The following is a 56,741-nucleotide window of genomic DNA, read 5'->3' as shown; positions in this document are numbered from 1 at the left end:
CAGCACGCCGAAGCCCAGCATGATCGACAGCATTTCGGCCCCGCGCGCCGGGCCATAACCGAGATCGGCGCAATAGGCGACGATGTGGACCTGCGGCATCGACATGGCGACACAGCAGGAAAGCCCCGCCAGAACGAGGGCGGGGAACAGGAAGCGGTGGCGGGGCAGAAGGCCCTTCTGGCCGGCGCCGCGGCTCGCGGGGCTTGCCGAATCATGGAAATGCGGGCGCTTCCTCAGAAGCTGCGCGCCCGGCACCATGACCACAACACAGAGCACGCCGATCGCCATGTAGGTCCAGCGCCAGCCATAGCTCTGAATCGCGGCCTGCATGAAGGGTGGCCAGATGGCGCCCGCGATGTAGTTGCCGCTCGCCACGATGGCAATCGCAATGCCGCGGCGCTTGAGGAACCACTGCGAGGCATCCGCCACCAGCGGCCCGAAGGTGGCAGCCGAACCGAGGAAGCCGATGAACACCGCCTGCACGGCGACGAACTGCCAGTAGCTCGTCGATATGGCCGCGAGGAAGAAGCCGGCACCCAGCGCAACGCCCGCGATGGTGATGGGCACGGTGATGCCGAACCTGTCCGCCAGCTTGCCCATCACGAAGCCGCCGGCCGCGAAGCCGAGGAAGGTGGCGGTGTAAGGGAAGGACGCGCCTGCCCGGTCCACCCCGAACTCGGCCTGGATCGTCGGCAGCACCACCACAGCGAGCCACAGCCCGATGCCGCCCACCACGGCGAGCACCAGCGAGATGAACAGCCTGATCCAGGCATGGCGGCTGTCCGGCGTGTAGGCGGAGGGGGCGGTCATAGACACTGCATAACAAAGCGGCGGCCTAGGTCCAAACGGCACCTTTGCCAAATCACTGGGACCAGCATTGCTTGGAGGGCGTGGCTCTGTCTAATGAATGCTGTCCGGCTGGAGACGGCCCATCGTCCTCTCCCGCCCTGCGGGAGAGGAAGGGGACCCAACGAAGTTGGGGGAGGTGAGGGAATGCCGTCTCCGGACCAAATACAGCGCCCGTTTTCCCTCATCTCCCCGTTGCGTTCCGCAACGGGTCCCTTCTTCTCCCGCTGAAGAAGCGGGAGAAGACAGAATGAGCATCCAGAAGACAATCCCCAGCGGGGGAAGTCGGGTGTGGTCTTCACCCCTCGATCTTCGAGAAATCCGCCACTTCCGCCGTGGCGGCGCGGATGTGGTTCAGGAGGCGCAGGCGGTTTTCGCGGAAGGTGGCGTCCTTGTCGTTGACCGTCACATGCTCGAAGAAGGCATCGACGGGCACGCGCAGCTTGGCGAGCGCCGTCATGGCCGCGGCGAAATCCTCCTCGCGCAGCGCCCGGCGCAGCTGGCCCATGGCCTGGGTGATCGCCGTGTGCAGCGCCTTCTCCTCGCCCTTGATGAGCTGGGCGATGTTCACGTCGCCATCAAACGACTTGCCGTCCTTCTTCTCCTCGATGCGGAGAATGTTGGATGCGCGCTTGACGCCGGCCAGCAGGTTCTTGCCATCCTCTGTCTCGAGGAAGCTCGACAGCGCCTCGACGCGCTTCGTGACCATCAGCAGGTCATTCTGGTTGCCGAGCGCGAAGACCGCATCGATCAGGTCATGCCGCTTGCCCTGTTCCTTCAAGTGCACCTTCAGGCGATCGGCGAAGAAGGCGATGAGGTCGTCGCCGCAGAAGGCGAGCGGCAGACGCAGGTTCTTGTCGAGGATGATGCGGATGACGCCGAGCGCGGAACGGCGCAGCGCGTAAGGATCCTTGGAGCCCGTGGGCTTTTCATCGATGGACCAGAAGCCGTTGAGCGTGTCGAGCTTGTCAGCCAAGGCAACAGCCTGACCCACAGCGGACACCGGAATGGAATCAGTCGGCCCCACCGGCTTATAGTGATCGCGGATTGCATCGGCGACGTCCGGGTCCACGTGCTGATCCAGCGCGTAGTAGCGGCCCATCAGGCCCTGCAGTTCGGGGAATTCGCCGACCATGCCAGTGACGAGGTCGGCCTTGGCGAGGCGCGCGGCGAGCCTGGCCTTTTCAGGGTCAGCGCCGATCTTCTTCGCAATCTCTGCAGCAAGCGTTTCGATGCGCTGCACGCGTTCGCCCTGGTTGCCGAGCTTGGCGTGGAAGGTGATGGCGTCAAGCTTCTTCGCCCACTCCTCCAGCTTCACCTTGCGGTCCTGGTCCCAGAAGAACTTGGCGTCCGAGAGCCTGGCGGCGATGACCTTGTTGTTGCCGGCGACGATGGTCTTGCCGCCGTCCCTGGCCACGAGGTTCGACACCAGCAGGTAGCGGTTGGCAAGCTTGCCCGTCGCGGCATGGCGAAGGGCAAAGCACTTCTGGTGGGTCTTGAGCGAGGTGGCGATCACCTCCGGCGGAACCGAGAGGAAGCTTTCATCGAAGCTGCCCATCAGCACCACGGGCCATTCGACGAGGCCTGCGGTTTCCTTCAGGAGGCCCTCGTCCTCGATCAGTTCGAGGCCCTGTGCGAAGGCGAGATTGCGCGCTTCCGTGCGGATCGTCTCGACGCGCGCACCGGCATCGACGACCACGAAGTTCTTCGCCAGCTTCAGCGCATAGTCCTCGAAGCGGCGCACCTCGATGTGCTGCGCGCCCATGAAGCGGTGGCCGCGGGTGATGTTGCCGCTGCGGATACCGTCGATCTCGAAGGGCACGACCTCGCCATCGAAGGTGCAGACGATGGAATGCAGCGGGCGCACCCAGCGAAGCGGGCCGGACCCCCAGCGCATCGACTTGGGCCAGGGGAACTTGCGCACGATGTCCGGCACGATGTCAGCAACGACGTCCGTGGCCGTGCGGCCGGGCTTGCGTATGACGGCCAGATAGAACTGGCCCTTCTTGTCATCCTGCACCCTGAGCTGGCCGAGGCTGAGGCCCGTCGATTTGAGGAAGCCTTCGATGGCGGATTGGGACGCATCGACGCGGGGACCTTTGCGCTCCTCGTTCACATCCGCCGCCTTTGCGTCCAGCCCCTCGACCGAGAGCACCAGGCGGCGCGCCCCGCCATGGGCCTGGGCGCCCTCATAGGTGAGGCCCGCCCCGACCAGGGCATTGGTGACCATCTGGCGAAGGTTTTCCGCCGCTCTGGCCTGCATGCCGGCGGGGATTTCCTCGGAAAACAGTTCGATCAGAAGTTCAGGCATCAGGCACTCCGGGAGGGTCCGCCGATTAGCAGCCTCCTCCCGGCTTGTCACCCCTCGGGGTCACAGCGCCTTGTGGCTGCCGTCGCAGAACACCGGCTGCTTGGTGTGCTTGCAGGCGCAGAAGAACTTGCGGCCGGACTCCTCCGCCGTCCACCTCACCGGCGTGAAGGACGAGCCCTTGTGCGAGCCGTCGCAGAAGGGCTGGTTCCTGGACTGGCCGCAGGAGCACCACCAGTAATCCTTGCCGGCCTCGACCTCGACGGGGATGGGCGACTTCTGGGCAATGGTGGGTTCGGACATGGAAGGCTCCCCTGATTTGGTCATTGATCGAGTTACGGTATCGGCAGTCACCCGCACCTAGTCAACCCCGGGGTATCATGCAACGCCGCCGCCGCCCGCCGTCTTGCTCCAGGCCTCGCAGCAGCCCTTGGCGAGTTCGCGCACACGCAGAATATAGGCCTGGCGCTCGGTGACCGAGATGACGCCGCGCGCATCAAGCAGGTTGAAGGTGTGGGACGCCTTGATGCACTGGTCATAGGCCGGCAGTGCCATTTCATGGCGCGTGTCGCGGTCGCCCGCGGCAAGCAGCGCCTTGCACTCGGCCTCCGCATCCTCGAAGTGCTTCAGCAGCGCCCCGGTGTTGGCGTGCTCGAAATTATAGCGCGAGAATTCCTGCTCGGCCTGAAGGAAGACGTCGCCATAGGAGATCCGCTTTGCGCCTTCCTGGCCATTGAAGTTCAGGTCATACACATTGTCGACGCCCTGCACATACATGGCGAGGCGCTCGAGGCCGTAAGTCAGTTCGCCCGAGACCGGCGCGCAATCCAGCCCGCCGACCTGCTGGAAGTAGGTGAATTGCGAGACCTCCATGCCGTCGCACCAGACTTCCCAGCCCAGCCCCCAGGCGCCCAGCGTGGGGCTTTCCCAGTCGTCCTCGACGAAGCGGATGTCATGCAGCGCACGGTCAATGCCGATGGCTTCGAGCGAACCCAGATAGAGGTCCTGCAGGTCGGGCGGCGATGGCTTGATGATCACCTGGTACTGGTAATAGTGCTGCAGGCGATTGGGGTTCTCGCCATAGCGGCCGTCCTTGGGGCGGCGCGAGGGCTGAACATAGGCCGCAGCCCAGGGCCTGCGCCCCACCGAGCGCAAGGTTGTGGCGGGGTGGAAGGTGCCTGCACCCACCTCCATGTCATAGGGCTGCAAAATGACGCAGCCTTTGCTTCCCCAATACTCGTGGAGGGTCAAAATCAAGTCCTGGAAGGATTGGGTAGGATTTAATGCCATGCGGTCCGCCTCGGGAAAGCGCGCCGGACTTTAGCGCACTGTCCGCAAAAGCGGAACCCGCTTTTACGATAAGATCATGCTCCGGAACATGCGCTGAGGACGCTGGTTCCGCGGGTTAAGCCTCGGGGTAATAGATGCCGGTGCGTGGGTCCTGGCGGAGACGGCGAATCTGGTTGGGCTGCCGGTTGGGACGGCTGGTCCGGACGCGGACCGGTTGCATATGACGCCTCATCATCAGCCTGATGACGAAGAATGACAGCACGGCTGCGGCGAACAGCGTGAAGAGCTTCAGCACAACCATCGGGACCTCCTATCAGCCTCCAAAAATACGATCATAAGCCGAAACGGGACCACAATGCACGCGTTTCGAGAGCATCCATGGTGTTTTCAGCAATATCAGTTACTTCGATGCCAAAACCGAGCCTTTTGAGGCCCCAGCCCTGGGCCGGCGACACGTTTTTGACAACAAGTTTATCGCCGAAGCGGCGCTTGAGCACCGGGTGCATGTGGCCGATGCCGTCGACCAGCCCGCGGGCCTGCGCCTGGCGGCCTACCCAGAAGGCGCCGGAGAAGATGTCCGGATCATCGGTCTTCAGCTTGCCGCCGCGCCGGGCCTTCACCAATGTCTTGAAGGCGTCATGGATATCGGCCTGAAGCGACTTCAAATGTTCAACATCTTCAATGCGTTCAGGCTTGAAGGGGTCAAGGATCGATTTGTTTTCGCCCGCCGTGTGAACGCGGCGCTCGATGCCAAGCTTGGCGATCGCCTCGACATAGCCGAAACCGGCGTAGATGACGCCGATCGAGCCCACCACCGAACTTTCATCGGCGTAGATCTCGTCTCCCGCACAGGCAAGCCAATAGCCGCCCGAGGCCGCGACATCCTCGCAGAAGACCAGGACGGGCAAATTCTTTTCCGCCGCAAGCTCCCGGATTCGCGCATGAATCAGCGCCGATTGCACGGCCGAGCCGCCGGGCGAATTGACCGAGATGGCAACCGCAGAGACGCCCTTTCTGCCAAAGGCGCGCTCCAGCGTATCGTTCACCGACTTCAGCGTGAGCGCGGGCCTGAGCGGCGTGCCGATGCCGATGGCGCCTTCAAGCCTGACGTGGGTGACCACCGGCACCGATTTGCGGAAGCGGAGCGGAATGATGGCGTCGAAAAAGCCGGAATTGCCCATGCGCTTCACATAGGTGTGCGGCTGCCGTCAGGCAAGGCGCGGATCAGCGCAGGACGAAGGCCCCCCCACTCCGCAGCATGGCATCGGCCTCCTTGGTGAATTCGTTGCCGTCGCCATGCAGGACGAGGCCCGGCAATATCTGCAGCGGCGCCTTCGAGCCCTTGATGCCGTGGACAAGAATGCGCGAGGCGGGCGCGCCGCGGCGGGGAAACAGGGGGGCGATATGGATGTCGCCGAATCGGTTTTCCATGGCGCCGAGGATCTGGCACAGCGATTCCGGGCGATGCATCAGGGTGACGCTGCCACGGGGGCCGAGCATGGTGTAAAGAAGCTTGACCCAGAGTTCGAGATCGTCCGGCCCGAAGGCGTGGGCCTGGGACTTGAGCAGGTGCGGCGAGGACGTCGACTTCGCCTCGTCGAAGAAGGGCGGGTTGCACATGGCGTGGGCGAAGCTGCCGGGGGCGGGCATGACGTTCTGGTCCCGCCGCAGGGCATCGCGCAGGTCGGCATGGATGACGTGAAGCCGGTCCTGCATGCCATTGCGCCTGGCATTTTCCTCGCAGATCATCACATAGCGCGTGGCGACCTCGATGCCCGTCACCTGCACCTCCGGGTTGCGGGCAAGCAGACACAGGGCGGCGACGCCGGGACCCATCCCCGCCTCGAACACGCTCTCGCCGGGTTCGCAGGGCACGGCGGCGGCGAGAAGCACCGAATCGATGCCGGCGCGGAAGCCCTTCTCCGGCTGGAGGATATGGAGGCGTCCGCCGAGGAAGCCATCGTCGGTCAGAGAGGGCGGAACGTGATGGGAATCAGCGGTGATCATCTGGGGCATGTTGCGACGTCAGGGTTAGCGTTACGTTACCGAGACTGAGCCGGGGGGGCAAGGGCGGGCGTGGCGTTGCGTCATATTGGCCTCCCGGCCCCGCTGTGCTTTAACGGCGCAAAGAATGTTGGAAGGCAGGCAGTCCCGATGGGAGTCGTCATTGCGCTCGACGGAGCGGGCAACAAGAAGCGCGCCGGCATCGAACCGCTGGTGAAGCTCACCCAGCCCGATATGGAGCGGGTGAATGAAGCAATCCTCAGCCATGCGCGAAGCCATGTCGAGCTGATCCCCGAGATCGCCAACCATCTGATCAATTCCGGCGGCAAGCGGATCCGCCCGATGCTCACGCTGGCCGCGGCCCGCATGGCGGGCTATGAGGGCGAGCATCACCTGAAACTTGCAACCGCGGTGGAATTCATGCACACCGCGACATTGCTGCATGACGACGTGGTCGACGAGAGCGACCTCCGGCGCGGCAAGCAGGCCGCCCGCGTCATCTGGGGCAACCAGGCCAGCGTGCTGGTGGGCGACTATCTCCTCGGCCAGGCCTTCAAGATGATGGTGGAGACGGGCTCGCTCGAATCGCTGCGGATTCTCTCGAATGCCGCCTGCGTCATCGCCGAGGGCGAGGTGCTTCAGCTCTCCGTTTCGCAGGATATGTCCACCACCGAAGACGCCTATATGCAGGTGATCGCGGCCAAGACCGCGGCCCTGTTTTCGGCCGCGGCGGAGGTGGGCGCGGTGGTGGCGAAGCGCCCCTCCAGCGAACAGGCCGCGCTCGAATCCTATGGCCGCAACCTCGGCGTCGCCTTCCAGCTGATCGACGACGCGCTGGACTATTCCGGCTCGACCGAGAAGCTGGGCAAGGGCGTTGGCGATGATTTCCGCGAGCGCAAGATCACGCTGCCCGTGGTTCTGTCCTACCGCCGCGGCACGGTGGAAGAACGGAACTTCTGGAAGCGCACGCTGGAGGTCGGCGATCAGTCGGCGGATGATTTCATCTACGCCAGGAAGCTGATGGAACGCCACGGCGCGCTGAAGGACACCATCGACCGCGCCAACCACTATGGCGACATTGCCCGCGATGCCCTGGCGATTTTTCCGGGTTCGAGCCTGAAGGACGCCATGCTCGAGGCGGTGGAGTTCTGCGTGGCGCGGGCCTATTAGCAGCGGACCCGCGGAGAGAGGCCCTCATCCGGCCTTTGGCCACCTTCTCCCATCCCTGCGGGACGGGAGAAGGCGACGGGGCCGCGAGTCCTTCTCCCGTCGCAAAGCGATGGGAGAAGGTGGCCGACAGGCCGGATGAGGGCTTTCACCGCACAACGGCCGTCACAATCCCTTCGAGAACATCATCTATGTTCCGCAGCACGTCGTCATTCCGAACGCGCAGCACGCGCCAGCCATTCGCTTCGAGATAAACCGTTCGCCGTGCGTCGTAGGAGTGTTCCTCAGCCGTCGAATGCGTTGCGCCGTCGACTTCGACGATCAGCATGACTTCGCGGCACGCGAAGTCGGCCACAAATGGGCCAACAGGCAATTGCCGGACGAATTTGAAGCCGTTCAGCCGGCGGTCACGCAGCTTGGCCCACAGGCGGCGCTCGCACTCGGTGTCAATCCGGCGAAGACGGCGCGCGCGCTCAAGCTGCTGCGGGGAGAGCATGGCCATTTCATCAAAATGATTGATGTTCCTGCGGGTGGCAAGAGCCCTCATCCGGCCTTTGGCCACCTTCTCCCATCCCTGCGGGACGGGAGAAGGACCGGCGGATCCATCGCCATCTCCCGTTGGCGCAGCCAATGGGCGGAGGACCCGCGGAGACGATTTTCTTATGACAGCACCGTTCGGGCCACCCACCAGGCCGGGTCGAGGCCGGGTGTGACGCGCTCATCCCTGCACAGGGCCACGCAGGTGGCGCCGGAGCCGGACATGAAGGCTCTGGTGACGCCGGGCGTGGCCGTAAGGCGTTGCAGGACCTCGCCGATCGCCGGCGCGAGGGCGATGGCCGGAGCGGCCAGATCGTTGCGCCACAGGGCAGGGTCGCGCGTGTCGGCGATGGGGGTGCGGTAGGACTGGCCCTTCTCCAGCGCAAGACCCTTGAAAACCGCAGGCGTGGAGACTTCGACCAGCGGATTGACGAGGATCGCCGGGAGCGGCGCGAAACCGGAAATAGGCGCGATGCGTTCGCCCACACCCTGCATGCGGCAGGCGATGCCGGACAGGCAGACCGGAACGTCAGCGCCGATGGAGAGGCCCACGGCGGTGACCTCCGCATCGATCTCGCCGATGCCGGCGAGGCGGAGGAAGCCCTTCAGCGCCGCAGCCGCATTGGCCGAGCCGCCGCCAATGCCCGAGGCGACGGGAAGGTTCTTTTCGAGATGCACGCTGACGGGCGGCACCGCCCTGCCCCGCCTGCGCGCAATCGTCTGCGCCGCGCTCCATGACCGGGCAACGATGTTGTCCGCGACCTGCGGCAGGGCGGCGGCAAAGGGGCCGCTGACAGTGATGGCGAAGTCCGTCGCCGGCGTGAAGGTGAGACGGTCGCCCACATCGGCGAAGGCGACGATCGAATCGAGGTCGTGATAGCCGTCCGCGCGGCGTCCCAGCACATGCAGCGCCAGGTTCACCTTGGCGGGCGCGAACAGCGTGAGAGGCCGCAGCATGACGCGCTCCGGCGCGTCAGCCGTTGGTTTTGGGCGCGCCGTTCTGCGCGGGCGTCACGGGCTCGACCGGCGGCAGGCCGTTCTTGAGCTTGTCCTCGATCGTCTTCAGCTCCCCGGGCTCGGGCTTGTTGTCCTTGGCGTGCTGCCACTGGAACTTGGCTTCGAGCGTGCGGCCGACGCGCCAATAGGCGTCGCCCAGATGATCGGCGATGGTCGGGTCCGCCGGGAGCAGCTCCACCGCTTTCTCGCAATAGATGACGGCCTGTTCATAATCGCCAAGCTGGTAATAGGCCCAGCCGAGGCTGTCGGTGATGTAGCCGTCATTGGGCTTCAGCTCGACGGCCTTTTTCACCATTTCGAGGGCTTCGTGCAGATTGATCTTCTTCTCGATCATCGAGTAGCCGAGATAGTTGAGCACGTTCGGCTCGTTGGGCGAAAGCTCGAGCGCCTTGCGGAACTGTTTTTCGGCCACGTCCCATTGCTTCAGGCGCTCATGCGAGATGCCGTCGAAATAAAAGAGGCGCCAGTTGGACGGGCCGGGCTTTTCGACAAGCGCGATGGCCTGGTCATAAGTGGCGGCGGCATTGGCAAAGTCCTCGTTGGCGCGGTGAAGATTGCCAAGCGTGACGATGGCGTCATAGTTCTTCGGGTTCGCCGCGACGATGGCCCTGAGCCCGGCGAGCGCCTCGTCCTTGCGGCCCAGCTGCTGGAGCGAGACGGCCTCCTCCATGTCGGCATTGACGCGGAGCGGCGAGGCGGCCGGCACCCTCTTATAGGCGGCGAGCGCCTTGTCATAGCGCTTCATGCTTTCATAGGTGTCGCCCAGCAGGGTGTACATGATGTCGGAATCCGCGCCGAGCGAAATGCCAAGCTGGATATAGAGCAGCGCCACGTCAACTGACTGCTCGTCGTTCATCGAGGTGGCGAGCGAGAACAGCGCTTCCGCCGCGCCGTCGGTGGGAGAGGAAATGAAGGGCCGCGGCGCCTGACCCTTCAGCGAGGATTGGAGCGCGGCCTGGATCAGCGGATTGTCGTCGCCTTCGAGAAAGCCGCGGTAAAGCGCCTGGGCTTCGGCGGCGCGGCCGTGGCGCTCCAGGAAATTGCCGTAGGCCTGGACGATGCGCAGCGAGCTTCCCGCGGCCTCATAGGCCCTCTTGTAGGCGCCCTCGGCACGCATCGCGTTGCCGAGATAGTCGGCGATCAGCGCCTCGTGGAAGGTCTTGAAGTTGGCGAAGCTCTCGTTCGAGTCCAGCCGGTCCAGCGTCTTGAGCGCGGGGTTGAGATCGCCCTCGCCGGCATGGGACCAGGCGGCGAGGAGCCATGAGGTGAGCTCGCCCACCGGCGTATAGGCCGACTGCCCGAAGTTCCCGCGGGCCGCCGCGTATTGCCGGGCCTTGAAGTCCTTCACGCCGAGCACGATGCGCGCCATGCGTTGCTGGCTGTTGAACTTCAGCACTTCCGCGGCGAATTCCTCCGCCTTCGGGATGTTGCCTTCGGAGAGTTCGAGCAGAAAGATCTTTTCGGTGAGGACCGGGTTTCCGATGTCGGAATTGAGCGCGTTGCTGAGATAGCCGGACGCCAGATCGTTGTCGCGCAGCTTGGCGGCCGAGCGGCCCGCCAGATAATTGCCCGAGACCGAGGGATCATAGGCAAACGCGGCGGCAGCGGGAACGGAGGCGAGCAGAAGCGAAGCAAGTGCAGTGCGCAGAAGTGCCGTCATCATCGTCCATTTCAGCAGCCGGGCGAAAGAGGTTCGCCCGCGTTTCGGGGTGATTTGGTTCTTGCCGCAAAATGCGGTGTTTTTGGGATGAGGGCAAGGGTGGCGGCGGACGGCGGGAACCGCGGGAATATGCCCTCCTCCGGCCTGCTCCGGCCTGCCCGCCACGGGCCCGGTTACAGCACTCCCAGCGCCGCCAGTTGCCGGCGCAGCGCCTCGGGCGTGGTGAAGTGCACGCCCTTCATCCCCACCGCCACCGCACCCTCGACATTTCTCAAGCTGTCGTCGATGAACACACAGTCCCCCGCCGCAAGCCCGTTCCGCTCCAGCAGCAGGTGGTAGATTGCGGCGTCCGGTTTCAGCACCCGCTCGTCGCCGGAGACGACGGTGTCGCGGAACAGGCCAAGGAAGGGAAAGCGCTGAAGCGCCTCCCTGAACTTGTGCTGATTGAAGTTGGTGATCGCATAGAGCGGCGTGCCTGACGCGCGCAGCTCATCGAGGATCGCCACGCTCCCGTCGATCGGACCCGTCACCGTCTCATGCCAGCGCAGATCATAGGCGGCAATCGCCCCGGCATGCCCGGGAAAGAGCGCGGTGAGCGCGGCGACACCCTCGGCGAAGCTGCGCCCCCTGTCCTGCTCGAGGTTCCAGTCCTGCGTGCAGACATTGGCGATGAACCATTCCACCTCGTCCCCGGTTGCAAAAATCTTGCGGTAGAGGGCGCGCGGATCCCAGTGGATCAGCACATTTCCGATGTCAAAGACGACGTTCATCGAGGCTGCTCACGCCGCCGACTTTTCGTCCACCAGCGTTTCCGCCTCCGCCAGGTTCACCGACACAAGCTGCGACACGCCGCGCTCCAGCATGGTGACGCCGAACAGGCGGTGCATGCGGGCCATGGTGAGCGCGTGGTGGGTGATGATCAGGAAGCGCGTTTCGGTGCGTTCCAGCATCGCATCCAGCAGGTTGCAGAAGCGCTCCACATTATGGTCGTCGAGCGGCGCGTCGACTTCGTCGAGCACGCAGATGGGCGAGGGGTTGGTGAGGAACACCGCGAAGATCAGCGCCATGGCGGTGAGCGTCTGCTCGCCGCCTGACAGCAGCGACAGCGTCACCGGCTTCTTGCCGGGCGGATTGGCGATCAGCTCGAGGCCGGCCTCCAGCGGATCGTCCGATTCGATCAGCTGCAGCTCCGCCCTGCCGCCGCCGAACAGCGTGGTGAAGAGTTCGCCGAACTTCTGGTTCACGGTCTGGAAGGCGTCGAGCAGGCGCTGGCGGCCCTCGCGGTTGAGGCTCGAAATGCCGCCGCGCAGCTTGTTGATGGCCTGGATCAGGTCGTCGCGTTCCTTGATCAGGCCGTCGAGCTGCCTCGCCACGTCCTCCGCTTCCTCGTCGGCGCGCAGGTTCACGCCGCCGAGGCGCTCGCGATCCTCGCGCAGGCCCTGCAGCTTGCGCTCGATATCATGCCACTCCATCAACTGCCCGGGGTCGAGGCCGGTGGCGGAGATGACCTCGTCCGGGCCGCAGTTCAGCGCTTCGGCGATGCGCTGCTCGCATTCCGCAAGACGCCCGGCGCTGGCTTCGAGCCTTGCCCCGAGACGGGCATGGTCCTCGCGCGCGCCGGACAGGAGTTCCTGCACGGCCCGCAGGTCCTGATCGGCCTGGCGCACCTCGTTCTCGGCTGTCTGCAGCGCGTCGGAGGCGGCCTTCTTATCAGCTTCCGCCTCGGCAAGCATGTTCATCAGCTTCAGCCGGCGGGAGGCCAGCAGCTGCGGCAGCTGGGAGAGTTCGGCGATGGCGGCGCGCGTTTCCTCCGCACGCGCGGTGAGCTGCCCGATCTGCTCACTGGCGCGCGACGCGCGAGCGGTCCACTGCGCGGTCTCCGCCTCGATATCGCGGATGCGGCCGGTGCGGGCGCGGGCCTCGCGCTCCAGGCCGTCATGCGTGGCGCGGGCCTCCGCATAGGCGGCGCGCCCGGCATTCACCGTGTTGCGCAGTGCGTTCAGTTCAAGCTGAAGATCGTCGAGCACCGGCAGCCCGGCGGCCTCGGCTGACGATCCCTCCAGCCGCACGCGCGCCTCATCGAGGGCTTCCCGGATGCGGCGCTGGGCTTCGTCCAGCGCACTGGTCTGGGCAAGCCGTTCCGACACCTGGCGCTCATGCTGCGTCAGTGCGCGGCGGGCGAAATCGACGGCGGAAACGGCGGCGCGGTGGCCTTCGCGCGTCTCGCGCTCCACCCGCGTGGCGGTCTCGGTGGCGGCGCGGGCCGCTTCGAAATGGCCCCGCGCCTCCCCGGCTGCGGCGATGGCCTGCTCCATTTCGACCTCGAGCAAGGCGAGACGGTTTTTCTCGGCGAGCCGCTTGGCGGCAGCGCTCGGGGCATCTGCGGCTGCGGTGAAGCCATCCCAGCGCCATATGTCGCCCTCGCGGCTCACCAGCCGCTGACCGGGCCTCAGCTGCGGCTGCAGCGCCTGGCCCAGCGCCCTGGAAACAACCCCGATGTGCGAGAGGCGGCGCTGCAGCGCGGGTGGCGCCCGCACGAAGCCGATGAGCGGCTCTGCCCCATCTGGAAGGGCGGCGGTCTCAGCCAGCGGCGGCAGCCCGCGCCAGTGCACGGGGGCGCCTTCATCCCCCGAGGCATCGAGATCGTCACCCAGCGCGGCACCGAGCGCCGTTTCATAACCGGTCCCGACGCTCAGCTGGTCGAGCAGCGGCGGCCACAGGCCGCCGCCGCCGGCCCTCAGGAGGTTCGTCAGCGTACGGACTTCCGTCTGCAGCCGGTCCGCCCTGCGGCGGGCGTCGTCGTGGGCCGCGCGGGCCTCGCCTTCCGCGGCACGCGCGGCGCGCACGGCAGCTTCGGCCTCGCTGACGCTAGATTCGAATCCGGCCGCCTGCCCGACCGCGTGTTCCACCGCGGAGGTCAGCTTGCCGCCGTCGCCCTCGACATTGTAGCGGGCCAGCAGGGCGTTGCGCCTGGCCACCGTTTCGGCCAGCTCGCGGTCCAGCCGCGCCACGCGATTCTTATACTCCTCAATGGCCCGCAGGATCGCATTGCGGCGGGCGGAAAGCTCGGAGAGGCGCGCCGCGGCGTCATCCGCGGCCTCCTGGGCGCATGCCAGCGCTTCAGCGGCGGACTGCAGCGCCACGGCGGCCCCGGCGCGGATGTCGTCATCGGAGCCTTGGCTGGCCTCCAGCGTCTCGCGTTCCCCGGCAAGGCGGGTGAGCGCGCGGCCGGTGTCGTTCAGCAGTTCCTGCTCGCGCTGCAGGTCGGAATTGATCTGCGCGATGCGCTGCTCCAGCTCCTTGCGGCGTTCGCCGGCCCGGCGCTCCTCCTCATCGAGCACGTTGCGCTCATGGCTCACGCGCTGCAGCACGGCGGCGCGCACCGCCTCCTGCTCGCGCAAGCCGGGCAGCTTCCCGCCGAGGTCGTCACGCAGGCGCAGCTTTTCGGAGGCCGCACGGGTGTGCCCGGCCAGGACGCGCGTCGCCTCGTCGAGGGCGGCGGCATCGCGCTGGGAGGTTTCCGCCGTCTCGCGCCAGTTGACATAGAGGCCCATCGCCTCCAGCCGGCGGATCTCGGCGGACAGGCTCTTATACTTCATGGCCTGCCGCGCCTGGCGCTTCAGGCTGTTAAGCTGCGTCTCAAGCTGCGCGGTGACGTCGTCGAGACGGGTGAGGTTGGTCTCCGCCGCCCTGAGCTTCAATTCCGCCTCGTGGCGGCGCGTGTGAAGCCCGGTGATGCCCGCGGCCTCTTCGAGGATGAGCCGCCTGGCCTGCGGCTTCGCGCTGATAATCTCGCCGATCTGGCCCTGCCGCACCAGGGCTGGCGAGCGCGATCCGGTGGAGGCATCGGCGAACAGCAGCTGCACGTCGCGCGCGCGCGCATCCTTGCCGTTGATGCGATAGGCGGAGCCCTCGTCCCGCTCGATGCGGCGCGAGATTTCCAGCGATTCCAGGTCCTGGTAGTGCGGCGGCGCGGCGCCGTCGTCGTTCAGCATGGTGACGGTGACTTCGGCCATGTTGCGGGCCGGGCGTTCCGTGGTGCCGGAGAAGATCACATCGTCCATGCCCGACGCGCGCATGGACTTATACGAGCTTTCGCCCATCACCCAGCGCAGCGCTTCCAGCAGGTTCGACTTGCCGCAGCCATTGGGGCCGACAACACCGGTGAGGCCGGGCTCGATCAACAGTTCGGTCGGCTCCACGAAGGATTTGAATCCCGAAAGCCTCAGCCGTGTGAACTTCATCGCGAGTCCGTGCCCCTTCTTCCATGCGCGCAGCTGCTCAGAGCTGCTTGTCGATCTCGGCCTTCATGGCGTCAAAGGTGGTTTCGCCTTCCAGCGGCTTGCCGTTGATGAAGAAGGTCGGCGTGCCCTTGACGCCGAACTTCACGCCGCCGTCACGGATGTCCATGATGCCCCTGGCGAGTTTCTCGTCCTTCAGCGTGGCGTCGAACTTCTCCTGGGTGAAGCCGGCCTGCCTGGCGATATTGAGAAGGCCATTGGCCGGGTCCTGCGCCCATCTCTGCAGCGTGTCGAAAAACACGCCGATGAGCGGAAAATAGGATTCCTTCGGCGCGGCGCGGGCGATCATGAAGGCGGCAAGTGCCGGGTCATTCAGCGGAAATTCGCGGAAGATGAAGCGGATCCTATTGTTATCGATGTATTCGGCCTTGAGCTTCGGCCACACGTCCTTGTGGAAGGCGGCGCAATGCGGGCAGGTGGCCGAGGCATATTCGACGATGGTCACCTTGGTGGCGCCCTCCTCCGCGCCCAGCGCCATGTCGCCCAGCGCGGGGGGCTTCAGCAGTTCTGCGAGGTCCACGGGCTTGGCCGCCTCCTCGGCAAGGGCGGGGGCCACGGCCAGCCCCGCAAGAGCGGCTCCGGCGCGCAGAATCGAACGGCGTGACAGCGTATTCATGATGCGTTTACCTACTAGATGTTGGGGGTTGAAACAAAACGGAATTATTTGCCTTGTGGAGAACTTGCGCGCCCCGCCACCCCCCGCCCGAGGCGCTCCAGCGCCTGCCGGAGGGCGGGGTCTTCGACAGTGCCAAGCTTTTGTTCGTGAACAGGTTTTTCGGGCAGTTCAGAAGGCTTCGCGCGCCGCTTCCCGAGCTCCGCCGCCTGCAACACCTTGAGGCTGGCGACCGCGCCGTAACCAAAAAAGCTGTTGATGCGCGACATGATGCGGGACGCTTCATATTGCAGTTCCAGCGCCCGTCCGGGGGCCGCCCGGATGACCAGGGTGCCGCCCTGCTTCCGCGCTTGCTCGCCCGCGCCGCGCGGCCATTTGATGCGTTCGGGGGCAGAAACAGCCGCCAGCTCCTCGCCCACGATTGCATCCCAATTCGCCACCACATCCGCCTGGGCGAACCCATGGCGCGCAAAGGCGGCCTTGGTGATCTCGCGGAAATGCTTGGAGAGGGTTTCCATGGACGGGCCAGTGGGTTGATCGCTAAGGGTCTCACAGGAAACGCTTGTTTGCGAGAGCAGCATGGCCAGAAAAGGGCCGGAACCGCCCGCTTCTTCACAACTTCTTGCCTGGTATGACGTCCATGCCCGGGTGCTGCCCTGGCGCGCGCGGGGGGCCGGGGTGGCCGACCCCTATCGCGTCTGGCTCTCCGAGATCATGCTGCAGCAGACCACCGTGCAGGCGGTGAAGGCTTATTTCGAGAAATTCGTGGCGCTCTGGCCAACCGTCCAGGCGCTGGCCGCGGCTCCCCTCGATGATGTTCTGAAGGCCTGGGCAGGCCTCGGCTATTATGCCCGCGCGCGCAACCTCCATGCCTGCGCAAAAGAGGTGACCGGCCGGTTCGGCGGCAAATTCCCCGCGACGGAGGCGGAACTCCGCGGCCTCCCCGGCATCGGCCCCTACACGGCGGGCGCCATCGCCGCCATTGCCTTCGGGGGCCGGCACGCGGCGGTTGACGGCAATGTCGAGCGCGTCATCTCCCGGATCTACGCCATCGGCACGCCGCTGCCTGATTCGAAGCCCGAGATCCGCGCGCGCGCGCAGGCGCTGGTGCCCGAGCAGCGTGCGGGCGATTTCGCCCAGGCCATGATGGACCTTGGCGCCACGGTCTGCACGCCCCGCGATCCCAAGTGCCTGATCTGTCCGTGGGCGGAGCATTGCCGGGGCCGCAGCGCCGGCCTCGCATCCTCGCTGCCGCGCAGGACGCCGAAGAAGGCCGTGCCCACCCGCCGCGGCGTGGCCTTCTGGATCGCGCGGGCCGATGGCGCGGTGCTGCTGCGCCGCCGCCCGGAGAAAGGCCTGCTGGGCGCCATGATGGAAGTGCCGTCGACGGAATGGGCGGCGAAGGTGACGAAGCCGGAGGCGCAGGCCCCGCTGTCCGCGGCATGGCGCAGGCTCCCCGGCATGGTGGAGCACACCTTCACGCATTTCCATCTGGAACTTGTGGTCTGGGTCGCGGAAAAGATCGCCGACGGCGCGCTGCGCGACGACGGCGACTATCGCTGGACGAAGCGCGAGGCGCTGGCGGGCGAGGCGCTGCCCACGGTGATGCGCAAGGTGGTGGCGCATGTGCTTGACCGCTGACAGAGCCCCCATCCGCGGGTCCGCTACCGCCTTCCCCCCACCTCATCGAGATGCGCCAGCAGGTCAGCCGGGTCTTCATAGACGCGATAGGCCCCGGCGCGCTCCAGCTCTTCCATGCCGTATCCGCCGGTGAGGAGCCCGATTCCCAGCGCCCGCGCGCGCCGCGCCGCAAGCATGTCCCAGATCGCATCGCCCACCACGCAGGCAGTCTCGATGCCGCAGCCGAGCTTTCCGGCGGCGGCGAGGAACAGGTCCGGGTCGGGCTTGGCATAGCGCACCAGGTCGCGCGTGATCACCACATGCCTCGCGGGATCGACGCCGAGGATCTTCAGCACCGGCCCCGCCGTCTCGATGCGGCCCGAGGTGGCGATGGCCCAGGGGATGTCATTGTCGGTGAGGTGGGCCAGAAGCTCCTTCGCGCCCGGCAGCGGCCGCGTGCGGTGAGAGCGCGCGTTGTAGTGTTTGAGGTGCAGCTGGCGCAGCCGCTCCAGCATCTCCGGCCCGAACTCGCGGCCCGTCTCGCGCGCCAGCGCCTTGGTGAAGAGCCCGCCGGACATGCCGATCTTGCGGTGCAGCCGCCAGACCGAAACCTCGACCCCCTCTTCCTGCAGCGCCTCATGCCAGGCCAGCACATGGTCATAGACGCTGTCGACCAGCGTGCCGTCAAGATCGAACAGGAAGGACGTCTGCTGCCGCGCCTCGATCATATGGGTCACCTCGTTGTGGCGGTAGACTTAGCGCGTTGCGGGCGGGAATGCAGCAGAATTGAACCCGGCAGTCCCCTGAATGCCGCCATGCCAGCCATCGCTGGGCTGACGGCCCCGGCGAGGTCATGACGGAGGCGGGATGCCCCTCACGCCGCCGCCGCCATCTCAGCGCGCAGCTGGCGGCGCAGCATGTCGATGGGCACGAGATTCGGGCCCTTCCTCACATGCCAGAAGGTCCAGCCATTGCAGGCTTCCGCCCCCTGCACATGGGCGCCGATCTTGTGGATGGAGCCGGAGGCGTCCTTGCAGGCAATCGAGCCATCGGCGCGCACGCGCGCCGCGATGCGCGTCGAAGGGTCGAACAGCATGTCGCCTGCCTGCACCAGGCCGCGCTCGATCAGCGAGCCGAAGGGAATGCGCGGCTCGGCGCGCTTGCTGGCGGTCACCTGCAGGGCTTCCGGCGGCAGGCGCTTCACCGCGCCGATGCGCGCCGCGGCGGCCTCGGCATAGGTATCCTCGCGCTCGATGCCGATGAAGTGGCGGCCCAGCGCCTTGGCGGCCGCGCCCGTGGTGCCGGTGCCGAAGAACGGGTCGAGCACCGTGTCGCCCGGCTTGCTTGTCGACAGCAGCACGCGGTGCAGCAGCGCCTCGGGCTTCTGCGTGGGGTGAAGCTTGCCGCCATCGGCGTTCTTCAGCCGCTCCGCACCGGTGCAGAGCGGCAGCGTCCAGTCGGAGCGCATCTGCAGATCGTCATTGAACACCTTCATCGCCTCGTAATTGAAGGTATATCTGGCATTGGCGCCGCGCGAGGCCCAAATCAGCGTTTCATGCGCATTGGTGAAGCGGCGGCCGCGGAAATTCGGCATCGGGTTGACCTTGCGCCACACGACGTCGTTGAGGATCCAGAAGCCCATGTCCTGCAGGATCGCGCCAACGCGGAAAACATTGTGATAGGAGCCGATCACCCACAGCGCGCCATCGGGCTTCAGCACGCGGCGGCATTCGGCAAGCCAGCCCCTGGTGAAACGGTCATAGGCCTCGAAGCTCTCGAACTGGTCCCAGTGCTCGTCAACCGCGTCGACCTTGCTCTGGTCAGGCCGCGTCAGCCCGCCGGAGAGCTGGAGATTGTAGGGCGGATCGGCGAAGACGAGATCGATGGAGGCCGCCGGAATCTTCTGCAGTTCGGCAATGCAGTCGCCCACCAGGATTCGATCCTGCAACGGCCGAATATCCGGCCGGGTCTGATAGCCCATTCCGCACCCCTTGAACGCAAACGCAACTGACTCGCGAAAACGCACCATGAATCGTGCGGAGTCCGCTGTGAATCGCTTTTGGGAAAAATGGTTAATGCGCCAGCAGCGCCGCGACGGGCGCGAAGCTCCGGCGGTGGAGCGGCGTCGGCCCTAGACGCTGCAGCGCCTGCCGGTGGAAAGCCGTGCCATAGCCCTTGTGCCGGGCGAAGCCATAGCCGGGCCAGCTTGCGTCATGCCCCACCATGATGCGGTCGCGCGTCACCTTGGCGACGATCGAGGCGGCGGCGACGGAGAGCGATTTGGCGTCACCCGCAACGATGGTCTGGACGGGGCAGGGAAGTTGCGGCGCGCGGTTGCCGTCAACCAGCGCCAGCGCCACATCGCCAATCTGTCCAAGCGCCTGCGCCATGGCCCAGAATGTGGCCTGTAGAATATTGTTGCGGTCGATGCGCGCGACATCCGCAATGCCGATGCCGACCTTGGCCGAGCCCATGATGAGCGCGAACAGCGCCTCGCGTTGCGCCCCGGTGAGCTTCTTGGAATCATCGAGACCGGCGGGAATACAGTCGGGGTCCAGCACCACGGCGGCCGCCACCACGGGCCCCGCCCAGGGCCCGCGGCCTGCCTCATCGATGCCGCAGACGGGCCTTGCGCCCCCGCGCATCGCCGTCAACTCGAAGGTGAAATCCGGTCGTGAGCCCCCCATGCCGCCGTTTAAGCATGGCGGCCGGGGTGCCGCCAATGCGGAAGGCTGCGCGTCCCGCGGCAGGCCGCCTAAAGCAGGCTTAGCTGCTCGCCAGGCTGCGGGGGCCGACGGAACTGGGTCACGTCCAGTTTCAGCTTGCGGCGGTTCAGTCCCAGGCGCCGGCAGGCGAGTTCGAAGCGTCGGCCGATGGTCCAGGCATAGGGTCCGGTGCCGGTCTGGCGGACGCCAAAGCGGTTGTCATAGTCCTTGCCGCCGCCCGACGACCGGACCAGCGACATCACCTTGGCGGCGCGGTCCGGCATGGCGGTGGCGAGCCAGTCCTTGAACACGTCCTTCACCTCATGCGGCAGGCGCAGCATCACATAGCCCGCCTCCTGCGCGCCCGCCGTCTTTGCGGCGGAGAGAATGGCCTCGATCCCGGCGTCGTTCACCGCGGGGATGATGGGCGCCACCATGACGACGGTGGGAATGCCCGCCGCGGAGAGCTGCTCGATGGCCGCGAGCCGCTTCGCCGGCGTCGGGGTGCGCGGCTCCATGGCGCGGGCCAGCTTCGCATCGAGCGAGGTGACGGAGACCGCCACCTTGATCAGGCCCTTCTTCGCCATGGGCGCGAGAATGTCGATGTCGCGCGTCACCAGCGCCGACTTGGTGACGATGCCGACCGGATGGTTGAACTCGGACAGCACCTCAAGGATGCCGCGCGTGATGCGGCGCTCGCGCTCGATCGGCTGGTAGGCATCGGTATTGGCGCCGAGCGCGATGGTCCTGGGCACATAGGTCTTCGCCATGAGTTCGGCGCGCAGCAGCTTCGCCGCTTCGGGCTTGGCGAAGAGCTTCGACTCGAAGTCGAGGCCGGAGGAGAGGCCCATATAGGTGTGGGACGGACGGGCATAGCAGTAGGAGCAACCATGCTCGCAGCCGCGATAGGGGTTGATCGACTGGTCGAAACCGATGTCGGGCGAATCGTTCTTCGTGATGATGGTCCTGGACTTTTCCTCGAAGACCGTGGTCTTGAAGGCCGCGAGCTCCTCCAGCCCCTGCCATCCGTCGTCGAACAGCGATCGGGCATGGGCCTCGAAGCGGCCCGCCATATTGACGCCGGCTCCGCGCCCGCGCGCCTGCTGCGACAAAGCCGTCATGCGCCCTTCGGCAAGAGCGGCAGGATCAAGGGCGAGGCGCCTGTCAATCAGAGTGGACATGAGTCCCATATAAGAGATTTTAAGGAACAAAACAAGAACAATCTTGTTGCAAATCGGAAAGCCCGGCATCAACGGGGTGATGACCCGCCGCCAGATTCTCCTCGCCCTGCTGCCGCCGCTGTTTTTCGGAACCGGCTTTACCATCGCCAAGCCGGCGGTCACCCATTTCCCGCCGCTGTTCCTCATCCTGATCTGCTATGCATCGATTGCGCTGCTGATGTCCCTCACCCGGCGCGGGAAACTGATGACTCCCTGGCCCTCGATCATCCTGATCTCGGCCTTCGCGGTGACGATCCAGGGCGCGCTCCTGTTCTGGGCCATCAGGAGCCCGGAAATGCCGGCGACCGCGGCCAACCTCATCCTGCAGATCCAGATTCCCTTCGCCGTGCTGCTCGACTGGCTGCTGATGAAGGAACGCCCCGACGGCCGCAAGATGCTGGGCACGGCACTGGCCATTCTCGGCGTGGCCCTTGTCATCGGCCTGCCGGAGACTCCGCCCGGCCTCGTGCCCACGGTGATGATCATCGTCTCCGCCGCCTGCTGGTCTTTTGGCCAGGTGCTGGTGCGCAAGCTCGGGCGGGACAACGGCGCCGGGGTCCTGAAGGGCAACGCCATCGGCTCCGTGCCGCAGCTGGCGCTGGCGACGCTGCTGTTCGAGCAGGGCCAGTGGCAGTCGGTCATCACCGCCACCTGGATCGAGTGGGCCATGCTCGGCTTCGTCGCGGTGGTGGGCTTCTACTTCGCCTATATCTCGTGGTTCACGCTGCTCAAACAGTGCCGGCTGGACGAGGCGAGCCCCTTCCTCCTCCTGATGCCGGTCGTGGGCATCGTCACGGCGGCGCTGGTGCTGGGCGAGAGCGTGTCGGCGGCACAGCTCGCCGGCGGCGCGGTGATCCTGTCCGGCCTCGCCATCGTGTCCGGCCTCGGCCTGCCGAAACGGAAAACGGCTTAAGCCTTCCTGCGCCGCAGGCGCTCCTCCAGCCGCGGCATGATCTCGACGAAGTTGCACGGCTTGTGGGTGTAGTCGAGTTGCGGCTTGAGGATCAGGTCCCAGCCGTCCCTGCAGGCGCCGGGCGAGCCCGGCAGGCAGAAAATGTATTTCCCCTGCATCACGCCGGCGGTCGAGCGCGACTGGATGGTGGAAGTCCCGATTTTGGGGAAGCTCACCATGTGGAACAGCGTGCCGAAGCCCTCGATTTCCTTCTCGAACAGCGGCCGCACCGCCTCGATCGTCACGTCGCGGCCGGTGAGCCCGGTGCCGCCGGTTGTGATCATGGCGTCGACGTCCGCGCGGTTGGCCCAGTCGCGGATGACGCGGCGGATCGCGCGCACATCGTCCGTCACGATCTTGCGGGCGGACAGCTGGTGGCCGGCCCCGGCCACGCGGTCGGCCAGCGTCTGGCCGGAGACATCGGTCTCGAGCGTGCGGGTATCGGACACGGTGAGGACTGCAATCCTAACCGGGATGAACTGACGCGCCTCGCTCATGCCAAAGCCCTGATACCTTTCGTTTCACGCGGCATGAAACACCATCCGCATGTGCCGGACAAGGGAAAGCGGACAACACAACCGAAAGCCGTTGCGGCTCTCAGTGTGCATCCAGCATCTGGCGGAGCGACAGCAGGTCGCGCCAGGCCAGCCGCTTCTGGGCGGGCTGGCGCAGCAGAAAGGCGGGGTGCAGCGTTGGCAGAAGCGGGATGTTCCGCCCGCCGACAGTGGCCGTCACCCATTTGCCGCGCAGCTTCAGGATGCCGTCGGTCCGGCCGGTGAGGCGGTGGGCGGGCACCGCGCCGAGGCAGACGATCACGTCCGGCCGCTGCAGCTCGATGATGCGCAGCAGGAAGGGCAGGCACATCTGCGTCTCGGCTTCCGTTGGGTTACGGTTGCCGGGCGGGCGCCAGAACACGGTGTTGGCGATGAACACCGCGCCCTCGCGGTCGGCGGCGGTGCGTGCCAGGCCAATGGCCGCCAGCATGCGGTCGAGGAGCTGGCCCGAGCGCCCGACGAAGGGCCGGCCCTCGATGTCCTCCTCGCGCCCCGGCGCCTCGCCGATCAGCATCACGCGCGCCGCCGGGTTGCCGTCGGCAAAGCACAGCCGGGTTGCCGTCTTCTTGAGCGGGCAGGCGTCGAAGCCCTCCAGCGCCAGCTCGATCTCCCGGAGCGAGTGGAACTGCGCGGCCGATGTGCCCGGCGCGACGACGACCGGCGCTGCCGCGGGGGCCGGAACAGCGCGCGCCACCGCCGGCGCCGGTTTCGGCGCGGGCGCCACCAGCCGGTTCACCGGCATCTCGCCGATGATCTCGTCCGCCCCCATCTCGGAGAGCCAGCGCAGCGCGTCCGCGGCATCATGCGGCGTCATGTCGTTGTGATTCGATTCCATGCTCAGGAGGCTGGGCTTGTGCGGCTCTGGCCTGCCACTATAAACACGCCTCCAACGGGAAGATAGACGGGAGTTCAGGCTGTGGAACAGCTCCAGCGCGAGGCGATGGAATATGACGTGGTGATCGTCGGTGCGGGTCCCGCCGGCCTTTCCGCCGCGATCCGCCTGAAGCAGATCAACCCCGATCTTACGGTGTGCCTGCTGGAAAAGGGCTCTGAGATCGGCGCCCACATCCTGTCCGGCGCGGTGATCGACCCCGTCGCGCTCAACGAGCTGATTCCCGGCTGGAAGGAACAGGGCGCCCCCCTCAACACACCTGTCACCGAGGACCGCTTCTACGTCCTCGGCCCCTCAGGCGCGTTGCGGCTGCCCAACGCCCTCATGCCGCCCTTGATGAACAACCACGGCAATTATGCCGTCTCGCTCGGCAATGTCTGCCGCTGGCTGGCCCAGCAGGCGGAGGGGCTGGGCGTCGAAATTTATCCGGGCTTCGCCTGCTCGGAGGTGCTTTACCGCGAGGATGGCTCGGTCAAGGGCGTCGTCGCCGGCGTCATGGGCATCGCCAGGGACGGAACCAGGAAGCCGGATTACCAGCCCGGCATGGAGCTTCTGGGCAAATATGTGCTCATCGCCGAAGGCGTGCGCGGTTCGCTGGCGAAGGAAATCATCGCCAAATACAATCTCTCCGGGGGCCGCGAGCCGCAAAAATTCGGATTGGGCATGAAGGAACTCTGGGAGGTGCTCCCGGAGAACCACCGCCAGGGCCAGGTCACCCACACCATGGGCTGGCCGCTCGGCGCCAGGACGGGCGGCGGCTCCTTCATGTACCACCTCGAGGACAATCTCGTGTCCATCGGCCTCGTGGTGCACCTCAACTACCAGAACCCGCACCTCTTCCCCTACATGGAGTTCCAGCGCTTCAAGCACCATCCGCTGATCGAGCCGGTGTTGAAGGGCGGCCGCCGCATCGCCTATGGCGCGCGGGCGATCACCGAGGGCGGATTCCAGTCGGTGCCGAGGCTTTACTTCCCCGGTGGCGCCCTCATCGGCTGCTCGGCGGGCTTCGTCAACGTGCCGCGCATCAAGGGTTCGCACAACGCGATGAAGACCGGCATGATGGCGGCGGAGGCCGCCGCCGCGGCGCTGGCCGCCGGCCGCTCGGGCGACGAGCTTGTCGATTACGAAACGGCCTACCGGAACAGCTGGGTCTATGAGGACCTGAAGCGGGTGAAGAACGTCAAGCCCATGTGGTCGAAGCTCGGCCTCGTCGGCGGTCTCGCCCTGGGCGGCCTCGACATGTGGCTGAACCAGCTCTTCGGCTTCGGGCTTGGCGCCTGGAAGCATGGCAAGCCCGACTATGCGGCGCTGAAGCCGGCCGCTCAGGCGAGGCCCATCGACTATCCGAAGCCCGATGGCGTGATCTCCTTCGACCGCCTCACCAACGTCGCTTTCTCCGGCGCCAATCATGAGGAGGACGAGCCGGTCCACCTCCGCCTCAGGAACCCGGAAGTGCCGATCGGCGAGAACCTGCCGGTTTATGACGAGCCCGCCCAGCGCTATTGCCCGGCCGGCGTCTACGAGGTGGTGATGGAGGATGGAAAGCCTCCGCGCTTCCAGATCAACCACCAGAACTGCGTCCACTGCAAAACCTGCGACATCAAGGACCCGGCCCAGAACATCACCTGGGTGACGCCGCAGGGCGGCGAAGGGCCGAATTATCCGAACATGTGAGCCCTGGGCCGGCAGGCCGGATGAGGGCTGGGCAGGCCGCGCAGGATCCTACTGTCCCAGCCTCTGTTTCACTTCGACCAGCTTTTTCTGGACCGCTTTGTTGGAGGGCGCGTATTTGGCGGCTTCCGTGTAGCCCGCGAGGGCCTGTTTCAGGTCTCCCTGCTCCTCATAGACGCGGGCGCGGGCATAGAAGGCGCGGGCGAAGTCCGGCTTCAGCGCAATGGCGCGGGTGAAATCGGCAAGCGCGTTCTGGAAATCCTTTTTATCGAAATAGGCGAGGCCGCGATTGAGATAGGAATCGACGTAGTCCGCCTTCAGCTTGATCGAGGCGGTGTAGTCGGCGATTGCCGCGTCATGCTTGCCCTTGTCGTCCAGCGCATTGGCCCGGTTGAAATAGGCGATCGCAAGCGCTTCGTTGCTGGTCTTGCCGCCGTCAATGAGCTTGGTGCAGCCGTCGATGATATAGTCGGGCGTGTTGCTGTTGCAGTCGTCGATGGGATCGGCCAGGACCGGCGAGGCCAGCAAAACGAGCAAGGCGAAGGCAAGTGCAGGCGTGGTGACGCGCATGAAGGTCGTTTCCTCTGTGGCAAAGCCGGAGCTTTCCCGCGGCTTATAGTCCGTTCGCCGACACATGGGCAGGAAATGTGGCGGCCAATGGGCGGGGTCCGCAGCTTTCTCCGGCGGCCCCGCGGCGCGAATCGACGCAGCGCTGTTCAAGGTAAGATATGTCTTTTGTATCAATTGCTTAAAAGACAAATCCATGGCTTGACACCGTTTTAACGCGCAACTAAGGTGCGCGCGCTTTGGAAGGGAAGAATTTCCAATCCCGTCCGCCGTTTGTCTGGAGGTCTGTCGCATGACGAAACCTTACGACGATAGGCAGAACTCAAATTCTTCCGATCCCGAGCTGGGCGACCTTTCGGCACGACTCAAGGAGCTTTCCGGCCGCATTGCGGCAGAACGCAATGAGCAGGCCGAAAGTGCGAAGCCGTCGGCCAGCATGACGGACGCCTCGGCCTATGCGAGGGGTTACAAGCTGGTCAGCGAATTCGCGGCCGGAACGCTGGTCGGCGGCCTGATCGGCTATGGCATCGACCGGTTGTTCGGCACCTTGCCCTTCGGCCTGATCTTTTTCCTGCTCCTGGGTTTCGGGGCCGGCATCCTGAACATGGCCCGCGCGGCCAACAGGGCGCCCCCGGCACAGGAGCGGCTTGGTTCAACACCGCCGCCCAAAGCGGCGCCAGATGATGATGAAGAGGACTGATCGTGGCTAACGATCCGATCCACCAGTTTCAGATCAAGGAACTCGCCGGTCCCGTCAACATCGGCGGGTTCGAGATTTCCTTCACCAATTCGGCCCTGTTCATGGCGATCGCGGTGGCGACAGTTACGGGCATCCTGCTTGCCGCCGCCGCGCGCGGCGCGCCGGTGCCGGGAAGGCTCCAGTCGCTGGGCGAGGTCTGGTATGAGTTTATTCACAACATGGTGAAGAACGTGCTTGGGCCAGAGGGCAAGCCCTTCTTTCCGCTCGTCTTCTCGCTGTTCTCCTTTGTGCTGGCCGCCAACATGCTGGGCATGTTCCCCTATTTCTTCACGGTGACGAGCCACGTGGTGGTGACCGCCAGCCTCGCCGTCTTCGTCGTCGCCCTCGTCGTGGCGGTGGGCATATCCAGGCACGGGCTTGGCTGGTTCAAGCTCTTCGTGCCCTCCGGCGTGCCCATGGTGATCCTGCCCTTCATCTCGGTCATCGAGATCATCTCCTTCCTGTCGCGCCCGGTGAGCCTCGGCCTCCGCCTCTTCGGCAACATGCTGGCGGGCCATATCGTGCTGAAGGTCTTCGCGGGCTTTGTGGTGAGCCTCGGCGCCCTGGGCTTCGGCGGCATCATCGGCTCCGTCGCGCCGCTTGGCATGGCTGTGGCTCTCACGGCCCTCGAATTCCTGGTCGCGTTCCTGCAGGCCTTCGTCTTCGCGATCCTCACCTGCGTCTACCTCAACGACGCGCTTCACACGCATCACTGACATCAACCTTTCAACCCAACCTTACGGTCATTCAAGGAGACGAAAATGGAAACAGAAGCAGCAAAGATGATCGGCGCCGGCATCGCCTGTATCGGCATGGGCGGGGCCGGTATCGGCGTGGGCCACATCTTCGGCAACTACCTGGCGGGCGCGCTGCGCAATCCGTCAGCCGCACCCGCGCAGTTCACCAACGCGCTGATCGGCGCGGCGCTCGCGGAAGGCCTTGGCATCTTCTCGCTGGTCGTTGCCCTGCTGCTGCTGTTCACATAATTGCCATCACGGAAACCGGGCCGAAGCCTCGCGGGCGATGAACCCGCGCAGGCTTTCCCATTTGAGGCTCAAGACATGTCGCAGACGACGATCGTCGTAGCCGAGACCACCGCACCGGCAGCTTCCACGCAGGCAACCACGGCGGGAACGGCGGCGGCTGATGAGACCGGCCACACGACGGAGAGCACCGCAGCCGAGGGCGGCCATAAGGGCGCCTTCCCGCCGATGGATGCGACCACCTTTCCGTCGCAGATTTTCTGGCTGGTGATCTTCTTCACGCTGCTCTACCTGCTGATGAGCAGGCTGGCGCTGCCAAAGATGGCCGCGGTTCTCGAAAAGCGCCACAAGGCCATCGAGAGCGACCTCTCCAGGGCCTCGGCGCTGAAGCACGAAACCGAGGCGGCGATCCAGCACTACGAGAAGTCTCTGGCCGACGCCCGCGCCAATGCGCAAGGCATCGCCGCCGAAACACGCTCGAAAATCGCGGCCGAGATCGAGGCTGAGCGTTCGGCGCTGGAGAAGACGCTGTCGGCCAAACTCGCCGAGGCGGAAGCCCGCATCTCCGCCACAAAGGCAAGGGCAATGCAGGACGTCCATGAGGTTGCCGCCGAAACCGCCGCCGAAATCGTCTCGGCATTGACGGGCGCTCCGGTGAGCAAGGACCAGGCCGCCAGGGCCATCGCAGGGCTCAAGGGCTGAGGGAGAGGATCGATGCACTTCGACGCAACATTCTTCGCTCTGGTGGCGCTGATCATCTTCCTCGCCATCGCCGCCTATGCCGGCGCCTTCAAAAAGATGGGTGCGGGCCTCGACAGCCGTGCGGACCGGATCCGCAAGGAACTGGAGCAGGCCACGCAGCTCAGGAAGGACGCCGAGGCGCTTCTTGCCGAATACAAGCAGAAGCGGCTTGACGCCGAGAAGGAGGCCGCCTCGATCATCTCCGCCGCGAGGGCCGATGCCGAGGACTATGCCGCCGAAACGCGCCGCAAGCTGACGGAGTCGCTGGAGCGCCGCTCCCGGCAGGCCGAACAGAAGATCGCCCAGGCGGAAGCCGCCGCGATCAAGGACGTGCGCAGCGTGGCAACCGACCTCGCCATCGCCGCCTCCCACCACCTTGCAGCCGAAGCCGCCAGGGGCGAGAAGGGCGCGGAGCTGATCGCCCAGTCGATCGGCGCGGTGAAGAACCGGCTGAACTGAGCATTCGCTCCGTTACGATTTGACCGGCTTCGTCGCCGCCAGGACGACGCGGCACGTGGGGAGGTAAAACTCGCCGCCCGGCCCATGCGGCAAAATCTTCCGCGGCAAAGCTGTTCCGGCGGGCGACATAGGCGGCGATGAAGGGGATGAAGCGGCAGTTGCTGCTGTCGTCCTTCCACCCGGGTTCAGCTCAGCCGAGGCAGCATTTCTTGAATTTCTTGCCGGAGCCGCAGGGGCACGGGTCGTTGCGGCCCACGTGGCGGTTGGGATTGACGGCGCTGGCGGGCGGCGCATTGAGCGCAAGCTGGTCTTCCAGCCACGCGCCACGCCGGGCCGCGATATCGTCGTCGGAATACCAATACCACTCGGACACATCAGCAATGGCGTCAACGCCTTGCGGACCCACATAGCTGCGGGCGACGCCAGAGTGGGAAAGTTCATCCGGGCTTTGCCGCAGCAGCTCCTCGAATTCCTCCGGCGCGAGGGGGGAGAGCTGTCTCGGAATGGCATCGACCACGGCGCGCGCCTGCGCCACCTGGTCCTCAATGCCGAATATCGCAACGGCGGCGGCCCATTCGGAAACCACGATATCATCCACCCCGGGCTCGAACTTCGGTCCGATCTCCCGGATGAGGGCAATCACATCCACCCGCCGGTCGTGCCGCGCGATCCCCATGCGCGAAAGAGCGATGATGGCCTCGCTGCGCGCGAAGACATAGGCATTGGGATCCAGGACAAGGTCACGCAGCGGTGTGAGATCGTGGGTCGCGACACCTGCCAGCACCCGGCTACCAATCTCGCTGAGGCAATCGCCAAGCAGCTCCTCCAGCGTCTCCTCGTCGAGCCGGAGGAATGTGACGAGCGGAACATAGCTCCGCGCATCGGCCCACTGTCCGAGGATTTCGAACATCACGCCATAGGCATTGCTATAGGGCAGCTGCTCCAACGGCATATGCGAAGCGCGCCCGAATTCCTGCAGGAAGGCGGGCAGCATCTCCTCCCGGTTGGCGAGCGCGGCCTGCATGGCCGCCAGCGGAAGTCCCCGGGCGGTGTGAAAAGCCTGCAGAACGTCCTGCGGGGTCATGGTTTTTGCGTCCTCCGGTTCCAGCAGGTTAGCGCAGGACAACATGCATGGGAACGGGCCAATGCTTCGGCATCATGCCTTAAGCCCGTCACCCTGGCGAAAGCGGGCGCAGCTCTGGGGATTGGCGCCCGCAGATGGAAGGCGGGGTCCTGCTTTCGCCGGGCTGAAGCAACAAACCATGCCTACTCCGCCGCCTCCATGTAATTCGCCATGGGCGGGCAGGTGCAGACGAGGTTCCGGTCGCCGAAGACGTTGTCGACGCGGGCGACCGGCGGCCAGTATTTGTCGTTCGGATAGCCCTTCAGGGGGAAGAAGGCCTTCTCCTTCGAGTAGGGGTGCTTCCAGTCACCCAGCAGAAGGCGGTGGGTGTGAGGCGCGTTCTTCAGCACATTGTCGAGTCTGTCTGCCTTGCCCTCCTCCACCTCGGCGATCTCCTTCCTGATCTCGATCATCGCGTCGCAGAAGCGGTCGAGCTCGCGCTTCGATTCCGACTCGGTCGGCTCGATCATCAGCGTGTCGGGCACGGGGAAGGACATGGTGGGGGCGTGGAAGCCATAGTCGACGAGCCGCTTGGCCACGTCCTCCACCGAAAGCCCCGTGCGCTCCTTCAGCCAGCGCAGGTCGATGATGCACTCATGCGCCACGAAGCCGCCAGGCCCCTTATAGAGCACCGGGAAATGCGGATCGAGCCTCCTGGCGATGTAATTCGCGTTGAGGATCGCCATCATCGTCGCGCGCTTCAGCCCTTCGCCGCCCATCATGGCGATGTAGGTCCATGAGATCGGCAGGATCGAGGCCGAGCCCCAGGGGGCGGCGGAGACCGCACCCTGCGACTGGTCCTTGCCCGCCGCGGGGTTGACACCCGTAACGACGCCATGGCCCGGAAGGAAGGGCGCCAGGTGCGCCTTGACGCCGATGGGGCCAACACCCGGGCCCCCGCCGCCATGCGGAATGCAGAAGGTCTTGTGCAGGTTCATGTGGCAGACATCCGCCCCCAGCTCGGCGGGACGCACGAGACCAACCTGCGCATTCAGGTTGGCCCCGTCGAGATAGACCTGCCCGCCATGGGCATGGACGATGTCGCAGATCTCCCTGACCGCCGTCTCGAACACGCCATGCGTCGAGGGATAGGTGATCATCAGCGCGGCGAGACGGTCCTTGTGCTCCCCGGCTTTCTTCCCGAGGTCGGCCACATCGACGTTGCCGTGCTCGTCGCAGGCCACGACAACCACCTTCATGCCCGCCATGACGGCCGAGGCGGGGTTGGTGCCATGGGCCGAGACGGGGATCAGGCAGACGTCGCGCTGCGTGTCGCCGCGCGAGTCGTGATAGCCGCGGATGGCGAGGAGGCCCGCATATTCGCCCTGGCTGCCGGCATTGGGCTGCAGCGACACGGCGTCGAAGCCGGTGATCTCCGCCAGCATCTCCTCCAGCTCCTCGAAGAGCTGCTGGTAGCCCTGCGTCTGTTCCAGCGGCGCGAAGGGATGCAGCATCGAGAAGGAGCGCCAGGTGACGGGGATCATCTCCGTCGTGGCGTTGAGCTTCATGGTGCAGGAACCCAGGGGAATCATCGCCTGATCCAGCGCCACGTCCTTCACCTGCAGGTGGCGGAGATAGCGCAGCATCTCGGTTTCCGAATGATACATCGAAAACACCGGATGCGTCAGATAGCCCGACGTGCGGCGCAGCGGCTCGGGGATCGTCTCCCGCACCCTGGCGTCGATGGCGTCGATCGACACGCGCTCCAGCGCATCGGTCTTGAACACGGTCAGCAGCCGCTCCAGTTCCTGCCGGCGGATCGACTGGTCGAAGGAGACGCCAAGGTGATCAGCATCGACAAAGCGAAGGTTGATGCGCCGCTCCTTGGCCTTGGCCCACAGCGCATGGGCACGTCCCGGCGCATGGATGGTCACCGTGTCGAAGAATGACTTGGTCACCACCCCGTAGCCGAAGGTGGCGACGGCATCGGCGAAGATTTCCGCCATGCGGTGCGTGCGCTCGGCCATTTTCCGGATACCCTTGGGCCCATTGTAAACGGCGAACATGCCGGCGATGACGGCAAGCAGCACCTGCGCCGTGCAGATGTTGCTGGTGGCCTTCTCGCGGCGGATGTGCTGCTCGCGTGTCTGCAACGCCATGCGCAACGCACGGTGGCCCTCGGCATCGACCGAAACGCCGATGACGCGGCCGGGCATCGAGCGCTTGTATTCGTCCCTGGTCGCGAAGAAGGCGGCATGCGGGCCGCCATAGCCCATGGGCACGCCGAAGCGTTGGGCCGAGCCGATGGCGATGTCCGCACCGAGCTCGCCGGGCGGCGTCAAGAGCGCGAGGGCCAGAAGGTCGGTGGCCATGATGGCCAGCGCGCCGACGCCGTGAAGCCTGGAAATGACGCCGCGCCAGTCGCGGACCTCGCCGGAAGAACCCGGATAGGAGAGGAGTGCGGCAAAGACGGTCTCAGGCTTCAGGTCCTTCGCGGGATCGCCGATGATGACGTCATAGCCAAAGGCCCGCGCGCGGGTCTCGATCACGCCGACAGTCTGCGGGTGCGTGTCGCGGTCGATGAAGAAAGTGTTGGCGGCGGTCTTCGCCACGCGCCTCGCCATGCTCATCGCCTCCGCCGCGGCGGTGCTCTCGTCCAGGAGCGAGGCGTTGGCGATCTCGAGGCCGGTCATGTCGATGACCATCTGCTGGAAGTTCAGCAGCGCCTCGAGCCGGCCCTGGCTCACCTCCGCCTGGTAGGGCGTATAGGCAGTGTACCAGCCGGGGTTCTCCAGCACGTTGCGCAGGATCACCTTGGGCGTGACGGCGCCGTAATAACCCATGCCGATCATCGAGACATAGACCTCGTTCCGCTCCGCCATGGCGCGGAGATAGGACAGCGCTGTCCGCTCCGGCATGGCCTTCCTGAGTTCGAGCGGCCGCTTCGTGCGAATGTTCTCCGGCACAACGCGGGCAATGAAATCATCCAGGGACCTGGCGCCGAGGCTGCGCAGCATCCCGGCGGTATCGGCCTCATCCGGTCCGATGTGGCGGGCAATGAAATTGGCGCCGGGTTCGAGCTCGGCGAATGTGGGGCGGGTGGCCATGTGCATCATCCGTTCACCAGTCTGTCATAGGCGGTCTTGTCCATCAGCCCGTCGAGCTCGGCCGGGTTGGACAGCCTCACCTTCATGAACCATGCGCGGGCCTCCGCATCGCGGTTGACCAGCGCCGGGTCGCCTTCGAGTTCCTTGTTCACCTCGACCACTTCGCCCGAGACCGGCACATAGACTTCGCTCGCGGCCTTGACGCTTTCGACCACGGCGGCCTGATCGTGCGCGGCCACCTTCTTGCCGATGGCGGGGAGTTCGACGAAGACCACGTCGCCCAGCTGCTCCTGCGCGTGGTTGGTGATGCCGATGGTGGCGATGCCGTTCTCGACGGTCACCCACTCATGGTCCTTGCTGTATCTGGCAGACATCGGGAGAGGCTCCTAGCGTTTGAAGCGGTTGGGAATGAACGGAAGGGAGACGATCGCGGCGGGCAGCGGTGTCCCGCGCACAAGGAGATTGATTTTCGTGCCCGGCGCGGCGCTTGCCGTTTCGACATAGCCCATGGCCACGGGGCCATTGACCGAAGGGCCGAAACCGCCCGAGGTGATCTTGCCGATCGCGCGGCCCGACCGATCGGTGATGACCGTGCCGTCACGCGCCGGCGCCCGGCCCTCCGGCCTGATGCCGACGCGCTTCTTTGCCGCGCCATGGCTCAGCTCCTCCTGCACGCGGGCCCAGCCGGTGAAGCCGCCTTGCGCGCGGCGGCGCTTCGGGATCGACCAGGCGAGACCGGCCTCGACCGGCGAGATGGTCTCGTCCAGCTCATGGCCATAGAGGCAAAATCCGCCTTCCAGCCGCAGCGAATCACGCGCGCCGAGCCCGACGGGCCTCACCAGCGGGTCCGACAGCAGCAGGCTCCACAGTTTCGGGGCATCGGCATTCGCCACCGAAATCTCGAAGCCGTCCTCGCCGGTGTAGCCCGAGCGCGAGACCTGCGCGCTGATGCCGCCGATCTCCACGTCGGCATAATGCATGAAGGCAATGTCCTTGACGGCAGGCGCCAGCTTTGCCAGCGCCTCCTCCGCCTTCGGGCCCTGCAGCGCCACCAGCGAGAGATCGTCGCGCCGCGTGAGCGCCACGCCGGCCGGAAGATGCTTCTGCATCCAGGCGTAGTCGTGCTCCTTGCGGCCGGCATTGACGACGGCATAGAGCGTGCCGTCCCTGGCGTGCCGCGTGATCATCAGGTCGTCCAGCGTGCCGCCGTCTTCGTTCAGGAACTGCGAATAGCGCTGCTGGCGCGGCTTGAGGCCCAGCACATCGGCGGGCACGAGCGCCTCCATGGCTGTCGCAACGGCCTCGAAGCTCCTGCCCTCGAGGAGGCACTGGCCCATATGGCAGACGTCGAACAGGCCCGCATTCCCGCGCGTCCAGTTGTGTTCGGCGATGATGCCGGAAGGGTATTGCACCGGCATGTCATAACCGGCGAAGGGCGCCATGCGGGCCCCCAGCTTCACGTGTTCGCCGTGGAGGGATGTTCGTTTGGGAGCGTTCTCGCTCATCTCAATCACGTCTCCGGACAAAGTCTGGCCAGACCCGGCGAAACCGGATCTGCCCCCTCTGTACGAGACCTGAGAGATTTCACAGGCCAGTCACTCCGGTGCTGGCTGCTTTGCTCCTTCGGTGAGCGGGCGCTGTCGAAGACCCGCTGCTCTCCAGAGTTCGACCTTACGCCCTGCCGGTCCTTCTGCCTGAGAGTTTCCGGGGCGGTTGCTCCTTCGGCGCCGGTGCGACCCGGTCTCTTCCGCACAGGGCGCTGTGCTGAACGGGATGCAACCTAAGCTCATCCGCATCCAAGTCAAGTGCGCCTGACGTCAGACCTGCTCTGCGGAAAAGGCGCCGGGCGGGCGGGTTTCGGCGCGGGTCCCGGTCATTGGGGGGATTTGGCGTGGCGGCTGGCGGGGCGTCAGGCGGTGGATGGTTGACATCGCGGCCGCGCCCCCGCATCTCTTGGGCCATGAGCAAGCCGCCTCTCAAGATCCTTCTCGCCGCCCCGCGCGGCTTCTGCGCCGGGGTGGTGCGGGCGATCGACATCGTGGAGCGGGCGCTGGCCCTCTATGGTGCGCCGGTCTATGTGCGCCACGAGATTGTGCACAACAAGTTCGTGGTCGATGGGCTGAAGGCCAAGGGCGCCGTCTTCGTCGACGAGCTGGACCAGATCCCCGATGACGGCCGGCCGGTGGTGTTCTCCGCCCATGGCGTGCCGAAATCGGTTCCCGCGGCGGCAGCCGCGCGCCACATGTTCCAGCTCGACGCCACCTGCCCGCTCGTCACCAAGGTGCATATGGAGGCGCAGCGCCACCATGCCGAGGGCTTCGGGATCATCCTCGTCGGCCACGGGGGCCACCCGGAGGTGATCGGCACCATGGGGCAATTGCCGCCGGGTGCCGTGGTGCTGATCGAGACGGTGGAGGACGTGGCGAAGCTCGAGGTGAAGGATCCGCGGAAGCTGGCCTGGGTCACCCAGACCACGCTGTCGGTCGATGACACGCGGGACGTGATCGCGGCACTCCAGGCGCGCTTCCCGGCGATCAGGGGCCCCTACAAGGAAGACATCTGCTATGCCACCACCAACCGGCAGGAAGCGGTGAAGGCCATCGCGCCGCGGGTCGAGCTGCTGCTCGTGGTGGGTGCGCCCAATTCATCCAATTCGCGCCGCCTGGTCGAGGTGGGCGAGCGGAACGGCACGCCGCGCTCCATGCTGGTGCAGCGGGCGTCCGGGCTGGACTGGCCCGCGCTTCAGGGCCTCTCCACCATCGGGATCACGGCGGGGGCCTCCGCGCCGGAGCTGCTGGTGAACGAGATCATCGAGGCCTTCCGCGCGCATTATGACGTCACCGTCGAGACGGTGACGCTGCGCGAGGAGAATGTCTCCTTCAAGCTGCCGCGGGAACTCCGCGAGGCGGCCTCCCCGGCATGACGGCGAACAAGGTGATCATGCATACGGACGGGGCCTGCTCCGGCAATCCCGGCCCCGGCGGCTGGGGCGCAATCCTCGACTACAACGGCACGCGCAAGGAACTCTCCGGCGGCGAGGCCAACACCACCAACAACCGCATGGAGCTGATGGGCGCGATCTCTGCACTCGAAGCCCTGAAGCGCCCTTGCGACGTGGAGATGCATGTCGATTCGCAATATGTGAAGGACGGCATCACCAAGTGGATCCACGGCTGGAAGGCGAACGGCTGGAAGACCGCCGGCAGGAAGCCCGTCAAGAACGCCGAACTCTGGCGGCGCCTCGACGACGCGCTGAAGCTGCACAAGGTGAGCTGGCGCTGGGTGAAGGGCCACGCCGGGAATGACGACAACGAACGCGCCGACGAACTGGCGCGCGAAGGCATGGCGCCGTTCAAGAGAAGGTGAGGCTTTCGCCCCAGTTTTCCGTACTCTGTCCTTCACCTTGCCCCGGCTTGACCGGGGCATCCTTTTCCGGTCGAACCAAAAAGGATCGCCCGGTCAAGCCGGGCGAAGGTGAGAGTCCTGTTCACGGCAGCGGTGAGCTACGTCCTCCGCTTCGCCACGTCCTCCGCCATGGGGCACAGGATCTCGAACATCATGGTGACGCCCGCATGCGCGGTCACGCCTGACGGGTCAAAGGGCGGCGACACCTCCACCACATCGCCGCCGACGATGTGCAGTCCCCGCATCTCGCGCAGCATCGCCTGAGCCTGGAACGTCGTGAAGCCGCCGATTTCCGGCGTGCCGGTGCCGGGGGCATAGGCGGGGTCGAGGCAGTCGATGTCGAAGCTCACATAGGTGGGGCCGTCGCCGACGATCCTGCGGGCTTCCGCCATGATGGCCCTGGGGCCCTTCTCCATCGCCTCCTCGATCCGCACGAGGCGCACGCCCATCTTCTCGCCCCATTCGAAATCGTCAAGGTCATACATCGAGCCGCGGAGGCCGATCTGGATCGTGCGTTTGGGGTCCAGCACGCCCTCCTCGATGGCGCGGCGGAAGGGCGTGCCGTGCGTATATTTGAAGCCGCCGAAATAGCCGTCATACAAATCCGTGTGGGCGTCGAAATGGATCATGCCCACGGGCTCCGTCCCGCCCAACGCGCGCAGCACGGGCAGCGAGCAGAGGTGATCGCCGCCCGCCGACAGCGGGCGGATGCCCTTGGCGACGAGCTTCGTGAAGTAGGTTTCCACCCGCGTCAGGCTGTCCATCACGTCAGCCGGGTTCACCGGGCAGTCGCCGAGGTCGGCGATGTTGGCAAGCTGCGAGGGCGCCACATGCGAGGTCTGGTGCATGGGGCGCACCATGGAGGACATGTCGCGCATCTGGCGGGGCCCATGGCGCGGCCCCGGACGGTTTGTCGTGCCGCCGTCCCACGGAATGCCCACGAGGCCGATGTCGATCCCCTCCGCCTGATCGAGGTCCACATGCGGCATGCGCATGAAGGTGGCGATCGCGCCGAAGCGCGGGGTGACCAGCCCGGAGAGGGGCTTGTTGAAATCGGCCATGGCGGATTGTCCCGGTTCCTGATTGGCGTGGCGAAGCTTGTGGGTGTCATGATGATACGGCGGGCCATTCTTGCGCAAGGGCCAGGGCCCCGGCTAAAGAAGACCATGAGCAGGGATTTCGACATCATCGTCATCGGCGGCGGCATCGCCGGCGCGTCCGTCGCGGCCCACCTCGCGGAGGACCGCCGCGTCGCCATCTGCGAGATGGAGGAGCGGCCCGGCTACCACGCCACCGGGCGCTCGGCGGCCATGTATGAGCCCAATTACGGCCCGCCCCCCATGCTGGCGCTGACGCGCGCCTCCGGGCCGGAATTCCGGGCGGGCGGCTTCCTCGCGAAGCGCGACACGATCTTCTTCGCGCCGCCGGAGCAGGAAGCGCAGTTCCGGCGCCTGATGGGCCTGCAGAAAGGCATGCGCGAGATTTCGGTGGCCGCCGCCAAACAGCGCTTCCCGCATCTTGTCGACGGCTATGCCGCATTCGCCGTGCTGGACGAGCATACGGCGGACATCGACGTCGACGCGCTGCACCAGCATTACCTGAAGCTGTTCCGCCAGAGGGGCGGCGCGCTGCATTGCGGCCATGGCGTGACCGGCCTCGAGAAGAGAGGCCAGTGGACGCTGACCGCCCGGGGCGAAACGCTCCGTGCACCGATCATTGTGGATGCGGCGGGCGCCTGGGGCGACGCGGTGGCGGAGATGGCGGGGCGAAAGCCCATCGGCCTTCAGCCCATGCGCCGGTCGATGGCGGTGACGCCCGGCCCCGGGGGCGGGGATTTCATGACGTGGCCGATGGTGGGCGACGTGGGCGAGACCTGGTACTGCAAGCCGCAGTCCGGGAAGCTGCTCATTTCTCCGGCGGAGGCCACGCCGGTGGACCCGCATGACGCCTATGCCGACGACATGGCGCTGGCCGAGGGCATCGCGCGCTTCCAGGAGGCGGTGAACTGCGAGGTGACACGCGTCGAACGCACATGGGGAGGCTTGCGCTCCTTCGCGCCCGATGGCTGCCCGGTGGTGGGCTATGACGGCAAGGAGGACGGCTTCTTCTGGCTGATCGGCCAGGGCGGCTATGGCATCCAGTCATCCCCTGCCCTGTCGCGGCTGGCGGCCGCGCTGGTGCGCGGAGACGCTCCGCCTGCGGACATCATGGACGAGGGGCTGGCGCTGGCCGGGATGTCGCCGGAGAGGTTTGCTTGACTTTCGTCTTCTCCCGCTTCAGCGGGAGAAGAAGGGCCCCGTTGCGGAACGCAACGGGAAGATGAGGGGAAGTCAAGGCACGGCCTGCCGCATGGTGCGCACGTCCCCTCACCTGCCCCAACTGCGTTGGGGCCCCCTCCTCTCCCGCCAAAGCGGGAGAGGACGCGTGCGGCAACTAACTTGCCAGCAGCGGGAATTCCGGCGCGTCCATCACCGCACCATGGGCGAGCGTCACGCCCCTGAAGGGCGGCGAGGTGTTGATGCCCTCGCGGCGCGCGTACCTCACATTGTCGCCCATCAGGCGCAGCGAGAAGGCGCGGCGCTGGTCGACCTTGCTGTTGTTGGCGGGGGCGCCATGCAGCGTAAGATAACTGAAGGCCACCGCATCGCCCGGCTCCAGCGCCCAGCCCAGGACGTTGAACTTGTCGCGGTTGTTGTCGATGTCCGGCACCGGCTCCAGACCGTCGTTCTCGTTGAGTGCGGTCTTGTTGAAGCGCTCCGGGCGGTAATACTTGCCGGACGTGTGCGAGCCCGCCACGAATTCCAGCGTACGCTCACGCAGAACGCTGTCGAGCGGGATCCACAGCGACACGGTGTCGGTGCCGTCCACGCAGTAATAGGGCTGGTCCTGGTGCCAGGGGGTTGGAACGTCCGCACCCGGTTCCTTGACCAGCACATGCTCGTGGAAGAGGCGGACGGTTTTCGTGCCCATCAGCTCGCGGCCCAGTGCGGCGGCATCCGAATTGAAGATGAAGTCCCGGTATTCCGGGATGCGGTCCCAGTTGCAGTAATCGCCGACAAATCGGCCCGCCCCGCCCTTGCCCTGGTAGATCTTCACGTCCGCCGAGGGCTCGGCCAGATTGCGGTCCACACCCTTGCGGAGCGTCTCCACCCAGGCGGTGAACACCCCACGCAGCACGCAGGCACCGTCGCGGCGGAAGGCTTCGATGGTTTCGGGCGGAATACGGCTCGGCATGGCGGAACTCCTTGGGATCAGGGCATTCTGCCAGCCCGGGCGGGCGGCGTAAACCGTTCCGCATTTTGCCTCTTTTGATCGAGGCCAATTTTCGTGCTTGAGTGCTGATACGCCCCCGGAGGGCGGGTAAAAAGACGACAGGGAGTAATTCATGAAAATCAGGATTCTGCTGGGCGCGGCTCTGCTCGCCTCCAGCATGCTGGCGGCAAATGCCGCCGAGGCCGCGAAAACGCTGGTCTATTGCTCGGAAGGCTCGCCGGAGAACTTCACCCCCGCCATCAACACCACGGGCACCAGCTTCGACGCCGCCCGCCCCGTCTATAACCGCCTCGTGCAGTTCACCCCCGGCACCACGGAAGTGGAGCCCGCGCTTGCCGAGAGCTGGACCGTGTCGCCCGACGGCCTGACCATCACCTTCAAGCTTCGTCCGGGCGTCAAGTTCCATTCGGGCGTCAACGGCTTCACCCCCACCCGCGACCTTACCGCCGAGGACGTGATCTGGTCCTTCGACCGCCAGTCGAAGCCGGACCATCCCTATGCCAAGATCTCCGGCGGCTCCTTTGACTATTTCAACGACATGGGCATGCCGGACCTGCTGGAGTCGATCACCAAGGGCGACGACGACCTGACGGTCATCTTCAAGCTGAAGAAGCCCAATGCCCCGATCATCGCCAACCTGGCGATGGACTTCGCCGCCATCCAGTCGGCCGAATATGCGAGGTACCTGCTCGACAAGGGCACGCCCGAACAGTTCGACCAGATTCCGGTCGGCACCGGTTCGTTCGAGTTCGTGGCCTATCAGAAGGATGCGGTGATCCGTTTCAAGGCCTTCGACGGCTGGGCCGGAAAGCCGAAGATCGACAACCTCGTTTATGCCATCACGCCGGATGCGACCGCGCGCTATGCGAAGCTGAAGGCGAATGAGTGCCAGGTGATGATCGCGCCGAACCCGGCGGATCTCCCCGAAATCAAGAAGAACCCGGACGTCAAGGTTCTGGAGCAGGCTGGCCTCAACATCGGCTACTATGCCATGAACAACCTGAAGCCGCCCTTCGACAACAGGGAAGTGCGCAAGGCCTTCGCCATGGCGGTCGACCGCGATGCCATTCTCAAGGAAGTCTATCAGGGGGCTGGCCAGAAGGCCACGAACCTGATCCCGCCGACCATGTGGTCCTATGACGAGAGCATCGAGGGCGTCGAATACAACCCCGAAAAGGCGAAGAAAATGCTGGCCGATGCCGGCGTTAAGGACCTGAAGATCGACATCTGGTGGATGCCGGTGCAGCGCCCCTACAACCCCAATGCCAAGCGCATGGCCGAAATGATCCAGGCCGACCTCGCCAGGATCGGCGTGGAATCGACGCTGGTCTCCTATGAGTGGGGCGAGTACCGCAAGCGCATGCAGGCCGGCGAACACATGACCGGCATGCTGGGCTGGACCGGCGACAACGGCGACCCGGACAATTTCTTCGGCGTTCTGCTGGGCTGCAACAGCGAGGGCAAGCCCAACAGCAACAACATTCCGAAGTGGTGCAACGCCAAGTTCCAGGACGTGGTGAACAGGGCTGTCCAGATCACCGATCAGAACGAACGCGCCAAGCTCTACAAGGAAGCGCAGAAGATCCAGGCGGAGGAGATGCCGCAGCTCAACATCGCGCATTCGACGGTCTATGAGCCCATCCGCACGAATGTGAAAGGCTACAAGGTGAGCCCGCTCGGAGCCCACGAATTCCAGAACGTGGAACTCGAATAAAAACGGCGCCGCCCTTCTCCCGGCCGAACCGGGGGAAGGGCTTTTCTGTCCGGCGCCCGGCGGGCGTTACACGCGGGTTCACATGATCCGGTTTCTCCTCAGGCGCCTGGCGCTCACCATCCCGACATTCATCGCGCTGATGTTCATCACCTTCGTGATGGTCCGCCTGGTGCCGGGAGACCCCATCGAGGTGCGCCGCGGCGAGCGCGGCATCAGCCCCGAGCGGCTGGCGCAGCTGCGCCACGAAATGGGCCTCGACCAACCGGTGTGGAAGCAGTTCCTCGATTATGCCAATGGCCTGCTGCATGGCGACTTCGGCACTTCGCTGGTCTCCAAATCGCCCGTGCTGCATGAGTTCTTCACCCTCTTCCCGGCGACGGTGGAATTGACCCTCACCGCCATGCTCTTTGCCGTGGTGCTGGGGGTTCCGGCCGGCGTCATCGCCGCCTCGCGGCGCGGCGGCTTCTATGACCAGACGCTGATGGGCCTGGCGCTGACCGGCTATTCCATGCCGATTTTCTGGTGGGGCCTGATCCTGGTGCTGGTCATGTCCAACACGCTGGGCCTGACGCCGGTCTCTGGCCGCACCGACCTCATCAACTACTTCTATGATCCGGTGACGGGATTCGCGCTGATCGACTCGCTGCTCTCCGGCCAGGAGGGCGCCTTCGGGGACGCCGTGCATCATTTGATCCTGCCGATGATCGTGCTCGGCACCCTGCCGCTCGCCGTCATCGCGCGCATGACGCGCTCCTCCATGCTGGAAGTGCTGGAGGAGGATTACGTCAGAACGGCGCGGGCCAAGGGCCTGTCCTGGACGCGCGTCGTCGGCGTCCATGCGCTGCGCAATGCGCTGATCCCGGTCGTCACCGTCATCGGTCTGCAGGTGGGCGGGCTGCTTGCCGGCGCGGTGCTGACGGAGACGATCTTCTCCTGGCCCGGCGTGGGCAAATGGCTGATCGAGTCGATCAACCGCCGCGATTATCCCGCACTGCAGGGCGGCATCATGCTGATCGCCACCATCGTCATCATCGTCAACCTGCTGGTCGACATGCTCTATGGCCTCATCAACCCGAGGATCCGCCATGCCAGGTGACGCGAGCCTTCCGGCCGCCGCCGCAGCACCCGCCCCGCCCGGACCCTTCCGCGCCTTCTGGCGGGCCTTCCGCGAAAACCGCGGGGCCGTGCTGGGCCTCGCGGTGGTGGGTTTCATCCTGTTCGTCGCCGTCTTCGCGCCCTTGCTCGCCCCCTACAGCCCGATCGAGCAGTTCCGCGGCTTCTCCAAGCTTCCGCCCTTCTGGGTGGAGGGCAGCGATCCCAGATTCATTCTCGGCACCGATGCGGTGGGCCGCGACATGCTCTCGCGCCTGATGTATGGCGCGCGCGTCTCGCTATTCATCGGCCTGTCCGTCATGGTGGTGTCGATGGTGGCGGGCGTGGCGCTGGGCCTTTCGGCCGCCTTCTTCGGCGGCATCATCGACGTGATCATCATCCGCGTCATGGACCTGATCATGGCCATCCCCTCGCTGGTGCTGGCGATCCTGATCATTGCCATCATCGGTCCGAACCTCGCCAACACCATCGCCGCGGTGACCGTGGTGGGCCTGCCGCGCTATGTGCGCCTGGTGCGCGCCTCGGCCCTGACCGAACTCACCAGGGATTATGTGACGGCGGCCAGGGTCTCCGGCGTCGGCAGGTTCCGGCTGATGACGGTGACGGTGCTGCCGAACTGCCTTGCACCCCTGATCGTGCAGGCCGCCTTGGGCCTCTCCGACGCCATCCTCGAGGCGGCGGGCCTGGGCTTCCTCGGCCTTGGCGCGCAGCCGCCGACGCCGGAGTGGGGCGCCATGCTGGCCGACACGCGCGACCTCATGCTGTCCCACCCCTGGGTCATGGCATTCCCGGGCCTCGCCATTCTCACCACCGTGCTGGCCATCAACCTGATGGGCGACGGCTTACGCGATGCGCTCGATCCGCGGCTGAGGAGGAGCTGAGATGGCCATGCTCGAGATCGAGAATCTCACCGTCGGGTTCAAGACGGGATCGGGCTATTTCCGCGCCGTCGATGGCGTGAGCCTCGCCGTCGACAAGGGCGAGGTGCTGGCCATCGTCGGCGAGTCTGGCTCCGGCAAGTCCGTCTCCATGCTGGCGGTGATGGGCCTCCTGCCCTGGACCGCGAAGGTGACAGCCGATCGCATGACCTTCGAGGGCCGCGACCTGCTGAAGCTCGCCGCCAGCCAGCGGCGCAGGATCATCGGCAAGGACATCGCCATGATTTTCCAGGAGCCGATGTCGAGCCTCAACCCGTGCTTCACCGTGGGCTTCCAGATCATGGAGACGCTGAAGGAGCACCTCGACATGGGCAAGGCCGAGCGCAAGGCGCGCGCCGCCGAACTCCTCCGCCTTGTCGGCATTCCCTCGCCGGAGCAGCGGCTGCGGGCGTTCCCGCACCAGCTCTCGGGCGGCATGAGCCAGCGCGTGATGATCGCCATGGCGATTGCCTGCAACCCCAAGCTTCTGATCGCCGACGAGCCGACCACAGCACTCGACGTCACCATCCAGGCGCAGATCCTCGACCTGCTCGTCAAGCTGCAGAAGGAAACCGGCATGGGCCTCGTGCTCATCACCCACTCGATGGGCGTGGTGGCGGAAACCGCCCGGCGCGTCTCGGTGCAATATGCCGGTCAGAAGGTGGAGGAGCAGGCGGTGAAGGACCTGTTCCGTGACCCGCACCACCCCTACACCGCCGCCCTGCTCGCGGCGCTGCCGGAGCGCGCCACGGGCCGCAAGCTGCCCTCGATCCCCGGCGTGGTGCCAGGCCAGTTTGACCGGCCCGCGGGCTGCCTGTTCGCCCCGCGTTGCGCGCTTGCCACCGAGCTCTGCCGCGGCACAAAGCCCGCGCGCCTCGATGGCGCCTTGTGCCATTATCCGCTGCATGACGGCGTGCCGCGGAACCACCCCGGACGGGAGAAGGCGGCATGAGCATCGTCGTCACCGCCCACGACCTGACCCGCCATTACACTGTCTCCCGCGGGGCCTTCTCAGGTTCAGCCACGCTGAAGGCGCTGGATGGCGCGAGCTTTTCGATCGGGCGCGGCAAGACTCTGGCCGTTGTCGGCGAGTCCGGCTGCGGCAAGTCGACCCTCGCCCGCCTCATCACCATGATCGAGCTTCCCACCTCGGGCTCGCTCAACATCGGCGGCGAGGAGATCGTGGGGGCTTCCGCGGCAACGCTGAGGGCGCTGCGCGCACGCGTGCAGATCGTGTTCCAGAATCCCTATGGCTCGCTCAACCCGCGCCAGAAGATCGGCCACGCGCTGGAGGAGCCGCTGCTCGTCAACACCAGGATGAGCGCGAAGGAGCGCACCGGCAAGGCGCGCGAAATGATGGCGGCTGTGGGCCTCAGACCCGAGCATTACGACCGTTATCCGCACATGTTCTCTGGCGGCCAGCGCCAGCGCATAGCGATCGCGCGCGCGCTGATGCTGGACCCGGAACTGCTCGTGCTCGACGAGCCGGTGTCGGCGCTGGACGTGTCGATCCAGGCGCAGGTGCTGAACCTGCTGGCCGATTTGCAGGAGCGGCTGAATCTCGCCTATCTGTTCATCAGCCACGACCTGTCGGTTGTGCGCCACATCGCGGACGATGTGATGGTGATGTATTTGGGCCGGGCAGTGGAGCACGGACCGCGCGACGCGGTGTTCGACAACCCGCAGCACCCCTATACCAGGGCGCTCTTGTCGGCGACGCCGCGGCCCAACCCCGAGCGCAAGCGTGAGCGCATCGTGCTCACGGGCGAGCTGCCTTCGCCCATCAACCCGCCTTCGGGCTGCACCTTCCACACGCGGTGCCCGTGGGCGTTCGAACCGTGCGCGCGCGCCAATCCGGCCTTGCTTGCGCATGGCGGAAGCCTTGTGGCATGCCATGCGGTGAACCCGCCCGAGCCGTCAACGAAAGCAGCCTGACATGCCGCAACGCGCAGAACTCTCGACCGGCGAAGCCCTCGTCGGCCTTCTCGAAGCCTATGGGGTGGACACCATCTTCGGCATTCCGGGCGTGCATAACGTCGAGATGTACCGCGCGCTGCCGCGCTCGGGCATCAGGCACGTGCTGGCGCGCCACGAACAGGGCGCGGGCTTCATGGCCGACGGTTACGCGCGCGCTACGGCCAGGCCCGGCGTGTGCTTCACCATCACCGGGCCCGGCCTCACCAACATTCTCACACCGCTGGGCCAGGCGTGGTCCGACTCGAGCAACGTGCTCGTCATCTCCTCCGCGCTCGACATCCGCGATTCGGCGCAAGGGCGCGGGCGGCTGCACGAGATGATCGACCAGCGCGGCGGCGCCGCCGCGGTGACGGCGCTCACGTTCCGCTGCCACACGCCCAAGGACCTGCGCGATGCGGTGGCGGCGGCCTTCGCGCATTTCGCCAGCCAGCGGCCGCGCCCCGTCTATATCGAGGCGCCGCTCGACCTGCTGAAGGAACCCGCGGGCGAAGGCTGGACGGCGCGCGGCCTGCCCAAGCGGCCCGCGCCCAATGCCGGGCAGACCGCGGCGGCCGCCGCCAGGCTCAACGCGGCGAAGAAACCGCTGATCCTGCTGGGCGGCGGTGCGCTGGGTGCGGGCAAGGCGGCCGTCGGGATTGCCGAAAAACTGAAGGCGCCGATCATCACCACCACCGCCGGCAAGGGGGCCGTTCCCACCGGGCACCCGCTGTGCCTTGGCCAGGTGATGGCGCGCGGGGGCTTCTGGACGCTGGTGGCGGAGTCGGACGCCATTCTCTGCGTGGGCTCGGAACTCTCCGAGACAGATCACTGGAACAACGCGCTGGCGATCGGGAAAAACCTGATCCGGATCGACCTCGACCCCGCGGTGATGGCGCGGCCGCACACGGCCGATATCGCCATCCTCGGCGACGCGCGCGAGGCGCTGGAGCTCATCGCGAAGGACATCACGGACAGGAAGGGCAAGGCCGCGGCGAGTTTCGACATGGGCGAGCCGGATGCGCTGCGCGCCATGCTCACCAAGGTCCTCGCGGTGATCCGCAAGGAACTGCCGGAGGAGACGGTGATCTGCTCCGACATGACGCAGATCGCCTATGCGGCGAACGAGGTGTTCCCCGTTTCCATGCCGCGCACCTGGCTGCACCCCGTGGGCTTCGGCACGCTGGGCTTCGGCCTTCCCGTCGGCATTGGCGCCAAGTTCGGCGTGGGTGACCGGCCCGTTGCCGTGCTGATCGGCGATTATGGCATCCAGTATACGGTCAACGAGCTCGGCACGGCCGCCGAGCACAAGCTGCCCATCGTCATCCTGATGTGGAACAACAATGCGCTGGGCGAGATCCGGGACGACATGGTGCGCAAGGGCATCCAGCCCAATGCCGTGACGCTGATGAACCCTGACTTTCAGGCGCTTGCCAGGGCCTACGGCGTCAATGCCGAACAGCCGAAGGACCTGAAGGCGCTGGCCGCCGCCATCGCCAGGGCGCTGAAGGCCGAGGGTCCGACGCTGATCGAGATGACGCCGCGCATGGTGGCGGGATAGGTCAATCCTAGTTGAAGAAATTAGTCCTTGACAGCGCGCGCTCGATATGCTGGAGAGGCGCGAACTCCAGAATTGGGTCTTGCGACCCTTCAGCCTCCATCATGCCCGGGCTTGTCCCGGGCATCCTTTTCGGCGGACGGCAAAAAAGATCACCGGGACAAGCCCGGTGATGATGAGCGGTGGGAAGTGAGCGCCGGTGGACGAGAGAGCGTGGAGACACGCGGGCAAAATTCAAAGCATCGCCGGGACAGACCCGGCAACGGAACGGTAGGGAATGGGACTGCAATTGGAATTTTACGCGAACACAACACACAAGAGACCGGAGCGGTGCCCAAGGGAAAGACACCGCCCGGCAAAGGCCTTACATCTTCGGCATGATCACCGCGTCGATCACATGGATCACGCCATTGTCGGTCACGATGTCGGCCTGGATGACCTTGGCGCCGTCAACCATGACGCCGTCCTTGCCGTTGACGGAGATTTCGGAACCCTGGACGCTCTTGACCATCAGCTCCTTGCCGGCGACGTCTGCGGCCATCACCTTGCCGGGGACGACGTGATAGGTCAGGATGGCGACGAGCTTGTCCTTGTTCTCGGGCTTCAGCAGGGTTTCGACCGTACCGGCCGGCAGCTTGGCGAAGGCTTCATCCGTGGGGGCGAAAACGGTGAAGGGGCCCTGGCCCTTCAGCGTGTCAACAAGGCCCGCGGCCTGGACGGCGGCAACCAGGGTCTTGAAGTTGCCGGCGGCGACGGCGGTGTCCACGATGTCGGCGGCGAAAGCCTGGGCCGAGAAGGCAAAGCCCGAAACGGCAATGGCGGCGGCGGCGGCGAGATTGCGAAGGCGCTTCATTGGTGATCTCCATGTGTCACAATTGACAATGCGGATTACGGCTGCATTTCCCAACCGGTTTACGCGCGGAAAATCACGAATTCGTTTTCCATGTTTGATGATCCGCCGCGGCTCTGACATAGTCCCGCCGGAGCCTGAAACAATCGGACCGAGGGGGGCCTGAAAGCTTATGACGCCAGAACCGAAGGAGACGCGGAGCCAGTTTGCAATTCTGAAGCGCCGGAGTTTCCTGGCCCTGTTCGTCACCCAGGCGATCAGCGCCTTTAACGACAATGCGGTGCGCAACGGCATCGCCATTCTCATCACCTACGACCTGGCGGTGCGCTTCCATTTCGACGCGGCCTTGTTCGTGCAGGCGGGATTGGCTCTGTTCATGGCGCCCTATTTCCTGTTCTCGGCCATTGCCGGGCAGCTTGCCGACAAATATGACAAGGCGAAAGTGGCGCGCTGGGTGAAGCTGTTCGACCTTGCAGCCATGGTGTTCGGCGGCCTGAGCCTCTATCTCGAAAACCCATACATGCATCTCACGGTGCTGTTTCTTGCCGGCACCACGGCGGCTTTCTTCGGGCCGCTCAAATATGGGGTGTTGCCGCAGTACCTGAAGCGCGAGGAGCTGATCGCCGGCAATGCGCTGATCGAGCTCGGCACCTTCGTGACCATTCTGCTGGGAACCCTTTATGGCGGCTTCCTGGTGCTGGAAGGCGTGGGGCGCGACATCCTCGCCATTTCCATCATCGTTCTGGCGGCGATCGCCTGGGGCTGCGCCTTCCTGATGCCACCGGCGCCTGGCGACAGCTCGATCAAGTTCGACTGGAACATTTACCGCGCCACGAAGAAGCTGCTCTCCTATGCGCGCGAGCGCGAGGACGTTTTCTGGTCGGTGATCGGCGCCTCGTGGTTCTGGTTCCTGGGCGCGGCCATCATGGCGCAGCTTCCCGTCTTCACGCGTGACGTGCTGATGGCGGACGACACGGTGGCCAATGCCTTCATCGGGCTGTTCACCATCGGCATCGGGGCGGGTTCGCTGCTCACCAACCGGCTGCTCAAGGGCGAGGTGTCGCCGCGCTACGTGCCGGTGGCCTCGATCATGATGACGGTGTTCCTGCTCGACCTGTATTTTTCGGCCGGGGCCGCGCATGAAGCGATGGCCGGTTCCTCGGGCGCCGGACTCGCGGCCTTCTTCGGCCACTGGCAGGGCTGGCGCGTCGGCATCGATCTGTTCTTCGTCGCATTCTTCGGCGGGCTTTATGCCGTGCCGCTCAATGCCATCATGCAGCACCGCGCCGTGCCGTCGCGGCGTTCGCAGGTGATTGCGGCCAACAATGTGATGAACGCCATCTTCATGATCGTCTCGGCCGTCGCGGGCGCTGTGCTGCTGAAGTTCATGTCGGCGCAGGCCTTCTTCCTGCTGCTGGGGCTGTGCAACGCCGTCGCCTCCATTTTCGTGGCGCGGCTTCTCACCCAGGAACTCACCGCCTCCATCGCGCGCTTCGTCTTCCGCGTCTGCTACCGCGTGGAGGTGAAGGGGCTGGAGAACTACAAGGCGGCGGGAAGGAAGGCGGTGATCGTGGCGAACCACACGTCCTTGCTCGACGGGCCCCTGCTCTCGGCCTTCCTGCCGGATCGCGCGAGCTTCGCCATCGACACCCACGTGTCGCAGGCGTGGTGGGCCAGGCCCTCCTTCATCCTGTTCAAGATGATCCCGATCGACCCCACCAACCCGATGGCGCTGCGCCTGCTGGTGGACGAGCTGAAGAAGGGCCGCAGGGTGGTGATCTTCCCGGAAGGCCGCCTCACCGTCACCGGCGCGCTGATGAAGGTATATGAAGGCCCCGGCGCCATTGCGCAGATGGCGCGCGCGCGGGTGCTGCCGGTGCGGATCGACGGTGCGCTCTATACGCCCTTCTCGCGCATGCGCGGCAAGCTGCGGCTCCGGTGGTTCCCCAGGATCACCATCACCTTCCTGCCGCCGGTGAAGTTCAATGCGCCGGATGGCCTCAAGGGAGCGGCGCTGCGCCAGCACCAGGCGAACAAGCTTTATGACGTGATGGCCGACATGGTGTTTCGCACCTCGCAGATCGACAGGACGCTGTTCCAGTCGCTGCTCGACGCGCGCCACATTCATGGCCGCGGCCACAAGGTGGTGGAGGACATCGCGCGAAACCCGGCGAGCTACGACCGGCTGGCGATGGGAAGCTTCGTCCTCGGCCGCCGCATGGCGGAGATGACGCCGGGCCAGAAGAACGTCGCGGTGCTGCTGCCCAATTCCATCGGCTGCCTGCTGACGGTCTTCGGCCTGCACGCTTTCGGGCGCGTGCCGGCCATGCTGAATTTCTCCACCGGCGCGGTGAACATGGCGGCGGCCTGCAAGGCTTCGCAGGCTTCGACCATTGTGACCTCCAGGCGCTTCATCGAGGCGGGCGGGATGGAGCAGGACCTTGCGCTGGTCTCCGCGGGCCGCATGGTGATCTTCCTTGAGGAACTGCGCGAGGGGCTGACCTTCACGGACAAGCTCTATGGCCTGTTCGCGCGCTATTTCTCGAAAACCGCGCTGCGCATGGCGGGGGCTTCGAACGATCCCAATTCGCCCGCCGTGATCCTGTTCACCTCGGGCTCGGAGGGCCTGCCCAAGGGCGTGGTGCTGTCGCACCGAAACCTGCAGGCCAACCGCTATCAGGCGGCGGCGCGCATCGCCTTCACCGCCTCCGACATCGTGTTCAACGCGCTTCCCATGTTCCACGCCTTCGGGCTGACGGGCGGCGCGCTGCTGCCCGTGCTGGCTGGCGTGCGCACCTTCCTCTATCCATCTCCGCTGCATTACAAGATCGTGCCCGAGCTGTGTTATTCCACCAATGCCACGGCGCTGTTCGGCACCGATACATTCCTGATGGGCTATGCGCGGAGTGCGCATCCTTACGACTTCTTCAACCTGCGGCTGGTGGTGGCGGGCGCGGAGCGGGTGAAGCCCGAAACGCGCGAGGCCTGGATGGAGAAGTTCGGCCTGCGCATTCTCGAAGGCTATGGCGCCACAGAATGCTCGCCAGTCATCGCCGTGAATACGCCCATGCATTTCCGGACCGGCACGGTGGGGCGGCTGCTCGACCAGATCGAGTGGCGGCTGGAGCCGGTGCCGGGCATCGAGGAGGGCGGGCGGCTTTTCGTCAAGGGGCCGAACATCATGCTGGGCTACCTGCGCGCCGAGAATCCGGGCGTGATCGAGGCGCCGCCCGATGGCTGGTATGACACGGGCGACATCGTGAAGATCGGCGAGGATGGCTTCGTCACCATCCTGGGCCGCGCCAAGCGCTTCGCCAAGATCGCGGGCGAGATGGTGTCGCTGGGGCTTGTCGAGCAGATGCTGGCGGAGGCCTTCCCGCAGGCGCAGCACGCGGTTGTGGCGGTGTCGGATGCGAAGAAAGGCGAGCAGCTCGTGATGTTCACCACCGACGCGGCGATCGATGCGCGGGCGGTGCAGGAGAAGCTGAAGGAAGCCAATGCCACGGCGCTGATGGCGCCGCGCAATGTGATCGCGCTGACGGAGCTGCCGCTGCTGGGGTCGGGCAAGACGGACTACCAGACGCTGAACCGCATGGCGCGGGAGCAAGTGAAGCCTTAGGGATAAGCGTTACTTCGGCTGCATCCCTCGATTCATCATCCCGGCCTTCGCCTGGATGACGGGCTTGAGCATGATCCGCAAATGTGGAACCCGCTTTTGCGATCAGATCATGCTCTGGGAAACTGCGTGGGCGGTGAGAGCCGCGTGATGTTTCACGTCGTCTCCCGTTGAGGCGGGCGAGGACGAAAGTCTACTGCGCGGCTTCCAGCAGCGGCTCGACGAGCTCGGCCTCTGCCACCACCTCTTCGGCCTTGCGTGGCGCTTCCTCGGGGATGCGGAAGACGTTCCAATGCCAGAGCTTGCGGCCGAGCTCGGGAATACCGGTGGCCCACGAGACAAGCGGCGCGAGCATGAGGGCGCCAGCGATAGGCGACAGCCACAGGAAGGTGGCCCAGGAAATGTGGAAGGCCAGCACGCCGAATGCAATACCCGCCAGCACGTGCAAGGCATGGACGCGGGCGCAGGCCTTGAAGGGCATGGCCTGGTCGTCACGGTTCTGGGCGTTCCAGCCGGAGTCGCGGCCGATCATCACATCCGCCACCACGCGTGACTGGATCAGCATCATGATTGGCGAGAGCAGCATGGAGACGAAGGTTTCCGCCAGCACGCTCTTGAGGAGGCCGATGGCGCCGCCGCAGCCCTTGCGGAGTTCACTGTCCTTCAATGCGAGGATCAGCGCCAGCAGCTTCGGCAGGTAGAGCACGACGAAGGTGATGGCGAAGAGCCTGAGCGCCAGTTCGGGGTCAAACACCGGCCAGTCCGGGAAGAGCGAGAAGCTGTCCGGAAAATAGTTGGGCGTGGTATGGCGCGCCACGGTGGCGAGCAGCAGGCCCGCCAGCAGCAGCATGAGCCACAAGGGCGAGGCGAGGTAGGACATGATGCCCTGAACGAGGTGCACGCGGCTGACCCAGTGAAGGCCGCTGGCGCCGGCGATCTTCATATGCTGCAGATTGCCCTGGGCCCAGCGCCGGTCACGCGTGGCGAGGTCGATGAGGCAGGGCGGCGTTTCCTCGTAGGAGCCGGCGAGGCCGGGCAGCATGTAGACGGCCCAGCCGGCGCGGCGGATGAGCGCGGCCTCGACGAAGTCATGGCTCAGCACATGGCCGCCGAAGGGCTTGCGGCCCTGGAGCTCGGGAAGGCCGCAGGCCCCGGCGAAGGCCTTTGTCCGGATGATGGCGTTGTGGCCCCAGTAATTGCCGTCACGCCCATGCCAGGCGGAAAGCCCCGCGGCCACCAGCGGGCCATAGACGCGGCCCGCGAACTGCGTCATGCGCGCAAACGGCGTCCAGCGGTTCTGGAGGAGCGGCAGCGACTGGATGATGCCGGCCTTCGGGTCCGCCGCCATGGCGCGGGCCAGCGTGATCATGGCCCCGGCCGACATGTCGCTGTCGGCGTCGAGCACGATCATGTGGTCGTAAGCGCCGCCCCAGCGGGTGACGAAATCGGCGATGTTGCCCGCCTTGCGGTGATGGTTGTTGCCGCGGCGGCGGTAATGGACCTTGACGGCGGGTCCAAGCTGACGCTTCAGCCATTCACAGGCATCGGCCTCGGCGGCGGCGATGTGGTCCTTGCGGGTGTCGGACAGCACGAAAATGTCGAAGTGGCGGGCGACCCCCTCGCGGCGCAGCGCGAGCCCTATGCGCGAGAGGGCGGCGAAGACGCGCTCCGGATCTTCGTTATAGACGGGCATGAGGAGGGCCGTGCGGCCCATCTCGCAGGTCTCCGCGAGCGGCGGCAGCCTGGCCCTGCCGAACAGCAGCACGAGGAAGCCGAGGATGGCGCTGGCGCAGGAGAAGGCGATCCAGGCGAAGGTCAAGGCGAAGAAACTGGCGAAGAGCACCTGTAGCGTGGTGACGTTCACCGGGCTGATGACCTGATACATTTTCCAGGTGCCGAGGCCGGTGATGAGGAGCGAGGCGCCGAACACGAAGAGCCTGGCCAGCGTGACGCCGCGCGGATTGCCGGCGGACGCGGGCTTGCCTGCCCAGGCGCGCAGGTTCTGCACGGGCATGGCGAGCGGCGCTTCCGCCGGTGTCGCGCCGGTCAGCTTCTGGTCCACCGGAACAGCCATGTTTCGCTCGCCCTGATGTCGCCGCGCTTCAGCACGGCGCGCAATTCCGCAACATCTGCTCCACTGACATTGTGCTCGAAGGCAAGCCGTGTGGTCTTCGCGACGTCGTTCTTAACGATGTGCACATTCGAGATGGTCCCCGCGGAAGCCGTGACATCCGCCGCAATGTCACCGGTCAGATCCCCGCCGGCAAATTCGAGAACGTAAAGCCGCAAATCCGGATCATAAGATGGCGGATCGGCTGTGAAATTCGGGTCCGTGCCGGCGCCCGAGAACACCGTCCGCGCCACCGGCAGGTCATCCGGCCAGTCGAGGCTCCAGTGCAGGCGGTAGACGTAGGAATAGCTCTGGCCCTGCTTCAGCCCGTCCTTGGGCTGCCAGAACGCCACGATATTGTCGTTGGACTCAAGGAGCGTTGGAATTTCGTAGAGTTCCACGTCGCCCTGGCCCCAGTCGCCGATGGGCTCCGCCCATAGGCTGGGGCGCTTTTCGTAGCGCGCCTCAAGGTCCATGAAATCGCGGTAGTCGCGCTTTCTCTGCATCAGGCCGAAGCCCCTGGGGCTCTGGTCGATGAAGGCCGAGACCTGCAGCGTCCTGGGGTTGGCGAGCGGGCGCCACAGCCATTCCCCCGCGCCGGTCTGCATCATCAGCCCGTCCGAGTCATGGACCGCCGGGCGGTAGTCATCGACCGGCCGGCTGAGGGAGTCGAGCAGGAACATCGACGTCATCGGCGCGATGCCCACATGCGCGATGTCGCGGCGGGGGTAGAGGGTGAGTTCCACATCGATCTGCGTGTCGTCGCCCGGCTTGATCGAGAACTTATAGGCGCCGGTGACCGAGGGGCTGTCGAGCAGCGCCTCGACCACGATTGTCGTGGCGGCCGCGTCTGGCTTGCGCACCCAGAAGGCCCGGAAGGCCGGGAACTCCTCGCCCTTGGGCTGTCCGGTATCGACAGCAAGGCCGCGGGCCGAGAGACCATAAATCATGCCCTTGCCAACGGCGCGGAAGTAGCTCGCACCCTGGAACACGACGAACTCGTCATTGTAATCCTGGGAATTGATCGGGTAGCGGAGCCTGAGGCCGGAATAGTGGAGGTCGGTCTTGCCGTCTGTCCTTGGCGCCAGCGGGCCGAAGGTGAAGAGGTCCGGGCTGTAGTTGATGCGGGCCTGCTCGCCGTCCTGGACCACGTGGACATCCACGGGGGCCGTGAACAGGAAGCCGGAGTGGAAAAGGTCGAAGGAGAACCGATGCGGCTCGCCCTTCCAGAACGACTTGTCCGGGTTGAAGCGGATGTCGCGGAATTGGTCGTAGGTGAGTTTCTCCCATCCCGGCGGCATGGCGATGCGCCTGTCTTCCCAGGGCTTCTGGGCCAGCGCCTCGGCCAGCTTGCGAACCTGATCCTCAGCGAAGGGGGACCGATCGACGAACAGGCCGGCGGGCGCGTCCGCGAAGGCGGGAACAGCGCCCGCATGCAGCAACGCCATGGCCGCGCCAAGCAATGCCGCCGACCCCAGGAGCTGACGCCGTGAGAAGTTCATGCGCGGAAATTCCGGAAATATAGTGCAGCGCACAAAATATCCTAACCTCCAGAAATGTAAAGGCCCCTGACGGGGCCACCGGCGGCTGCTCGACCGCGGCCATGCCATGCGCCAGATCAAAAGCTTGAGCATGATCTCATCGCAAAAGCGGTTCCACTTTCGCGGATCATGCTCCAGGGCAGGTTTCGGTTCAGTGGAATCGAAACCTGCTTTATCTATTTGTTTTGTCGCATTTTCGACGGTCAACGGGTGTCAGCTCGACCTGAAAATGCTGTAAACGCGTGGCCAAACAAGGGTTTCCAAGATGAAATTTGCGCAAGTGACGGAGCGGCTCAACGGTCTGGGCTCCGAAAAATGGGCCGTTCACATCGCGGGCAAGCGCCGCGCCGCGGAAGGCGAGCCGGTGATCTTCCTGTCGATCGGCGAACCTGACGCGCCGCCCCCCGCCGCCATTCTGGACGAGGCCAACCGGCAGATGCAGGCGGGCCGCATCGGCTATGCGGAGGGCCGGGGCGAGGCCAATGTCCGCCGCGCGCTTTCCCGCCTCTATACCCGGCAGACCGGCCGGGCGATCCACGAGGACCAGTTCATCTATCTGCCCGGCACCCAGACGGCGCTTTACGCCGCCATGATGACGGTGGTCGGCGAGGGCGACGAGGTGCTGATGGCGGACCCCTATTACGCCACCTATGAAGGGGTGATTGCCGCCGCCGGGGGCATTCCGGTTCCGGTCAGGGCCGACCCGGACCAGGGCTTCCACCTGAAGGCGGCGGACCTTGAGAAACACATCACGCCCAATTCCCGCGTGCTGCTGATGAACACGCCATCGAACCCCACGGGTGCCGTGTTCACCCGCGCCGAGATCGAGAAGATCGGCAGACTTGCCGTGAAGCATGACCTGTGGATCGTCTCGGACGAGGTCTATGCCACGCTCACCTACGGCAACCATGTCTTCGCCTCGCCCTTCGATGTGCCGGAGCTGGAGAAGCGGACGATCGTGGTGTCGTCGATCTCGAAGTCGCATGCGATGCCGGGCTTCCGCTGCGGCTGGATCGCGGCGTCGCCTGAGTTCTGCGACCGCTGCATTCCGGTGACCGAGACCATGCTGTTCGGCTCGCAGCCCTTCCTTGAGGACGCGATGGCCTTCGCGCTCGACAACCATTTCCCCGAGCTCGACGCCATGAAGGCCAATTACGAAAAGCGGGCGCGCGCCCTGGTGAAGGCGCTCGAAGGCTCGAAAAGCGTTTCCGCCCGCATGCCGGGGGGCGGCATGTTCGTGATGGTGGACGTGCGCAGGACCGGGCTTTCCGGCGAGGACTTCGCGTGGCGGCTGCTGACGGAGGAGAACGTCGTCACCATGCCGGGCGAAAGCTTCGGCAAAGGCGGCGCCGGGCACCTGCGCGTGGCGCTGACGGTTGGCATCGACGATATCACCGAGGCCTCGCGGCGCATCGTGAGGCTGGCGGAAAAGATTTGATCCGCTCCCGTTGCCGTCAACCCCGGCTTTGGTTCGGCATATCTGGAACGCGGGGTCCCGGCTTGCGCGGGGACGACACCCTTTAGTACTACAGTTGCGTCTGCGTGGTGAGTCTTGCGCGGTAGTGGGCCTCGGCGGCATGGGCTTGGTGAACGCGCCGCCAGAGTGACCAACTGAACACGAAGGCGCGTTTGACAGGTGGCGGAAATACAAGCCGCGCCAGGATGGTCTTGATCT

The 56,741-nt window shown here is 65.5% G+C and carries 50 protein-coding genes and 2 riboswitches (1 of these 52 running past the window's edge); of the genes, 20 read left to right on the top strand and 30 right to left on the bottom strand.

Features of this window, described 5'->3' with window-relative positions; all coding sequences use genetic code 11:
* From IOC69_RS03340 to IOC69_RS03310, 7 genes are all read right to left on the bottom strand, one after another.
* Positions 1-810: the 5' portion of an MFS transporter gene (locus IOC69_RS03340; protein ID WP_290542110.1), read on the bottom strand. 426 nt of this gene lie to the left of the window's left edge; 810 of the gene's 1,236 nt are visible here — the first part of the coding sequence; it begins with the start codon at positions 808-810; its stop codon lies off the left edge, out of view.
* A gap of 334 nt (positions 811-1,144) precedes the next feature.
* Entirely contained in the window at positions 1,145-3,157 is a 2,013-nt protein-coding gene (gene glyS, locus IOC69_RS03335; protein WP_290542109.1) for a glycine--tRNA ligase subunit beta, read from the bottom strand.
* A gap of 60 nt (positions 3,158-3,217) precedes the next feature.
* Positions 3,218-3,457: a CDGSH iron-sulfur domain-containing protein gene (locus IOC69_RS03330; RefSeq protein ID WP_290542108.1), complete on the bottom strand. Its 240-nt coding sequence runs from the start codon at positions 3,455-3,457 to the stop codon at positions 3,218-3,220.
* 75 nt (positions 3,458-3,532) lie between these two features.
* Positions 3,533-4,444: a glycine--tRNA ligase subunit alpha gene (locus tag IOC69_RS03325; protein WP_290542107.1), complete on the bottom strand. Its 912-nt coding sequence runs from the start codon at positions 4,442-4,444 to the stop codon at positions 3,533-3,535.
* A 115-nt stretch (positions 4,445-4,559) separates the two neighbouring features.
* The gene (locus IOC69_RS03320; protein WP_290542106.1) at positions 4,560-4,745 is read right to left on the bottom strand and encodes a hypothetical protein; all 186 of its coding nucleotides are present in this window, start codon (positions 4,743-4,745) and stop codon (positions 4,560-4,562) included.
* Positions 4,746-4,776: 31 nt separating this feature from the next.
* Positions 4,777-5,490, bottom strand: coding sequence for a S49 family peptidase (locus IOC69_RS03315; protein WP_290542105.1), 714 nt, complete (start codon positions 5,488-5,490; stop codon positions 4,777-4,779).
* Positions 5,491-5,668: 178 nt separating this feature from the next.
* A complete protein-coding gene (locus tag IOC69_RS03310) occupies positions 5,669-6,451 on the bottom strand; it encodes a methyltransferase (RefSeq protein ID WP_290542104.1) in 783 nt (260 codons plus the stop codon).
* A 147-nt stretch (positions 6,452-6,598) separates the two neighbouring features.
* On the opposite strand from IOC69_RS03310, the gene IOC69_RS03305 reads away from it, so the two are divergent.
* Complete coding sequence (locus tag IOC69_RS03305; protein WP_290542103.1) at positions 6,599-7,618, top strand: polyprenyl synthetase family protein; 1,020 nt, start codon at positions 6,599-6,601, stop codon at positions 7,616-7,618.
* A 145-nt stretch (positions 7,619-7,763) separates the two neighbouring features.
* On the opposite strand, the gene IOC69_RS03300 is transcribed toward IOC69_RS03305, so the two are convergent.
* The 7 genes from IOC69_RS03300 to IOC69_RS03270 form a co-directional block, all read right to left on the bottom strand.
* Entirely contained in the window at positions 7,764-8,177 is a 414-nt protein-coding gene (locus IOC69_RS03300) for a DUF559 domain-containing protein (RefSeq protein ID WP_290542102.1), read from the bottom strand.
* Positions 8,178-8,275: 98 nt separating this feature from the next.
* A complete protein-coding gene (locus IOC69_RS03295; RefSeq protein WP_290542101.1) occupies positions 8,276-9,109 on the bottom strand; it encodes a 4-(cytidine 5'-diphospho)-2-C-methyl-D-erythritol kinase in 834 nt (277 codons plus the stop codon).
* A 16-nt stretch (positions 9,110-9,125) separates the two neighbouring features.
* Positions 9,126-10,832 carry a tetratricopeptide repeat protein gene (locus IOC69_RS03290; RefSeq protein WP_290542100.1) on the bottom strand — a complete coding sequence of 569 codons (1,707 nt, stop codon included), beginning with the start codon at positions 10,830-10,832 and terminating at the stop codon, positions 9,126-9,128.
* Positions 10,833-11,002: 170 nt separating this feature from the next.
* Entirely contained in the window at positions 11,003-11,599 is a 597-nt protein-coding gene (locus IOC69_RS03285; RefSeq protein ID WP_290542099.1) for an HAD family phosphatase, read from the bottom strand.
* 9 nt (positions 11,600-11,608) lie between these two features.
* Positions 11,609-15,073: an AAA family ATPase gene (locus tag IOC69_RS03280; RefSeq protein ID WP_290542098.1), complete on the bottom strand. Its 3,465-nt coding sequence runs from the start codon at positions 15,071-15,073 to the stop codon at positions 11,609-11,611.
* Between the two features lie 37 nt (positions 15,074-15,110).
* Positions 15,111-15,746 carry a DsbA family protein gene (locus IOC69_RS03275; protein WP_290542097.1) on the bottom strand — a complete coding sequence of 212 codons (636 nt, stop codon included), beginning with the start codon at positions 15,744-15,746 and terminating at the stop codon, positions 15,111-15,113.
* A gap of 44 nt (positions 15,747-15,790) precedes the next feature.
* Complete coding sequence (locus IOC69_RS03270; RefSeq protein WP_290542096.1) at positions 15,791-16,324, bottom strand: DciA family protein; 534 nt, start codon at positions 16,322-16,324, stop codon at positions 15,791-15,793.
* Between IOC69_RS03270 and mutY the strand changes: the two genes are divergently transcribed.
* Positions 16,323-17,384, top strand: coding sequence for an A/G-specific adenine glycosylase (gene mutY / locus IOC69_RS03265; protein ID WP_290542095.1), 1,062 nt, complete (start codon positions 16,323-16,325; stop codon positions 17,382-17,384). The genes IOC69_RS03270 and mutY overlap by 2 nt on opposite strands.
* 23 nt (positions 17,385-17,407) lie before the next feature.
* Here mutY and IOC69_RS03260 read toward each other — a convergent pair whose 3' ends face one another.
* The 4 genes from IOC69_RS03260 to IOC69_RS03245 all read right to left on the bottom strand — a co-directional run bounded on the left by IOC69_RS03260 (position 17,408) and on the right by IOC69_RS03245 (position 21,189).
* Positions 17,408-18,091 carry an HAD family hydrolase gene (locus IOC69_RS03260; RefSeq protein WP_290542094.1) on the bottom strand — a complete coding sequence of 228 codons (684 nt, stop codon included), beginning with the start codon at positions 18,089-18,091 and terminating at the stop codon, positions 17,408-17,410.
* Between the two features lie 146 nt (positions 18,092-18,237).
* Positions 18,238-19,344, bottom strand: coding sequence for a site-specific DNA-methyltransferase (locus IOC69_RS03255; protein ID WP_290542093.1), 1,107 nt, complete (start codon positions 19,342-19,344; stop codon positions 18,238-18,240).
* A gap of 91 nt (positions 19,345-19,435) precedes the next feature.
* A complete protein-coding gene (locus IOC69_RS03250) occupies positions 19,436-20,050 on the bottom strand; it encodes a ribonuclease HII (protein WP_290542092.1) in 615 nt (204 codons plus the stop codon).
* A gap of 68 nt (positions 20,051-20,118) precedes the next feature.
* Positions 20,119-21,189, bottom strand: a complete 1,071-nt coding sequence (locus tag IOC69_RS03245) for a PA0069 family radical SAM protein (protein ID WP_290542128.1) — start codon at positions 21,187-21,189, stop codon at positions 20,119-20,121.
* Positions 21,190-21,292: 103 nt separating this feature from the next.
* On the opposite strand from IOC69_RS03245, the gene IOC69_RS03240 reads away from it, so the two are divergent.
* Positions 21,293-22,201 (top strand): EamA family transporter, encoded by a 909-nt coding sequence (locus IOC69_RS03240; RefSeq protein ID WP_290542091.1) that lies wholly within the window; start codon positions 21,293-21,295, stop codon positions 22,199-22,201.
* Here IOC69_RS03240 and moaB read toward each other — a convergent pair.
* Positions 22,198-22,737 (bottom strand): molybdenum cofactor biosynthesis protein B, encoded by a 540-nt coding sequence (gene moaB, locus IOC69_RS03235; protein WP_290542090.1) that lies wholly within the window; start codon positions 22,735-22,737, stop codon positions 22,198-22,200. The two genes, IOC69_RS03240 and moaB, sit on opposite strands and share 4 nt — an antisense overlap.
* A gap of 100 nt (positions 22,738-22,837) precedes the next feature.
* On the bottom strand, positions 22,838-23,629 hold the full coding sequence (locus tag IOC69_RS03230; RefSeq protein WP_290542089.1) for a uracil-DNA glycosylase: 792 nt from the start codon (positions 23,627-23,629) through the stop codon (positions 22,838-22,840).
* 105 nt (positions 23,630-23,734) lie between these two features.
* Here IOC69_RS03230 and IOC69_RS03225 point away from each other — a divergent pair, with 105 nt between their 5' ends.
* Positions 23,735-25,360, top strand: coding sequence for an electron transfer flavoprotein-ubiquinone oxidoreductase (locus IOC69_RS03225; protein ID WP_290542127.1), 1,626 nt, complete (start codon positions 23,735-23,737; stop codon positions 25,358-25,360).
* Between the two features lie 48 nt (positions 25,361-25,408).
* On the opposite strand, the gene IOC69_RS03220 is transcribed toward IOC69_RS03225, so the two are convergent.
* Complete coding sequence (locus IOC69_RS03220; protein ID WP_290542088.1) at positions 25,409-25,927, bottom strand: tetratricopeptide repeat protein; 519 nt, start codon at positions 25,925-25,927, stop codon at positions 25,409-25,411.
* A 289-nt stretch (positions 25,928-26,216) separates the two neighbouring features.
* On the opposite strand from IOC69_RS03220, the gene IOC69_RS03215 reads away from it, so the two are divergent.
* From IOC69_RS03215 to IOC69_RS03195, 5 genes are all read left to right on the top strand, one after another.
* Positions 26,217-26,624, top strand: coding sequence for an AtpZ/AtpI family protein (locus IOC69_RS03215; protein ID WP_290542087.1), 408 nt, complete (start codon positions 26,217-26,219; stop codon positions 26,622-26,624).
* Positions 26,624-27,379 (top strand): F0F1 ATP synthase subunit A, encoded by a 756-nt coding sequence (locus IOC69_RS03210; RefSeq protein ID WP_290542126.1) that lies wholly within the window; start codon positions 26,624-26,626, stop codon positions 27,377-27,379. Before IOC69_RS03215 ends, IOC69_RS03210 begins: the two co-directional genes overlap by 1 nt.
* 45 nt (positions 27,380-27,424) lie before the next feature.
* Complete coding sequence (locus IOC69_RS03205) at positions 27,425-27,649, top strand: F0F1 ATP synthase subunit C (protein WP_290542086.1); 225 nt, start codon at positions 27,425-27,427, stop codon at positions 27,647-27,649.
* Between the two features lie 75 nt (positions 27,650-27,724).
* Entirely contained in the window at positions 27,725-28,348 is a 624-nt protein-coding gene (locus IOC69_RS03200; RefSeq protein WP_290542085.1) for a F0F1 ATP synthase subunit B, read from the top strand.
* 12 nt (positions 28,349-28,360) lie between these two features.
* Positions 28,361-28,846, top strand: a complete 486-nt coding sequence (locus tag IOC69_RS03195; protein WP_290542084.1) for an ATP F0F1 synthase subunit B — start codon at positions 28,361-28,363, stop codon at positions 28,844-28,846.
* 190 nt (positions 28,847-29,036) lie between these two features.
* Here IOC69_RS03195 and IOC69_RS03190 read toward each other — a convergent pair whose 3' ends face one another.
* The 4 genes from IOC69_RS03190 to gcvT all read right to left on the bottom strand — a co-directional run bounded on the left by IOC69_RS03190 (position 29,037) and on the right by gcvT (position 34,521).
* The gene (locus IOC69_RS03190) at positions 29,037-29,930 is read right to left on the bottom strand and encodes a DUF1186 domain-containing protein (RefSeq protein ID WP_290542083.1); all 894 of its coding nucleotides are present in this window, start codon (positions 29,928-29,930) and stop codon (positions 29,037-29,039) included.
* 182 nt (positions 29,931-30,112) lie between these two features.
* Positions 30,113-33,016, bottom strand: coding sequence for an aminomethyl-transferring glycine dehydrogenase (gene gcvP, locus IOC69_RS03185; RefSeq protein ID WP_290542082.1), 2,904 nt, complete (start codon positions 33,014-33,016; stop codon positions 30,113-30,115).
* A 5-nt stretch (positions 33,017-33,021) separates the two neighbouring features.
* Positions 33,022-33,390, bottom strand: a complete 369-nt coding sequence (gcvH, locus tag IOC69_RS03180) for a glycine cleavage system protein GcvH (RefSeq protein WP_290542081.1) — start codon at positions 33,388-33,390, stop codon at positions 33,022-33,024.
* Positions 33,391-33,402: 12 nt separating this feature from the next.
* Positions 33,403-34,521: a glycine cleavage system aminomethyltransferase GcvT gene (gene gcvT, locus IOC69_RS03175; protein WP_290542080.1), complete on the bottom strand. Its 1,119-nt coding sequence runs from the start codon at positions 34,519-34,521 to the stop codon at positions 33,403-33,405.
* Positions 34,522-34,569: 48 nt separating this feature from the next.
* Positions 34,570-34,688, bottom strand: a riboswitch (glycine riboswitch).
* A riboswitch (glycine riboswitch) is annotated at positions 34,689-34,777 on the bottom strand.
* 199 nt (positions 34,778-34,976) lie between these two features.
* On the opposite strand from gcvT, the gene ispH reads away from it, so the two are divergent.
* Together ispH and rnhA are read left to right on the top strand one after the other, a co-directional pair.
* Positions 34,977-35,939, top strand: coding sequence for a 4-hydroxy-3-methylbut-2-enyl diphosphate reductase (gene ispH, locus IOC69_RS03170; RefSeq protein ID WP_290542079.1), 963 nt, complete (start codon positions 34,977-34,979; stop codon positions 35,937-35,939).
* Positions 35,936-36,382 (top strand): ribonuclease HI, encoded by a 447-nt coding sequence (gene rnhA, locus IOC69_RS03165; RefSeq protein ID WP_290542078.1) that lies wholly within the window; start codon positions 35,936-35,938, stop codon positions 36,380-36,382. The genes ispH and rnhA overlap by 4 nt, the downstream gene beginning before the upstream one ends.
* A 137-nt stretch (positions 36,383-36,519) precedes the next feature.
* Here the strand turns inward: rnhA and speB are convergent, their stop codons facing one another.
* Positions 36,520-37,482, bottom strand: a complete 963-nt coding sequence (gene speB, locus IOC69_RS03160; RefSeq protein ID WP_290542077.1) for an agmatinase — start codon at positions 37,480-37,482, stop codon at positions 36,520-36,522.
* 105 nt (positions 37,483-37,587) lie between these two features.
* Here speB and IOC69_RS03155 point away from each other — a divergent pair, with 105 nt between their 5' ends.
* Positions 37,588-38,679, top strand: a complete 1,092-nt coding sequence (locus IOC69_RS03155; RefSeq protein WP_290542076.1) for an FAD-binding oxidoreductase — start codon at positions 37,588-37,590, stop codon at positions 38,677-38,679.
* A 175-nt stretch (positions 38,680-38,854) separates the two neighbouring features.
* Here IOC69_RS03155 and IOC69_RS03150 read toward each other — a convergent pair whose 3' ends face one another.
* Positions 38,855-39,655, bottom strand: coding sequence for a phytanoyl-CoA dioxygenase family protein (locus IOC69_RS03150; protein ID WP_290542075.1), 801 nt, complete (start codon positions 39,653-39,655; stop codon positions 38,855-38,857).
* A gap of 151 nt (positions 39,656-39,806) precedes the next feature.
* On the opposite strand from IOC69_RS03150, the gene IOC69_RS03145 reads away from it, so the two are divergent.
* The 6 genes from IOC69_RS03145 to IOC69_RS03120 all read left to right on the top strand — a co-directional run bounded on the left by IOC69_RS03145 (position 39,807) and on the right by IOC69_RS03120 (position 46,952).
* Positions 39,807-41,408: an ABC transporter substrate-binding protein gene (locus IOC69_RS03145; RefSeq protein ID WP_290542074.1), complete on the top strand. Its 1,602-nt coding sequence runs from the start codon at positions 39,807-39,809 to the stop codon at positions 41,406-41,408.
* An 82-nt stretch (positions 41,409-41,490) separates the two neighbouring features.
* Positions 41,491-42,504 carry an ABC transporter permease subunit gene (locus tag IOC69_RS03140; RefSeq protein WP_290542073.1) on the top strand — a complete coding sequence of 338 codons (1,014 nt, stop codon included), beginning with the start codon at positions 41,491-41,493 and terminating at the stop codon, positions 42,502-42,504.
* Entirely contained in the window at positions 42,494-43,402 is a 909-nt protein-coding gene (locus IOC69_RS03135; protein WP_290542072.1) for an ABC transporter permease subunit, read from the top strand. Before IOC69_RS03140 ends, IOC69_RS03135 begins: the two co-directional genes overlap by 11 nt.
* A 1-nt stretch (position 43,403) precedes the next feature.
* Positions 43,404-44,390, top strand: a complete 987-nt coding sequence (locus IOC69_RS03130) for an ABC transporter ATP-binding protein (protein WP_290542071.1) — start codon at positions 43,404-43,406, stop codon at positions 44,388-44,390.
* Positions 44,387-45,373, top strand: coding sequence for a peptide ABC transporter ATP-binding protein (locus IOC69_RS03125; protein ID WP_290542070.1), 987 nt, complete (start codon positions 44,387-44,389; stop codon positions 45,371-45,373). The genes IOC69_RS03130 and IOC69_RS03125 overlap by 4 nt, the downstream gene beginning before the upstream one ends.
* A gap of 1 nt (position 45,374) precedes the next feature.
* Positions 45,375-46,952, top strand: a complete 1,578-nt coding sequence (locus tag IOC69_RS03120) for a 5-guanidino-2-oxopentanoate decarboxylase (protein WP_290542069.1) — start codon at positions 45,375-45,377, stop codon at positions 46,950-46,952.
* A gap of 361 nt (positions 46,953-47,313) precedes the next feature.
* Here IOC69_RS03120 and IOC69_RS03115 read toward each other — a convergent pair whose 3' ends face one another.
* The gene (locus tag IOC69_RS03115) at positions 47,314-47,802 is read right to left on the bottom strand and encodes a fasciclin domain-containing protein (protein ID WP_290542068.1); all 489 of its coding nucleotides are present in this window, start codon (positions 47,800-47,802) and stop codon (positions 47,314-47,316) included.
* A gap of 169 nt (positions 47,803-47,971) precedes the next feature.
* On the opposite strand from IOC69_RS03115, the gene IOC69_RS03110 reads away from it, so the two are divergent.
* The gene (locus tag IOC69_RS03110) at positions 47,972-51,418 is read left to right on the top strand and encodes an acyl-[ACP]--phospholipid O-acyltransferase (protein WP_290542067.1); all 3,447 of its coding nucleotides are present in this window, start codon (positions 47,972-47,974) and stop codon (positions 51,416-51,418) included.
* 190 nt (positions 51,419-51,608) lie between these two features.
* Here the strand turns inward: IOC69_RS03110 and mdoH are convergent, their stop codons facing one another.
* Positions 51,609-53,489 (bottom strand): glucans biosynthesis glucosyltransferase MdoH, encoded by a 1,881-nt coding sequence (mdoH, locus tag IOC69_RS03105; RefSeq protein ID WP_290542066.1) that lies wholly within the window; start codon positions 53,487-53,489, stop codon positions 51,609-51,611.
* A complete protein-coding gene (locus IOC69_RS03100) occupies positions 53,462-55,027 on the bottom strand; it encodes a glucan biosynthesis protein (RefSeq protein ID WP_290542065.1) in 1,566 nt (521 codons plus the stop codon). Before IOC69_RS03100 ends, mdoH begins: the two co-directional genes overlap by 28 nt.
* 304 nt (positions 55,028-55,331) lie before the next feature.
* Between IOC69_RS03100 and IOC69_RS03095 the strand changes: the two genes are divergently transcribed.
* Positions 55,332-56,504, top strand: a complete 1,173-nt coding sequence (locus IOC69_RS03095; protein ID WP_290542064.1) for a pyridoxal phosphate-dependent aminotransferase — start codon at positions 55,332-55,334, stop codon at positions 56,502-56,504.
* Positions 56,505-56,741: the final 237 nt, after the last annotated feature.

The organism is Aestuariivirga sp. (assembly GCF_020252405.1).
Classification (GTDB): Bacteria; Pseudomonadota; Alphaproteobacteria; order Rhizobiales; family Aestuariivirgaceae; genus Aestuariivirga.
This window is presented reverse-complemented; position numbering and strand designations above follow the sequence as displayed.

Coding starts and splice junctions, on each gene's coding strand:
- glyS (WP_290542109.1), bottom strand. CDS start 3,157: ATGCCTGAACTTCTGATCGAACTGTTTTCCGAGGAAATCCCCGCCGGC.
- IOC69_RS03330 (WP_290542108.1), bottom strand. CDS start 3,457: ATGTCCGAACCCACCATTGCCCAGAAGTCGCCCATCCCCGTCGAGGTC.
- IOC69_RS03325 (WP_290542107.1), bottom strand. CDS start 4,444: ATGGCATTAAATCCTACCCAATCCTTCCAGGACTTGATTTTGACCCTC.
- IOC69_RS03320 (WP_290542106.1), bottom strand. CDS start 4,745: ATGGTTGTGCTGAAGCTCTTCACGCTGTTCGCCGCAGCCGTGCTGTCA.
- IOC69_RS03310 (WP_290542104.1), bottom strand. CDS start 6,451: ATGATCACCGCTGATTCCCATCACGTTCCGCCCTCTCTGACCGACGAT.
- IOC69_RS03305 (WP_290542103.1), top strand. CDS start 6,599: ATGGGAGTCGTCATTGCGCTCGACGGAGCGGGCAACAAGAAGCGCGCC.
- IOC69_RS03295 (WP_290542101.1), bottom strand. CDS start 9,109: ATGCTGCGGCCTCTCACGCTGTTCGCGCCCGCCAAGGTGAACCTGGCG.
- IOC69_RS03290 (WP_290542100.1), bottom strand. CDS start 10,832: ATGATGACGGCACTTCTGCGCACTGCACTTGCTTCGCTTCTGCTCGCC.
- IOC69_RS03285 (WP_290542099.1), bottom strand. CDS start 11,599: ATGAACGTCGTCTTTGACATCGGAAATGTGCTGATCCACTGGGATCCG.
- IOC69_RS03280 (WP_290542098.1), bottom strand. CDS start 15,073: ATGAAGTTCACACGGCTGAGGCTTTCGGGATTCAAATCCTTCGTGGAG.
- IOC69_RS03275 (WP_290542097.1), bottom strand. CDS start 15,746: ATGAATACGCTGTCACGCCGTTCGATTCTGCGCGCCGGAGCCGCTCTT.
- mutY (WP_290542095.1), top strand. CDS start 16,323: ATGGCCAGAAAAGGGCCGGAACCGCCCGCTTCTTCACAACTTCTTGCC.
- IOC69_RS03270 (WP_290542096.1), bottom strand. CDS start 16,324: ATGCTGCTCTCGCAAACAAGCGTTTCCTGTGAGACCCTTAGCGATCAA.
- IOC69_RS03260 (WP_290542094.1), bottom strand. CDS start 18,091: ATGATCGAGGCGCGGCAGCAGACGTCCTTCCTGTTCGATCTTGACGGC.
- IOC69_RS03255 (WP_290542093.1), bottom strand. CDS start 19,344: ATGGGCTATCAGACCCGGCCGGATATTCGGCCGTTGCAGGATCGAATC.
- IOC69_RS03250 (WP_290542092.1), bottom strand. CDS start 20,050: ATGGGGGGCTCACGACCGGATTTCACCTTCGAGTTGACGGCGATGCGC.
- IOC69_RS03245 (WP_290542128.1), bottom strand. CDS start 21,189: ATGACGGCTTTGTCGCAGCAGGCGCGCGGGCGCGGAGCCGGCGTCAAT.
- moaB (WP_290542090.1), bottom strand. CDS start 22,737: ATGAGCGAGGCGCGTCAGTTCATCCCGGTTAGGATTGCAGTCCTCACC.
- IOC69_RS03230 (WP_290542089.1), bottom strand. CDS start 23,629: ATGGAATCGAATCACAACGACATGACGCCGCATGATGCCGCGGACGCG.
- IOC69_RS03225 (WP_290542127.1), top strand. CDS start 23,735: ATGGAATATGACGTGGTGATCGTCGGTGCGGGTCCCGCCGGCCTTTCC.
- IOC69_RS03220 (WP_290542088.1), bottom strand. CDS start 25,927: ATGCGCGTCACCACGCCTGCACTTGCCTTCGCCTTGCTCGTTTTGCTG.
- IOC69_RS03215 (WP_290542087.1), top strand. CDS start 26,217: ATGACGAAACCTTACGACGATAGGCAGAACTCAAATTCTTCCGATCCC.
- IOC69_RS03205 (WP_290542086.1), top strand. CDS start 27,425: ATGGAAACAGAAGCAGCAAAGATGATCGGCGCCGGCATCGCCTGTATC.
- IOC69_RS03200 (WP_290542085.1), top strand. CDS start 27,725: ATGTCGCAGACGACGATCGTCGTAGCCGAGACCACCGCACCGGCAGCT.
- IOC69_RS03195 (WP_290542084.1), top strand. CDS start 28,361: ATGCACTTCGACGCAACATTCTTCGCTCTGGTGGCGCTGATCATCTTC.
- IOC69_RS03190 (WP_290542083.1), bottom strand. CDS start 29,930: ATGACCCCGCAGGACGTTCTGCAGGCTTTTCACACCGCCCGGGGACTT.
- gcvP (WP_290542082.1), bottom strand. CDS start 33,016: ATGGCCACCCGCCCCACATTCGCCGAGCTCGAACCCGGCGCCAATTTC.
- gcvH (WP_290542081.1), bottom strand. CDS start 33,390: ATGTCTGCCAGATACAGCAAGGACCATGAGTGGGTGACCGTCGAGAAC.
- gcvT (WP_290542080.1), bottom strand. CDS start 34,521: ATGAGCGAGAACGCTCCCAAACGAACATCCCTCCACGGCGAACACGTG.
- ispH (WP_290542079.1), top strand. CDS start 34,977: ATGAGCAAGCCGCCTCTCAAGATCCTTCTCGCCGCCCCGCGCGGCTTC.
- rnhA (WP_290542078.1), top strand. CDS start 35,936: ATGACGGCGAACAAGGTGATCATGCATACGGACGGGGCCTGCTCCGGC.
- speB (WP_290542077.1), bottom strand. CDS start 37,482: ATGGCCGATTTCAACAAGCCCCTCTCCGGGCTGGTCACCCCGCGCTTC.
- IOC69_RS03155 (WP_290542076.1), top strand. CDS start 37,588: ATGAGCAGGGATTTCGACATCATCGTCATCGGCGGCGGCATCGCCGGC.
- IOC69_RS03150 (WP_290542075.1), bottom strand. CDS start 39,655: ATGCCGAGCCGTATTCCGCCCGAAACCATCGAAGCCTTCCGCCGCGAC.
- IOC69_RS03145 (WP_290542074.1), top strand. CDS start 39,807: ATGAAAATCAGGATTCTGCTGGGCGCGGCTCTGCTCGCCTCCAGCATG.
- IOC69_RS03140 (WP_290542073.1), top strand. CDS start 41,491: ATGATCCGGTTTCTCCTCAGGCGCCTGGCGCTCACCATCCCGACATTC.
- IOC69_RS03135 (WP_290542072.1), top strand. CDS start 42,494: ATGCCAGGTGACGCGAGCCTTCCGGCCGCCGCCGCAGCACCCGCCCCG.
- IOC69_RS03130 (WP_290542071.1), top strand. CDS start 43,404: ATGGCCATGCTCGAGATCGAGAATCTCACCGTCGGGTTCAAGACGGGA.
- IOC69_RS03125 (WP_290542070.1), top strand. CDS start 44,387: ATGAGCATCGTCGTCACCGCCCACGACCTGACCCGCCATTACACTGTC.
- IOC69_RS03120 (WP_290542069.1), top strand. CDS start 45,375: ATGCCGCAACGCGCAGAACTCTCGACCGGCGAAGCCCTCGTCGGCCTT.
- IOC69_RS03115 (WP_290542068.1), bottom strand. CDS start 47,802: ATGAAGCGCCTTCGCAATCTCGCCGCCGCCGCCGCCATTGCCGTTTCG.
- IOC69_RS03110 (WP_290542067.1), top strand. CDS start 47,972: ATGACGCCAGAACCGAAGGAGACGCGGAGCCAGTTTGCAATTCTGAAG.
- mdoH (WP_290542066.1), bottom strand. CDS start 53,489: ATGGCTGTTCCGGTGGACCAGAAGCTGACCGGCGCGACACCGGCGGAA.
- IOC69_RS03100 (WP_290542065.1), bottom strand. CDS start 55,027: ATGAACTTCTCACGGCGTCAGCTCCTGGGGTCGGCGGCATTGCTTGGC.
- IOC69_RS03095 (WP_290542064.1), top strand. CDS start 55,332: ATGAAATTTGCGCAAGTGACGGAGCGGCTCAACGGTCTGGGCTCCGAA.